At 51.2% G+C, this 56224-nt stretch carries 56 protein-coding genes and 1 tRNA gene (2 of these 57 cut by a window edge); 21 read left to right on the plus strand and 36 right to left on the minus strand.

Going from position 1 to position 56224, the window contains the following annotated elements; all coding sequences use genetic code 11:
* The 10 genes from HG1285_RS13240 to lpxI all read right to left on the minus strand — a co-directional run.
* Positions 1-639, minus strand: the 5' portion of a protein-coding gene (locus HG1285_RS13240) for a GspE/PulE family protein (protein ID WP_008286606.1). 1059 nt of this gene lie to the left of the window's left edge; the window shows 639 of its 1698 coding nt (coding positions 1-639); its start codon is at positions 637-639; the stop codon falls past the left edge of the window.
* Positions 629-1372, minus strand: coding sequence for a 3-methyl-2-oxobutanoate hydroxymethyltransferase (gene panB, locus HG1285_RS13235; protein WP_232219457.1), 744 nt, complete (start codon positions 1370-1372; stop codon positions 629-631). Before panB ends, HG1285_RS13240 begins: the two co-directional genes overlap by 11 nt.
* Positions 1373-1436: 64 nt before the next feature.
* Positions 1437-1673: a hypothetical protein gene (locus HG1285_RS13230; RefSeq protein ID WP_008286608.1), complete on the minus strand. Its 237-nt coding sequence runs from the start codon at positions 1671-1673 to the stop codon at positions 1437-1439.
* Positions 1670-2089, minus strand: coding sequence for an EamA family transporter (locus HG1285_RS13225; protein ID WP_008286609.1), 420 nt, complete (start codon positions 2087-2089; stop codon positions 1670-1672). Before HG1285_RS13225 ends, HG1285_RS13230 begins: the two co-directional genes overlap by 4 nt.
* Positions 2086-2862 carry an exodeoxyribonuclease III gene (gene xth / locus HG1285_RS13220; RefSeq protein WP_008286610.1) on the minus strand — a complete coding sequence of 259 codons (777 nt, stop codon included), beginning with the start codon at positions 2860-2862 and terminating at the stop codon, positions 2086-2088. The genes HG1285_RS13225 and xth overlap by 4 nt, the downstream gene beginning before the upstream one ends.
* 181 nt (positions 2863-3043) lie before the next feature.
* Positions 3044-3406 (minus strand): hypothetical protein, encoded by a 363-nt coding sequence (locus HG1285_RS19415; protein WP_157560477.1) that lies wholly within the window; start codon positions 3404-3406, stop codon positions 3044-3046.
* Positions 3373-4005, minus strand: coding sequence for a hypothetical protein (locus tag HG1285_RS19035; protein WP_232219451.1), 633 nt, complete (start codon positions 4003-4005; stop codon positions 3373-3375). Before HG1285_RS19035 ends, HG1285_RS19415 begins: the two co-directional genes overlap by 34 nt.
* Positions 4006-4075: 70 nt before the next feature.
* A tRNA-Ser gene (locus tag HG1285_RS13210) sits at positions 4076-4166 on the minus strand.
* A 16-nt stretch (positions 4167-4182) separates the two neighbouring features.
* Positions 4183-4488 carry a hypothetical protein gene (locus HG1285_RS13205; RefSeq protein ID WP_008286614.1) on the minus strand — a complete coding sequence of 102 codons (306 nt, stop codon included), beginning with the start codon at positions 4486-4488 and terminating at the stop codon, positions 4183-4185.
* 12 nt (positions 4489-4500) lie between these two features.
* A complete protein-coding gene (gene lpxI / locus HG1285_RS13200) occupies positions 4501-5286 on the minus strand; it encodes a UDP-2,3-diacylglucosamine diphosphatase LpxI (RefSeq protein ID WP_008286615.1) in 786 nt (261 codons plus the stop codon).
* Between the two features lie 28 nt (positions 5287-5314).
* Between lpxI and HG1285_RS13195 the strand changes: the two genes are divergently transcribed.
* From HG1285_RS13195 to HG1285_RS13165, 7 genes are read left to right on the plus strand one after another with little or no spacing between them, the layout of a single operon-like run.
* A complete protein-coding gene (locus HG1285_RS13195) occupies positions 5315-6715 on the plus strand; it encodes an Rne/Rng family ribonuclease (protein ID WP_008286616.1) in 1401 nt (466 codons plus the stop codon).
* 2 nt (positions 6716-6717) lie between these two features.
* The gene (gene bamD, locus HG1285_RS13190; protein ID WP_232219452.1) at positions 6718-7635 is read left to right on the plus strand and encodes an outer membrane protein assembly factor BamD; all 918 of its coding nucleotides are present in this window, start codon (positions 6718-6720) and stop codon (positions 7633-7635) included.
* Positions 7623-7952, plus strand: coding sequence for a ribosome silencing factor (rsfS, locus tag HG1285_RS13185; protein WP_008286618.1), 330 nt, complete (start codon positions 7623-7625; stop codon positions 7950-7952). Before bamD ends, rsfS begins: the two co-directional genes overlap by 13 nt.
* Positions 7949-9046, plus strand: a complete 1098-nt coding sequence (locus HG1285_RS13180) for a lipopolysaccharide assembly protein LapA domain-containing protein (protein ID WP_008286619.1) — start codon at positions 7949-7951, stop codon at positions 9044-9046. The genes rsfS and HG1285_RS13180 overlap by 4 nt, the downstream gene beginning before the upstream one ends.
* A gap of 1 nt (position 9047) precedes the next feature.
* Complete coding sequence (locus HG1285_RS13175) at positions 9048-9620, plus strand: GTP-binding protein (RefSeq protein ID WP_008286620.1); 573 nt, start codon at positions 9048-9050, stop codon at positions 9618-9620.
* Positions 9621-9629: 9 nt separating this feature from the next.
* A complete protein-coding gene (locus tag HG1285_RS13170; RefSeq protein WP_008286621.1) occupies positions 9630-11054 on the plus strand; it encodes a hypothetical protein in 1425 nt (474 codons plus the stop codon).
* Positions 11054-11794: a methyltransferase domain-containing protein gene (locus HG1285_RS13165; RefSeq protein ID WP_008286622.1), complete on the plus strand. Its 741-nt coding sequence runs from the start codon at positions 11054-11056 to the stop codon at positions 11792-11794. The genes HG1285_RS13170 and HG1285_RS13165 overlap by 1 nt, the downstream gene beginning before the upstream one ends.
* Here the strand turns inward: HG1285_RS13165 and HG1285_RS13160 are convergent.
* The gene (locus HG1285_RS13160; protein WP_008286623.1) at positions 11784-12224 is read right to left on the minus strand and encodes a DUF501 domain-containing protein; all 441 of its coding nucleotides are present in this window, start codon (positions 12222-12224) and stop codon (positions 11784-11786) included. The genes HG1285_RS13165 and HG1285_RS13160 overlap by 11 nt on opposite strands.
* On the opposite strand from HG1285_RS13160, the gene mnmH reads away from it, so the two are divergent.
* Both mnmH and HG1285_RS13150 read left to right on the plus strand, forming a co-directional pair.
* Positions 12217-13299 carry a tRNA 2-selenouridine(34) synthase MnmH gene (mnmH, locus tag HG1285_RS13155; RefSeq protein ID WP_232219453.1) on the plus strand — a complete coding sequence of 361 codons (1083 nt, stop codon included), beginning with the start codon at positions 12217-12219 and terminating at the stop codon, positions 13297-13299. The genes HG1285_RS13160 and mnmH overlap by 8 nt on opposite strands.
* Positions 13259-13615, plus strand: a complete 357-nt coding sequence (locus HG1285_RS13150; protein ID WP_008286625.1) for a hypothetical protein — start codon at positions 13259-13261, stop codon at positions 13613-13615. The genes mnmH and HG1285_RS13150 overlap by 41 nt, the downstream gene beginning before the upstream one ends.
* A 710-nt stretch (positions 13616-14325) precedes the next feature.
* Here the strand turns inward: HG1285_RS13150 and HG1285_RS13145 are convergent.
* The gene (locus HG1285_RS13145; RefSeq protein WP_157560479.1) at positions 14326-14646 is read right to left on the minus strand and encodes a hypothetical protein; all 321 of its coding nucleotides are present in this window, start codon (positions 14644-14646) and stop codon (positions 14326-14328) included.
* A 295-nt stretch (positions 14647-14941) separates the two neighbouring features.
* Between HG1285_RS13145 and HG1285_RS18690 the strand changes: the two genes are divergently transcribed.
* Genes HG1285_RS18690 through HG1285_RS13135 form a run of 3 tightly spaced genes read left to right on the plus strand, consistent with a single transcriptional unit; the run spans position 14942 to position 18567 of the window.
* Positions 14942-16588 (plus strand): S8 family serine peptidase, encoded by a 1647-nt coding sequence (locus HG1285_RS18690; RefSeq protein ID WP_008286627.1) that lies wholly within the window; start codon positions 14942-14944, stop codon positions 16586-16588.
* Positions 16589-16606: 18 nt separating this feature from the next.
* Positions 16607-18175, plus strand: a complete 1569-nt coding sequence (gene recN, locus HG1285_RS13140) for a DNA repair protein RecN (RefSeq protein WP_008286628.1) — start codon at positions 16607-16609, stop codon at positions 18173-18175.
* Positions 18172-18567: an NUDIX hydrolase gene (locus tag HG1285_RS13135; RefSeq protein WP_008286629.1), complete on the plus strand. Its 396-nt coding sequence runs from the start codon at positions 18172-18174 to the stop codon at positions 18565-18567. The genes recN and HG1285_RS13135 overlap by 4 nt, the downstream gene beginning before the upstream one ends.
* On the opposite strand, the gene tsaD is transcribed toward HG1285_RS13135, so the two are convergent.
* From tsaD to HG1285_RS13045, 18 genes are all read right to left on the minus strand, one after another.
* The gene (gene tsaD / locus HG1285_RS13130) at positions 18556-19563 is read right to left on the minus strand and encodes a tRNA (adenosine(37)-N6)-threonylcarbamoyltransferase complex transferase subunit TsaD (protein WP_008286630.1); all 1008 of its coding nucleotides are present in this window, start codon (positions 19561-19563) and stop codon (positions 18556-18558) included. The two genes, HG1285_RS13135 and tsaD, sit on opposite strands and share 12 nt — an antisense overlap.
* Positions 19560-20783, minus strand: coding sequence for a S41 family peptidase (locus HG1285_RS13125; protein ID WP_008286631.1), 1224 nt, complete (start codon positions 20781-20783; stop codon positions 19560-19562). Before HG1285_RS13125 ends, tsaD begins: the two co-directional genes overlap by 4 nt.
* Positions 20780-21187: a hypothetical protein gene (locus HG1285_RS13120; RefSeq protein ID WP_008286632.1), complete on the minus strand. Its 408-nt coding sequence runs from the start codon at positions 21185-21187 to the stop codon at positions 20780-20782. The genes HG1285_RS13125 and HG1285_RS13120 overlap by 4 nt, the downstream gene beginning before the upstream one ends.
* Before the next feature lie 13 nt (positions 21188-21200).
* A complete protein-coding gene (locus HG1285_RS13115; protein ID WP_008286633.1) occupies positions 21201-21923 on the minus strand; it encodes a Crp/Fnr family transcriptional regulator in 723 nt (240 codons plus the stop codon).
* Positions 21878-22960 carry an aminopeptidase gene (locus HG1285_RS13110; protein ID WP_008286634.1) on the minus strand — a complete coding sequence of 361 codons (1083 nt, stop codon included), beginning with the start codon at positions 22958-22960 and terminating at the stop codon, positions 21878-21880. The genes HG1285_RS13115 and HG1285_RS13110 overlap by 46 nt, the downstream gene beginning before the upstream one ends.
* 29 nt (positions 22961-22989) lie before the next feature.
* Positions 22990-24561: an MlaD family protein gene (locus tag HG1285_RS13105; RefSeq protein WP_008286635.1), complete on the minus strand. Its 1572-nt coding sequence runs from the start codon at positions 24559-24561 to the stop codon at positions 22990-22992.
* A gap of 73 nt (positions 24562-24634) precedes the next feature.
* A complete protein-coding gene (locus HG1285_RS13100) occupies positions 24635-27466 on the minus strand; it encodes an SBBP repeat-containing protein (RefSeq protein WP_008286637.1) in 2832 nt (943 codons plus the stop codon).
* 220 nt (positions 27467-27686) lie between these two features.
* Positions 27687-28121: a DUF488 domain-containing protein gene (locus HG1285_RS13095; protein WP_008286638.1), complete on the minus strand. Its 435-nt coding sequence runs from the start codon at positions 28119-28121 to the stop codon at positions 27687-27689.
* Positions 28118-28804, minus strand: coding sequence for an NAD-dependent deacylase (locus tag HG1285_RS13090; RefSeq protein WP_008286639.1), 687 nt, complete (start codon positions 28802-28804; stop codon positions 28118-28120). Before HG1285_RS13090 ends, HG1285_RS13095 begins: the two co-directional genes overlap by 4 nt.
* A gap of 33 nt (positions 28805-28837) precedes the next feature.
* Positions 28838-32032, minus strand: a complete 3195-nt coding sequence (locus HG1285_RS13085) for a CusA/CzcA family heavy metal efflux RND transporter (RefSeq protein ID WP_008286640.1) — start codon at positions 32030-32032, stop codon at positions 28838-28840.
* Positions 32033-32048: 16 nt separating this feature from the next.
* Positions 32049-34223: a heavy metal translocating P-type ATPase gene (locus HG1285_RS13080; protein ID WP_198005425.1), complete on the minus strand. Its 2175-nt coding sequence runs from the start codon at positions 34221-34223 to the stop codon at positions 32049-32051.
* Between the two features lie 127 nt (positions 34224-34350).
* On the minus strand, positions 34351-34824 hold the full coding sequence (locus HG1285_RS13075; protein ID WP_008286643.1) for a nitrous oxide reductase accessory protein NosL: 474 nt from the start codon (positions 34822-34824) through the stop codon (positions 34351-34353).
* Positions 34821-35378, minus strand: coding sequence for a DUF2231 domain-containing protein (locus HG1285_RS13070; protein ID WP_008286644.1), 558 nt, complete (start codon positions 35376-35378; stop codon positions 34821-34823). Before HG1285_RS13070 ends, HG1285_RS13075 begins: the two co-directional genes overlap by 4 nt.
* Entirely contained in the window at positions 35375-35800 is a 426-nt protein-coding gene (locus HG1285_RS13065; RefSeq protein ID WP_008286645.1) for a hypothetical protein, read from the minus strand. The genes HG1285_RS13070 and HG1285_RS13065 overlap by 4 nt, the downstream gene beginning before the upstream one ends.
* A gap of 13 nt (positions 35801-35813) precedes the next feature.
* Entirely contained in the window at positions 35814-36188 is a 375-nt protein-coding gene (locus HG1285_RS13060) for a DUF411 domain-containing protein (protein ID WP_008286646.1), read from the minus strand.
* Positions 36189-36202: 14 nt separating this feature from the next.
* On the minus strand, positions 36203-37567 hold the full coding sequence (locus HG1285_RS13055; RefSeq protein ID WP_008286647.1) for an efflux RND transporter periplasmic adaptor subunit: 1365 nt from the start codon (positions 37565-37567) through the stop codon (positions 36203-36205).
* Positions 37564-38748: a TolC family protein gene (locus HG1285_RS13050; RefSeq protein ID WP_083793036.1), complete on the minus strand. Its 1185-nt coding sequence runs from the start codon at positions 38746-38748 to the stop codon at positions 37564-37566. Before HG1285_RS13050 ends, HG1285_RS13055 begins: the two co-directional genes overlap by 4 nt.
* Before the next feature lie 109 nt (positions 38749-38857).
* Entirely contained in the window at positions 38858-41380 is a 2523-nt protein-coding gene (locus HG1285_RS13045; protein ID WP_008286649.1) for an SBBP repeat-containing protein, read from the minus strand.
* Between the two features lie 108 nt (positions 41381-41488).
* On the opposite strand from HG1285_RS13045, the gene HG1285_RS19420 reads away from it, so the two are divergent.
* The 6 genes from HG1285_RS19420 to purM are packed head-to-tail and all read left to right on the plus strand — an operon-like array spanning position 41489 to position 46161.
* A complete protein-coding gene (locus tag HG1285_RS19420; RefSeq protein WP_157560480.1) occupies positions 41489-41647 on the plus strand; it encodes a hypothetical protein in 159 nt (52 codons plus the stop codon).
* A 15-nt stretch (positions 41648-41662) separates the two neighbouring features.
* Positions 41663-42241 carry a glycerol-3-phosphate 1-O-acyltransferase PlsY gene (gene plsY / locus HG1285_RS13040; protein ID WP_008286650.1) on the plus strand — a complete coding sequence of 193 codons (579 nt, stop codon included), beginning with the start codon at positions 41663-41665 and terminating at the stop codon, positions 42239-42241.
* Positions 42238-43695 carry a glycosyltransferase family 39 protein gene (locus HG1285_RS13035; protein ID WP_008286651.1) on the plus strand — a complete coding sequence of 486 codons (1458 nt, stop codon included), beginning with the start codon at positions 42238-42240 and terminating at the stop codon, positions 43693-43695. The genes plsY and HG1285_RS13035 overlap by 4 nt, the downstream gene beginning before the upstream one ends.
* Positions 43673-44572: a hypothetical protein gene (locus HG1285_RS13030; protein WP_008286652.1), complete on the plus strand. Its 900-nt coding sequence runs from the start codon at positions 43673-43675 to the stop codon at positions 44570-44572. The genes HG1285_RS13035 and HG1285_RS13030 overlap by 23 nt, the downstream gene beginning before the upstream one ends.
* 21 nt (positions 44573-44593) lie before the next feature.
* A complete protein-coding gene (thpR, locus tag HG1285_RS13025) occupies positions 44594-45157 on the plus strand; it encodes an RNA 2',3'-cyclic phosphodiesterase (protein ID WP_008286653.1) in 564 nt (187 codons plus the stop codon).
* The gene (gene purM / locus HG1285_RS13020) at positions 45154-46161 is read left to right on the plus strand and encodes a phosphoribosylformylglycinamidine cyclo-ligase (protein ID WP_008286654.1); all 1008 of its coding nucleotides are present in this window, start codon (positions 45154-45156) and stop codon (positions 46159-46161) included. Before thpR ends, purM begins: the two co-directional genes overlap by 4 nt.
* On the opposite strand, the gene HG1285_RS13015 is transcribed toward purM, so the two are convergent.
* Genes HG1285_RS13015 through HG1285_RS13000 form a run of 4 tightly spaced genes read right to left on the minus strand, consistent with a single transcriptional unit; the run spans position 46158 to position 51594 of the window.
* Positions 46158-47351: a hypothetical protein gene (locus HG1285_RS13015; RefSeq protein WP_008286655.1), complete on the minus strand. Its 1194-nt coding sequence runs from the start codon at positions 47349-47351 to the stop codon at positions 46158-46160. The genes purM and HG1285_RS13015 overlap by 4 nt on opposite strands.
* Before the next feature lie 17 nt (positions 47352-47368).
* Positions 47369-47872, minus strand: a complete 504-nt coding sequence (locus HG1285_RS13010; protein WP_008286656.1) for a hypothetical protein — start codon at positions 47870-47872, stop codon at positions 47369-47371.
* A 26-nt stretch (positions 47873-47898) separates the two neighbouring features.
* On the minus strand, positions 47899-50457 hold the full coding sequence (gene mutS / locus HG1285_RS13005) for a DNA mismatch repair protein MutS (protein ID WP_008286657.1): 2559 nt from the start codon (positions 50455-50457) through the stop codon (positions 47899-47901).
* Between the two features lie 48 nt (positions 50458-50505).
* A complete protein-coding gene (locus HG1285_RS13000; protein ID WP_008286658.1) occupies positions 50506-51594 on the minus strand; it encodes a radical SAM protein in 1089 nt (362 codons plus the stop codon).
* A 94-nt stretch (positions 51595-51688) separates the two neighbouring features.
* On the opposite strand from HG1285_RS13000, the gene HG1285_RS12995 reads away from it, so the two are divergent.
* Both HG1285_RS12995 and pheA read left to right on the plus strand, forming a co-directional pair.
* Positions 51689-51916: a hypothetical protein gene (locus HG1285_RS12995; RefSeq protein WP_008286659.1), complete on the plus strand. Its 228-nt coding sequence runs from the start codon at positions 51689-51691 to the stop codon at positions 51914-51916.
* Positions 51917-51938: 22 nt separating this feature from the next.
* Positions 51939-53027, plus strand: coding sequence for a prephenate dehydratase (gene pheA / locus HG1285_RS12990; protein WP_008286660.1), 1089 nt, complete (start codon positions 51939-51941; stop codon positions 53025-53027).
* Here pheA and HG1285_RS12985 read toward each other — a convergent pair whose 3' ends face one another.
* The gene (locus HG1285_RS12985) at positions 53028-54260 is read right to left on the minus strand and encodes a TolC family protein (RefSeq protein WP_008286661.1); all 1233 of its coding nucleotides are present in this window, start codon (positions 54258-54260) and stop codon (positions 53028-53030) included.
* The gene (locus tag HG1285_RS12980; RefSeq protein WP_032496393.1) at positions 54257-55318 is read right to left on the minus strand and encodes an efflux RND transporter periplasmic adaptor subunit; all 1062 of its coding nucleotides are present in this window, start codon (positions 55316-55318) and stop codon (positions 54257-54259) included. The genes HG1285_RS12985 and HG1285_RS12980 overlap by 4 nt, the downstream gene beginning before the upstream one ends.
* Before the next feature lie 14 nt (positions 55319-55332).
* Between HG1285_RS12980 and HG1285_RS12975 the strand changes: the two genes are divergently transcribed.
* On the plus strand, positions 55333-56224 hold the beginning of the coding sequence (locus tag HG1285_RS12975; protein ID WP_032496394.1) for an efflux RND transporter permease subunit. Its footprint extends 2120 nt past the window's final position; the window shows 892 of its 3012 coding nt (coding positions 1-892); the start codon lies at positions 55333-55335; the stop codon falls past the right edge of the window.

Genomic DNA, 56224 nt, shown 5'->3' on the forward strand with positions numbered 1-56224 from the left:
CCTGTACCTAACGAGAACCTTCTTCTCAAAGGGCTCTATGTGTATGTCGGAGGCGCCCATCCTCACAGCCTCAAAGATGAGCCCGTTGGCTAACTTGACTATAGGGGCTTCTTCTGTGGCATGGAGGAGCTGGTCTATCGGGGTGTCCTCTTCTTCCTCCTCTATCTCAACCTCTGAGTCCTCTATCTGGCTAAGGACGTCCCCAAGCTGGGGAAACTGCTTGTCCAGGATCCTCTCTATGGTGGACAGGGGTGCCACGTAAGGGACTATGCTGTTGGCTTTTGTGTAAAATCTAAGCTCGTTTATGAGGTTCTGGTTGAGCGGGTTGAGCATTATCACGTGGAGCTTACCCTTCTCGTAAAGGACGGGCACGACTTTGAATTTACGCATGAAGTCCTGAGGTATTGAGTTGAGTATGTGGGAGGGAACGTGAAGTTCCTCAACCTCTTCCTTCCAGACCTTCTGGGGTAGTATGGTCTGAAAGAAGTTCATTATCTCCTTCTCAGACAGGACGCCGAGCCTAAGGAGGGTTTGAAATATATCCTCGTCCTCCTTCCGTTCTTCAAGAACCTTCTTTATGTCAGACTCTTTTATATACCCTGCCTTGAGCAGAAGGTTTAAGAGTTTCTCATGCTCCATAGCTCTCCTCTTCTGAAGGAAAATCCCCTGTTTCTACATCTATTCTAAACTTCTCAAGGGCTTCCCTGAATATCTTTGCTCCCTCGGCGTACCTCCTGACGAACCTCGGTTTAGCCTCTTCGTAAAGTCCGACAAGGTCGTGGAATACAAGCACCTGGCCATCGCAGAATTTCCCCGCTCCAATTCCTATAGTTATGACTTCCGAGCTTTCTGTCAACTCCCGGGCGAGCTCCCAGGGCACGCTCTCAAGCACTACTACAGGCACCCCCGCACTCTCAAGGGCTTTGAAGTCCTTCCTCAGCCTCTCAGCCTCCTCCTCTTCTCTGCCGACCACCTTGGGCGTCCCAAACAGGTTTACGGACTGGGGTGTATACCCCAGGTGCCCCACGACGGGTATGCCCGTATCTATAAGCCTGGAGGCGAGCTCCGCCACCTCCTCACCACCCTCTATCTTGACAGCCTGTGCCCCTGTTTCCTTTAGAACCTTCCCGCAGTTGTAGAGGGCGTCCTCCACAGACACCTGATAACTCATAAAGGGCATGTCAACGACCATGAACAGCTCTGGAGCACCCCTCCTGACAGCCCTTGCGTGGTAGATCATCTCGTCTAGGGTGACCGGAAGCGTGGAATCAAGACCCTGAAAAACCATACCGAGAGAGTCGCCCACGAGCACAGAATCTATACCAGCTTCTTGGCACAGCTTAGCGGACAGGTAGTCGTAGGTTGAGATCATAGTTATCTTTTCACCCCTGGACTTCTTTTTCCGTAGGCTCTTCAGGGTCACCCTTCCCACAACTCTATTTTAAGTTAAACCTCCTCCTGTAAACGAGGTTAATGAGTATGCAGCTGACCAACCTCCTCTGGAAGGTGTTCCTCCTGCCCTGGAATTTCTTTATAGACCTTAAAAACCTGTCCCTGTCCAGCAAGCCTGCAAGGTAGAGAAAGGCTATCAGAAAGGGTACACCGGGTATCAGCGGTAACACGAGACCTACAACACCGAGCAGAAGGAGGACGGCTGCAACGAAGAGCCTCATCTTGATAAGGTTATCAGAGCCACACCGCTCACGACGAGAATCGTTCCTATGAGCTTCATAGGAGTAAAAGTCTCCCCGAGGAGTATGAAGGCGAACAGACTTGCCCAAAGGGGCGAGCTCGCCACTATGGGCGCCACCACCGACACATCACCGACCTTGATCGCCTTGTAGTAGAGCAGTAATCCGAGAAAACCTGATATGAAACCCCCGAAGGAAACTATAGCCACGTCCCTCCATGGATAGGTGAAGCCTTCTCTAAGGATGAGCATGGAGAGGAGGGCAAAGACCGCCGCAGTAAAGTTGTGAAAGAATATCCCCGCTATGGGTGGTATCTCCCCTCTGAGTCCCAGCTTGAATATGAGGGGGGCTGTCCCCCAGACGAGAGCTGAGAGGAGGGCAAAGATGACCGCTTTCACAGTTCAAAGACCCCTATAACCGGTGCATGATCGGAAGGCTTGGGCGTTCTTCTCTTTCTGGGCCACAGGTCAACGTAAACCTCCTTAAGCTTGCCGAGCAGAGGCTCCGTTATGAGTATGTAGTCTATACGCATTCCCTTGTCCTTCCATATCATACCCCCTATGTAGTCCCACCACGTAAACTGAACCCTGTCCGGGTAGAGGTATCTGAAGGCGTCTATAAAACCCCACTTCAAGACCCTTTCAAAGGCTTCCCGCTCCTCTTTCATGGTGCCTATGGTATCCTTGAGCAGCTCTGGGTCAAATACATCTATATCCTCCCTCGCAACGTTGAAGTCACCAACCATGCATATAGGCTCTTCTGGAGAGAAGTTGTCCGAGAGGTATCTCAAGAGCCTGTCGTAGAACTCCAGCTTGTAGTAAAACTTCTCTGTTCCCCTCAGGTCGCCGTGGGGTGCGTACACGTTTATAACCCTTATCTCGCCCACCTTTGCACTTATGACCCTCTTTTGCTGGTCAAAGTACTCGTCTCCGAATCCCTTTCTCACGTCCTCCATAGGAAGTTTTGAACATATACACACGCCATTATAGGTCTTTTGGGCAAAGACCTCACACCTGTAGCCTCTCTCTTCAAACTCTCCGTAAGGAAAGTTCTTCTCTTCCTGTTTCAACTCCTGGAGACAGAGAACGTCAACGGGCTCCCTCTCAAGCCAGCTGAAGAGAAGCTCCTTCCGAGCTTTTATTGAGTTCACATTGTAGGTCGCTATCTTCATGACTCCTGTAATTTTACAAATTAATTTACCACCTATCTAAGACTAAACGTGACTTGGCGGGATTTTTCGGGATAGGGGGTAAATGTTGAGTGTCAAGGTTTATAAGGAAATCATTATATTCTTAAGGAGGGGGTGGTAAATTTTTTGTAACAAAAGTGGTAATTTTTTTTGCAAAATTCGCTCACTTCTTCAGATACTTCTCCCTGTATATTTCTCTCAGATGCTGGGGGAGCTTGTCCTCGGGAAACTCACCCCTTGCTATCCTGTTGAGATGCCACCACCACTTCTCAAGGGGCTGGGAGGGGTCGTCTTGGAGCGGGTCAGAATTTAAGGTCTTCTGATAGTACTTTTTGGCGAAGTCTAAATATTCTCTAAGGTGGTGTAGTAATATCCTATCGTGGGCGACGACCAATTCATCACTGTCAAGACCTTCCCTATGAACATTTTCCCTTTCTTGAGGTATTGGGTAGGGTTGTTCTTTGAAGTCCCATACTGCTGTTTGATACATCCTCACAGCAAGCGGAGTTTTTGTTTTAACTGCCATAGCTTAATTGTAAATCTATCCCACCCTCTGGAGCGTGCAAGCTCCTCATAGGAGGAGAATTCTTCCTCAAGCTCGTAAAAAGTTATCTTCCAATGTGGAGGTTCTATCACAGCGATTTTCCTATTCAGTTCAAGTATAAACCTCGCTCCTTGTTTGTATATTAGAACCTCGGGACGTTTGATGTGTTCCACAAAAAGGCTATCAAGTTCTTCAGGATTTTTAAGCTTCCATCCATTTACATATTTCCTCTTCAAGTAGTGCAGTGTTAAGCTGTCTATCTCCTGTAAGGACAAAGCTTTTTTTATTTCGTTGGGGAAATTTTCTTCAGAACCGAATATCTCAAGGAAGTCTCTCCTTAGAGGTTCTGTAACATATTTCTCTTTCCACCTCCCTGCCCTAACTGTCCTCCCGATAGTCTGAATTACCTTAAACTCTTCCTTCCCGACCCTATTTATCAGATTCTTCTTCCTGACAAAGGCGTTGAGTTCCCTGTCCCAGAGCTTTTCTATATCAACCCCAAGGGCTTCCAGGTCTTTTATATACTGAGGAGCTATCTTCTTCAGGGTTTCTCTGTCCAGCTTTTCTTCTCTTCTCCTCATCCCCTTCCTTCTCACGACAGGGATAAGGTAGCACATGCATTGGGGATGGGGTTTCTCTGAGAGCTTTGTCTGGCGGAGGGGGTGGGATTCGAACCCACGGAGGGCTGCGAACCCTCAAGGGATTTCAAATCCCCCGCCTTCGTCCGCTCGGCCACCCCTCCAGCCTGCGTTAAAGGTTTACCCTCCTCCGTACTCGCTCTGGTCGATCTCCATCTCAAACTCTTGGACAAAGTGTTCTATGAGATTAACTAGATCCTGAATATCCTTTTTAAGGTGGTACTCGTAAAGGTCAATCCTCCTCTCGTGGTAATGGTCGTCCACATAATACCTCACCCTCACGTATGGAACACCCACCTCAGAGCTGTATCCCTCTTCTCCCGGTAGGACGACTTCAACCTCCGTTTCCGTCCCTTCGTTTCTCTTCTTGAAGATATCCCTGAGCTTCAGAACCTTCTCCTTGTAATCTTCCCAGTTGTGTTTCATAGTGAGTCCATTTTAGCACAATCCCACAACGGATATATTCAGCCTGTCCGCCCCGCGGAGAAACTTCTCCTTGTCAACCACATAAACCTTTCCGGCCTCCAAGAACAGGGCATCGGCTTTCGCCGTCTTCAGGGCTTCAAGGGTCTCAACGCCCACCGTTGGTACATCTATCCTAAAGTCCTGATTCTTGCGGGCTACCTTTACAACCCTCACGCCCTTGCCACCGAGCCTACCTCCCCTGAGTATGGTCTCCTGAGTTCCTTCCATGGCTTCAACGGCGACAACCGCCTTGTCCTTTACAACTATAGTCTGTCCTATATCAAGCTCGGCAACTTCCTTGGCTATGATGAAACCAAAGAGCCCGTCCTCCATAACCTCCTCGGAAGGTTCTCTCCTCCCCATAGTTCCCTCCTCAGCAAGGAGTTCTTCAAGGTAGGGTCTGGGGTCTATAAACTCAAAACCCTCTTCCTCAAGAACCTTCATGAAGGCTTTTACGACGCTTGCTGGTCTCCTGTCCTTAGCTTTTCTCAGGACGCTGAAGGCTTTGAGGTCAAACTGAAGTATGCTCGTGTATATCAGCCTGTGCTCAAACTTTCCAAGCATGACAACCCTATCCACTCCCTTCTTTCTGAACAGCTTTATTAGCTTGCCCACCTTGCCAACAGGCAGGAGATCGTCCGTCTTTATATCGGTTATGCCCTTTACACCTACTACAAACACCTCCTCACCCCTTTTTACAGCTTCTTCTCGGAACACTTCGGGAAGGCGACCCTTCCCGGCTATAAGACCTATTGGCATAACAAAAATACTTTAAAATATCTACCTAATGGACGTTCGGCTTATAATCTCTGCCAGCAGAAACCTCGTTCTCACCTTCCTCCTCAAGGAAAAGGAAATATCGGAGATAAAGGTTGAGAAGAGAGGCAAAAAGAGGCTCTCAGGCAGCATATTCAAGGGCAGGGTAAAACGCTTCGCGAAGAGCCTTGACGGAGCGTTCGTTGATATAGGTATAGGCAAGGAGGCTTACCTTCCACTGAAAGCCTACGAGAACACCGCCCTGGAAGAGGATGAGAGCTGTCCCCTTCCGGAGGAAGGCTCCGAGATACTCGTCCAGATGAAGAGGGAACCCATAGAGGACAAAGGGGCTAAGGTCACCTGCCGCATAAGCATACCCGGGAAGTTCCTCGTCTACCTACCAACATCCAAAAAGGTGTTCGTCTCCTCCAAGATAGAGGACGAAAACAGGAGGGCTTTCTTCAAGGAGCTCTTTGAGAGGGCTCTGGATGAGGAAGGCGTCATAGTGAGAACATCAGCCGAGTTTGCGACAGAAGAGGAGTTGCTCGCAGAGCTCCAGAAGCTCAGAAATACTTGGAAGGAGATTAAGGAGAGGTCAGCCTCCATAAAGCAGGGCTTGGTCTACGAGGAGGTGCCGGCTTACGTCCAGCTCGTCAGGGATTACTGGAACGATGTATCGGAGATAATAGTTGACGACAGGGAGCTCTGGTCTGAACTGCTGGCTGAGCTTGAAAGCTACTTCCCAGAGCTCGTCGGCAAGGTCAGGTACGTAAAGAACATAAGCGTGTTCTTCAAGAAGTACGGACTTGACAAGGCTCTCACGAGGCTCTTCGCCCGTTACGTATGGCTCAGGAACGGAGGCTACATAATCATAGAGGAAACGGAAGCCATGACCGTGATAGACGTGAACAGTGGATCGGGATGCGGGGACACCCTGGAGGATAACGCCCTCCAGACGAACCTTGAAGCTGCGGAAGAGATAGTCAGGCAGATAAAGCTGAGGGACATAGGCGGTATAGTGATAATTGACTTTATAGACATGAAGAACAAGAAGAACAGGGAAAAGCTCGTAAAGAGGGTAAAGGAGCTCTTTGCGGACGAAGGTTCAAAGGTTCACGTTTACGGGATAACCCACCTCGGTTTGCTGGAACTGACCCGCAAGAAGGAGACCCCCAGCGTGACCAGGCTCCTGTCCATAAACTGCCCTTACTGCAAAGGCAAGGGCTACATAAAGAGCCCTGAGGTTGTCCTCTACGAGATAGAAAAGGAGATAAACTACTTCAAGGGCAGATACCTTGAGGTGAGGGTTAACCCGGCTCTCAAGGAGAGGGTTGAGAACCTTATTGAGAAGAGCAACATGAGACAGTGGGTATCCGTCAAGGAAGAGTGCGACGTTCCCTTAGATTACTACGAGATGTTTCTGACAGGATGAAGATGATGGGAAAATTGAGCTTCTTACTCGTTCTATTCCTGCTCCTTTCAGGATGTGCAAAGATCACCGAGGAAGAGAGGGCTAAGAAGGCGCAGGAGTACTATAGAGAAGCGCTAAGCGCTTACAAGGAAAAGGACTACGGAGACGCAGCCTGGAACTTCAACGAAGCCCTCAAGTACATGGACTACCTAACACCCAAACAGATTGAGAACGCAAAGTTCCTCCTGGCTAAGAGCTACTATTACGACGGAGACTATGTAAACGCGGTGGTAGCCTTGGAGGACTACATCTTTTACTACCCCAAGCTCAGGAGGACTGAGGAAGCTTTCTACTTACTCATAGACAGCTACATAAACGTTTCTCCAGACCCATACAGAGACCAGGAGTACACCTGGAAAGCTATAGAGAAAGCTAAAGAGTTCCTGAGCAGGTTTCCCAACAGCACCTTCGCCCCGAAGGTTCAGAAGCTCATAGATAAGGCTTACAGGAAGATCGCCCAGCACGAGCTGTACATAGCAAAGTTCTACGAGGACTATGGCTACACCTACTCAGCAGCCCTGCGCTACAGGGAGGTTCTCATAAACTTTCCGGGACACGTCTCCGAATCTGAGGTCGCCTACAGGTACATAAGGTGTCTTCTCCTAACCGACAGACAGATAGAGATAGAGAGGGACAAGATATCTAACCTGATAGACGCCACGAAGGACAAGCTTGAGGACGCTGAGAACGAGGAGGAGAGGAAGGCGATAAAAAGAAGGCTTGAGTTCTTGAAGAGTGAGCTCAAGCGCTGGGAGAAGATAGGAGAAGAGGCTAAGAGGGAGGCGGTTGAAGCTCTTGCCAAGTACAGGGAGGTTTACGGTGAGAACGCCTACTACAGGGAACTGAGGAAGCTCGTGGAAGGAAAGGAATGGAAAAGCTGAAGCTGATAAAGAAGTTGCTGGAGGACAAGAAGGCGGAAGACGTGGTCGTCCTGGACGTGTCCAACCTGACAAACATAGCGGACTTCTTCGTAATAGCCACGGCAAACTCAACGATTCACGCAAAAGCCCTCGCCGACTATCTCGTGGACGAGATGGAGAAAGCCGGCTACACCGTTGACCACGTTGAGGGCACCGAGTTTGGAAACTGGATACTCGTTGACCTCCTTGACGTGATAGTGCACATATTCACGCCCGAGTGGAGGGAGCACTACGGTATAGAATGGATATGGGCTGAGGCGAGGAGAGTAGAGGCATGATCCTTTTCAAGGTTGTGGTCTTCGTATTTATCCTTATATTCGCCCTCGTATTCGCTTACTTCAACCTCCAGAGCGTAAAGATATCTTTCTTTAACTTCTCCTATGAGCTCCCCTTGTTCCTGACCATATTTGCGAGCTTCGTGTTGGGGTTTCTCATAGCTTACATAACCACGGGAATAAAGAGCCTTGAGTGGAGGAGGTACAGCGAGAGAATAAAGAGGGCACTTGAAAGCCTATGGACGGGCTATCCCGACAGAGCCCGTGGTGAGTTTTCAAAGCTCCTTGACAACGAAGAAACCGTCCCCCTTTATACGCGCAGTATGGAGGAGCTTGGGCGGGAGGCTTCCCTTTACCTCCAGAAGTATTCCAGAGGCATTGTTGAGACCCTCATAGCGGAGTCCCTTTTCAAGGAAGAGAAGGAGAGGGCTCAGGACTTGCTTGAGAAAGCCCTCGGCAAGAATTGGAAGAACCTCAGAGCTCGCAGGCTGCTCAGGAGTATATACTTCCTGAGGGGGGAAGGAGAGAAAGCCATAGACCTTCAGAGGAAAGTGCTTCAGGACAGTGAGAAGGCTCTCAAGACGGAAGAAAAGAGGGTTCTCGCATCCCTACTCGCGGAGGTCAGAGGTGCGGAAGCTCTGGATGAACTGGAAAATCTCCCCTACACGCCGGCTTCCCTGTCAGTCCTGTGTTCTCACGCTGAAGGAAAGGACAGAAGGAAGTTTGCCGCCAAGATGTTTGCGGAGGGCGTCCAGAACGAGACACTCCTCGCAGTGGTGGAGAAGAACTCCCTGACCCCAGAGATAATGGAAGAGGTTGAAGAGCACACGGAGGAGGTTCACCCCGTCGTTCTGGCACTGCTGTACCTCAGCGTGGGCATGTACGAGAAGTTGGAGTCGCTAAAGGATTCCCTCCCTGCTCCGATAAGGACGTTAATTGACAGAGGATACTTAGAGGATAGGGAATGTTACAGGGACATGTTCTCCCTTATAAGACTTCTGGAGTGTGGGAAGTGTGGAAAGGAGTACGCCCGGTACACCCCCGTGTGTGTAAACTGCTTGAGCTGGAATAGATTAAAAATCATAGGAGGGAGTTGATATGCTGATTGACTCTTCAAAAGGTATAGTGAGGTTCAAGGTCGTTTACCACGGTATAGCTATGTCGGGGAAGACCACTAACATAGAACAGCTCGCCAAGCAGAGCGGGCTGGACGTCCTCAGCTTTGATACCAAGGAGGAGAGAACCCTCGTCTTTGACTTCATAACCAAGAAACTCAAGGTGGACGGCTTTACGCTGACCTTCTCCATATACACGATACCCGGTCAGGACATATACAAGGACATAAGGAAGATGGTGATGAGAGGTGTGGACGCGGTCGTGTTCGTAGTGGACTCCTCCGAGAGGAGGCTTTCCGAGAACAAGGAGTTCGTCAGAACCCTCGGTGAAGACCTGAGGCAGTATGGAAAGGATATAGAGGGAACACCCATAGTCGTGCAGTACAACAAGAGAGACCTGCCGGACGCCCTCCCCATTGATGTCCTCAAAGGGGAGGTAAGCATTCCCGGCAAGAGGTCAACGGAGGCTGTTGCCGTCAGGGGAGAGGGGGTAACCGAGACCTTTGACCTTATAGTTGAAGAATTAATGGAGAAGTTCCGTAAGATGGTAGGATAAACTAAGGTTATGTTTTATGGTTACATCGGCGATTCTCGCGGACTCAGCGATGTAATCACCGGGCTTCTTCAGGGAAGGTCTGGAACCTTAGAGCTATTCGTCAACAGGTACTTCCTCTCTATGAAGGTCAACGACGGGCTGATAACCGAGTTCAAGTGTGATGTGGGCTCCTTCAATAAGAAGAAGGTCAATTACTACAACCTCCTCGTTTACTGCCTTGCGGAGATGCTTGCCAACCCGGAGGGTTTCTTCGCCTTCTACGAAGAGTCAAAGATGAAGGCTAACCCCCTTGAGAACCCAATAGGCAGCGACGAGCTTATGATACAGGCTACCATAGTGAGGCGCGAGCTTGATGAGATAGTGGACAGGATAATATCCCCCTACGCCATATTCAAGGCGACCGGCAAGGAGAGGGAGCTCTCCTTCTTTGAGGGCAAGAACGTGGTGGAGTCCGTTGCCCTTTCGGAAGACTCCATAGTGTCCATAGTCAGGAAGGTGAAGGACTACCTGATTGAGGGCAAGCTGGACATATACGAGTTTAGGGAGAGCGAGAGCGCTGAGGAGCACGATGTAGACTACATGATGGAGAGCGTCCCTCTGAAGAGGGTGAACGTGGTCGCCATACTTGAGAGCCTCAAGACGGGAAACTTTTCAGGTATAGCGAGGATATCCTCCCCGACTTACACCATAAACCTCTTTTATGAGAACGGCGAGATGTTCGCCGTCTATCCCGTGGACTACGACATATTTGAGTTCTTCCTCTCTCCCGACAAGAACGCGGAGCTCAGCCTCGTGAACCTTGACAGCAACATAGTCAAGTACATAGCCCTGCGTTTTCTCTCCAAGCCGGAGATAAACACCGTCAGCAGTTACTTTATGGAGATAAGCAAGCTCTTCCTTGGGCTGAGCAAACACAGAAAGGACGCCCTGCTCCTCATATCGGAGAAGAGGGGAGACAGGTTCGTGGTGTTCCGTGAGGGCAAACTCCTCATATCCCTTATAGAGACGGAGGGCAAGTTCAAGCCCCTCTCAAGCCTGAAGTTTGAAGAGCCCTACTTCGTGAGTCTTTTCTTTTACAAGAAGGTATCCAACATAGCCCCGATAGTCTATCTCTTCATGATCAACGAGGTGGTGAGCGTATTCATGAAGCACGCCCCCACCAAGATGAGCTCCCTTGTTCTGAGGGAGGCTGTAAGGTATCCCTTCCTCGTGTTCTCCGAGGGCAAGTTCCACCTCACGACAAACCCGGGAGAGGAGGAGGAGAGGCAACTCCTGAACCTGCTGACCTTCCTGCTTGACCTTGGTGCCCAGGAGTTCGGAGAGAAGAAGCAGGAGGAAGAGCTTGAGTTCCAGCTCAGACCCTTCAAGGACATATTCAAGGTTCTTGACGTTGAGAAGTACCTGAAGGTAAAACAGCACGGAAGAAAGGGCTGATGTTCCGGGAAGGGGACTGGGTAGTCATAAGGCACTCCGATAAAAGGTATCTCAAGAAGCTTGATCCGAGGCAGACCTTGAACGTCAGGAAAGACCTCCTCAGGTTCTCAGATCTCATAGGAAAGCCCGAAGGCGTAAGGATCGGAAGGTTTGAGGTTTTCAGACCGACCCTTGAAGAGCTCATAGTCTTGGGTTTTGAGAGGAAAACCCAGATAATATACCCCAAGGACGCCTTCTTCATAGCCTTCAAGCTGGGGCTGTCCAGAGATAAGAGGGTTCTTGAGTTCGGCACGGGGAGTGGTGCCCTCTGTGCAGTCCTCTCCAGTCTTGCAGGGGAGGTTTACACCTACGAGGCGGTGGAACGCTTTTATAAGGTGGCAAAGGCTAACCTTGAGCGGTTCTCCCTTGGGGAAAACGTTCTTCTCCACAACGAGGACTTCTCCGAAGCGAAGGTTGAATCCGAGTTCTTTGATGCCGCCTTCGTGGACGTCCGCGAGCCGGTTCCATACCTTGAGAAACTCCACCGCTGTCTGAAGGTGAGCGCACCGGCAGGTTTTCTACTGCCTACGGCGAATCAGGTGGTTGAGCTCCTGAAGGGTCTTGAGGGTATGTTCGGCGGAGTGGAGGTACTGGAGATACTCACGAGGTACTACAAGACAGTCCCCGAGCGCTTCAGACCGGAGGACACCATGGTGGGACACACCGCCTACCTCGTCTTCTGCCGAAAGCTCATATCTTAGACAGGACGAACTCCCCTATGGGGTTTCTGAACTCCTCGTCTCCCACATGGTAGGCAGTCCACAGGTGAAGGCACCTCACCTTAAAGGGTTTCCTCCTGAAGTTCCTTATCCCACCTATCCCGATTTCAGGATTAAGGAGAACCTTCTTGCAGGCTAAATCCCACCTGCCGGAGCCTTCGTAGACCTCCGGAAAGAGCTTTTTTAACAGCTCTTCTCTCTTCCTGACCTCTCTCTCGTGGAGCTTAACGAGGAAATCAAAGAGACCCTCATCCTCGGTTATCTCCTGGGAGAGCATCCTTATGAAACCTTCGGACTCCAGCCTTGACACGGCAGACCTGAACTCTCTGTCAAGTATCCAGAAACGTGTAGGCTCTGGTCGGTAAATTCCGTTCTCGTGAACTACTATGGGATTTTCAACAACTTTGAGCATATTATTTAATATGCCCTACCGGGACATAGAAGCCCATGAGCTCTTTCAGCTTGAGGATATGGTGCTCGTTGATATAAGGAGCCCGCAGGAGTATAAAGAGTTCCACATACCGGGTGCGGTGAACGTCCCACTCTTTGAAAACGAGGAGAAGAAGTTGATAGGGTACATATACAGGAACGAGGGCGTGGATAGAGCCAGAGAGCTGGGAGAGGAGCTTGCAAAGGGTAAGCTGGAGGAGTTCTACCGGAGGTTTAAAGAGCTAAGGGACAAACACAAAAATGTCGTGGTTTACTGCTGGCGTGGAGGCATGAGAAGTCAGGGTATGTGTAAAGCTATGTCGGATATGGGGCTTGAGCTTTTACGTTTAAAAGGAGGGTACAGGGCATACAGGCAGTTCATTCTCAGGGACATGGAGAGAGTCCTTGAAGGCATAGACTTTATAGTCCTCACCGGAAAGACGGGCGTGGGCAAGACGAAGGTTTTGAAGCTACTTAAAGAGGAAGGTATGCCGGTCATAGACCTGGAAGACCTTGCAAAGGACAGAGGCTCCGTGTTCGGCAGCGTGGGTATAGGCGAGGAGGTCTCCCAGAAACAGTTTGACGCCTTGCTTTACGAGGAATTAAGGAGGGTGGGCAGTGGCTTAGTCTTCATAGAGGACGAGAGCAGGAGGATAGGCAACGTATACATACCAGAATCCTTCTGGAAGAAGAAGGAGAGAGGGACGTACGTTGAGATAAAGGCGAGTATGGAAACGCGGGTGAAGAATATAATCTCCGACTATATGAAGAGAGAGGGCTGGGAAGAAGAAGCCCGTGAAGCTGTTAAGAGGATAAAGAAATATCTCGGACCCCAGAGGTTCAACTACCTTATGGAGTGCTTTGAGAGGGCGGACTACGAGGAGGTAATAAGGTTCCTTATAGAGGAATATTACGACAAGAAGTACAGGCAGTTCGGTGAGCCTGTGATTGAGGTGAACTGTGACGACGCACGGGAGTGCGTGAAAAGGTTAAAGGAGTTCTACGATTCTTTGAGTCATGAGGGTAAGGTTCAGGATATCGCTCTACAGGGGAGATAAGAGGCTGAAGAGGTCTGATTTTGGGGATACGAAAGACCCCCTCTGGGTCGGGATGAGGTACATAGTGGAGTTCAAGTACTTGGAAGCCAACAAGTGGTTGCTGATCGCCCCGGACTCCTACGAAAAGTATATCCTCCTCACCCTCACCAACCTTGCCATAGGACAGGAGGAGCAGGCACGGGAGTTCCTCCACTCCCTTGAAGGTGCGGACAGGAAAACGGACGTTCGCGTGGTGATTGAGCTCCCTGAGGAGGGGGTTAGCCTAAGTGTAAACGCACCGGGAGACCTTATCGGACTCTTTGAGAAAGTATCCTGAGTTTTTATGTTCTTCTGCCCCAACAGTTTGGAGCCTGAAACCAAAAGACGTTTACGGGATTACGTAAGTTTTTGATGTTGCTGAGAGAATAACCTCGTATGACGAAAATCATATTGAAAATTTCGGGCTGTGTGCTTAACTTATTGGCAGTTAATAGCGGGACGCAGGTGCCCGCCGGCTCCTTGACAACCGAATAGGGTTTAAAAAGGGCTCAAAGCTTAGAGCGACAAAGCCCAGAAGGAACTCTTTGATAATTCTGAATTTTTGTGACACCATGTTTAATTGCGAACAATTCTCACTCTGGGTGCTTTGTCTCTCAATAAGTTGAAATTTACCCCAGGCTTGAAATGCCCTTAAGAAACGAAGGGATTGCGACGAGGTTTACAAGAACAAGGTAGATACCTACCTTGCCCCTTGAAATGCCCTTAAGAAGTTGAGGGATTGCGACTAGATGTTAAGCTCAGAGTGATAACCGCCCATAGCCTTGAAATGCCCTTAAGAAACGAAGGGATTGCGACACACAAGGGGGAAGAAAACCTCCCCCCACAACTTTTCCTTTTACTTGAAATGCCCTTAAGAAACGAGGGTTCAACAGCGTCATATAAAAGGGTTTTTAGCTGTCGGTTTTGATCAATCGTAGGTGTGCTTTGGGAGGAGCGGGGAAGCCCCTCCGGAAGGGTCAAAGGGTAGGAACGGCGGGGATTCCTATTTCAGTTTACCCTCAGTGGCAGCGCCTTCTTATTGCACACGTATCTTAAGTTGCTGTCCCAGATGCAGGCTCTAAACACGAGGTATCCGTTGCCGGTGAAGGGTATGGATTTGGAGATGGTATTGCAGATGAACGTGGGAACGCCGTTGAACTTGGCTGTGTAGGTGCACCTCACCTGTCCGGTCGTCCCGCAGGTGTAGACGCTCCCGTTTCCGCAGTTGGCGGTGTAGAGCCTGTAGTTGTAAGCAGGGGAGGGAACGTCCTGGGTAGAGCTTATGTAGACCTCCGCCGTGTAGAGCCCGTTTACTGAGGAAAAGCTCACCTCCCAGCTGATCTGTATACTCTCTCTTTCAGAGATGCTGGTTCTGTCCGCGCTGACCGACTTGACCGCCACGAAAGAGCTTCCCTAGTTACCCCCTCCGCTACCGCCGGGTAGAGAGTCCGAACTACCACCTCCTCCACCGCAGGCTAACAGCGAAAGTGCCGTAAAACTCAGAGCGATAGTTTTCCTCATCCCATCACCTCCTGTTTTTTATAGAGAACGGGAAAAAGGGGTGATTTCTGACACCCTGAGAAAAATTTGTTCTTTTCTGTGTATATCGCTTATTATCCCTATTATGGTCTGGGCTCTTGTCCTCACCTTAGCCTGCACCTTGAGCTTTGGTGCCGAGTTCCTCGTCAGGACGGAAGACCCGAGCAAAGTTCCTGGAAAAGTTATAAAAAGGATTGACGATAAGACATACATCGTTCGTATTGATGAAGGTGTTTCCGTGGGTTTATTGAGCCACGCCGAAGGCGTCCTTATAGAGAAAAATTACAGACTCAGAGCCCTTCAGACTCCGAACGACCCGTGTCTTAGCTACAGGTGGGACTTGGACTTCATAGGGGCTTATTCGGCATGGGACTTGAGCACAGGCTCGGGGAGTGTGTATGTGGCGGTTCTGGACACGGGGGTTGACTACAACCACCCAGACCTCAAGGACAACCTCTGGAAGAACCCGGGGGAGATTTGCACCGATGGTGTGGACAACGATGGGAACGGTTACGTGGACGACTGCTACGGGGTGAACATACTCTGTTACCCGGAGGGTAAATACGACCCGAAAGCTCAGGGGTGCAACAAGCCCGATGCGATGGACGACAACGGGCACGGGACTTCCGTTGCGAGCATAGTGGGCGCGGTGGGTAACAACGGCACTCTGATAACTGGAGTGAATTGGCAGGTAAAGATAGTTCCCTGTAAGTTCCTTGACTCCTCCGGTGGCGGAACCATAGCGGGCGAGATAGAGTGCCTGAACTACATACTTGACCTCAAGCGTAACAAAGGTCTGAACATCATTGCCGTGAACGCAAGCTACGGGGAGGTCTACCCGGACAGCCAGGTTCAGAGGGACAAGATAGAGGAGCTTGCGAACGAGGGTATTCTGTACGTAACCGCCGCTGGGAACAGCAACCTGAACAACGACGAAGTTTCCATGAACCCCTGCAACTACGACCTCGGGAATATGCTCTGCGTGGGCTCGGTTGGCTCTAAAGGAGAGAGGTCGTCCTTCTCCAATTACGGCTTCAATAAGGTCAAGTTATCCGCCCCGGGGGAGAGTATATGGACTCTTAAAAATGGAAGCGCGGGAACGAGCTGCACAGACCTTTCGTTGACCTATGGAACTTCTATGTCCACGCCCTTCGTTTCCGGTGCGGTAGCCTTGCTGAAGAGCTACCAGCCATCTCTCAACTACACCCAGATCAGGGAGAGGATAATCACCACGGGCAGGAACTATATGAGCCTTGCGGGTAAGACCTACTCCTGCAACGTTCTCAGTTTAGACTCTCTCCTTCTGAACTCCTCCTCACCGAAGGTGTGTCCCTCGTCTCTCTCAATAAGCTGGGGCAGTGTAGAGGGTTGTGAGAGCTCAAGTCGTGAGTTCACCCTCAGGAACACGGGGAACGGTGTCGTCCAGGTAACGAGCGTGCGCGTTGAGGGGAGCGGGTTTTACCTCTCAAAGGACGATTGTTCCGGCAGGAGTCTTAACACCTTTGAGGAGTGCAGGGTTTATCTCTCCTTCTCTCCGGCCGGTGCCGGCGATTACAGTGGGAGGCTTCTCGTCAGCTTTTCCGACAGCGGACTTAACTTCAGCGTGAGCCTATCGGCGAAGAGTGAATCGAGCTGCGGTTCCGGGGGATGCAGTACCGGAGGTGTGGCACATAGCCTACTCCCGTTGCTGGGACTCCTCGTCATTCTGAGCAGGTTGAAGCGAAGGTGGTAAGTTCCGATATTATTACCTATGCTGCGGCGCGTCTCCATAGAAAATTTCATTCTTATCAAAGACTTAGAGATTGAGTTTTCCGAAGGGCTGAACATAATATCGGGCGAAACGGGTACCGGCAAGTCCATGACCATATCAGCCCTTGAGTTCGTCATGGGCAGGCAGGGAGACTACCCTGAGGGGACTGCGGTGGAGGTTGAAGTTGGTATTGACGGCGAAGCCGTGATCTTGAGGAGGGAAATAAGGAGCGGAAGGAGCAGGTACTTCCTTGACGGCAGGGGGACTTCGGCTAAGAACGTCAGAGAGATGCTTGACGGAGCGGTCTCCATACAGGGTCAGAACGAGTTCGTGAGGCTGCTGAAGCCGGAGTTCCAGATACAGGTGCTTGACAGCTTCGGGGGACTCGGCGGCTTGGTAGAGAAGGTGGAAAGCCTTTACGAGGAGTACTCCTCTAAGAAGAGACTCCTTGATGAGCTCGTTAGCAGGAGGGAGGAGCTACTCCAGAAGAGGGACTTCTTGGAGTTCAGGCTTAAAGAGATAGAGGAGGTAGGCTTAACCCCGGCAGAGGTTAAGGAGCTCAGGGACAAGGCGGGAGCCTTAAAGAGCCTTGAGAAGATAAAGAAGCTCGTTGGGGAGGCTCTACAGTACCTATACGACTCCGAAGGCTCAGCTTACTCGGACGTTGGCTACGCCCTGAGACTCCTCTGGAAGGTCAGGGAGCTTGACCCGAGCGTGGAAAACGTGCTTGAGGAGCTAACCCTCCTTAAGGACAGACTCCTTGAAATAACGGACAGCCTCAGGGATAGAGACCTTGAGCTCTCCCCCGAGGAGATAGACTGCATAAACGAGCTGCTCTTCAGGGTTCAGAGGCTTGAGAAGAAGTACGGCAAGAGCTACGAAGATATACTCAGGGACGCCGAGGAGATAAAGAGAGAGCTCGCCAGCTCTTACGGATACGAAGACAGGATAGAGGAACTGCGGGATGAGGTTGGCAGACTTGAAGAAGAGCTCCTCAGCTTGAGCCGGGAGCTCAGCAGGAAGAGGAAGGAGAAAGCCCCGGAGCTTGAGAGGAGGATTGAGGAGGTGCTCAAGGAGCTCAACCTTGAGAAGGCTAAGCTGAAAGTCCTCCTTGAGAGGGGAGAGCTCAGCAGACAGGGGATTGACAGAGTCAGTTTCCTCTTTTCCTCCTACGGCGGCGAGCCCAAACCTGTGGAGCAGGTCGCCTCCGGTGGAGAACTCACACGCCTCTTCTTGTCCGTAGCCCTGATACAGCCCCCTGTGGCGACCTATGTCTTTGACGAGGTTGATGTGGGGGTGAGCGGAGATACCTCAGTCAAGCTGGCAAGACTCCTGAAGAAGCTCTCAAGGGACATGCAGGTCATAGCCATAACCCACTCTGCCCCCGTGTGTGCCGCCGGTGATACCAACTTCCTGACGGAGAAGAGATACCTCGGCGACATACCCTACATACAGGTTAAGAAGCTCTCTAAAGAGGAGAAGCTGAAGGAGGTCGCGAGGCTCATGGGAACGCCGACCGAGAACACCATAAGGGGAGCCAGAGAACTCGTGGAGCTCGTTAGCCGGTGAGAAGGGAGTTTTCCGCAGGGGGAGTCCTCTTTAAGGACGGAGAAGTCCTTCTCATAAAGAACCCTTCGGGTGTGTGGACTTTTCCGAAGGGAAACATAGAGAAGGGAGAAAAGCCTGAGGATACGGCGGTCAGGGAAGTCCTTGAGGAGACCAGCGTGAAGGGCGAGGTCGTTGACTACGTGGGGGAGATAAGATACTGGTACCAGCTGAAGGGAGAAAAGATATTCAAGAAGGTCAAGTACTACCTGATGAGATACCTCGGGGGTGAGCCTAAACCTTCCTGGGAGGTTGAGGACGCGAGGTTCTTTCCAGTAGAGGAGGCAAAAAAGCTTCTCAAGTACAAGGGTGACAGGGAGATATTCAGGAAAGCCCTTGAGAAGTTAAGTCCATAACTTACCGAACTCCTCAAGGGGAAGGTTGGGCTCTGCGTTTATGTCCTGGGGTGCCACAACTCCCCTCCTGAAGCGTTCCATCCCGGCGTAAGCTATCATCAGAGCGTTGTCCGTTGATAGCCTGAGCGGTGGTATGTGGAGCTCAAAGCCCTCCTCCTCGGAGACACGTTGAAACTCCTCCCTGAGCCTGCTGTTTGCTGACACCCCTCCCACCACCACGAGCCTCCTGACCCCGGTCTCTCTCAGAGCGCGGACGCTCTTGCTGACGAGTATATCCACCACAGCCTCCTGAAAGGAGGCGGACACATCTTCCTCTTTGACCTCTTTCTCTCTCCTGAGAAGATTCATAACGGCGGTCTTCAGCCCGCTGAAGGACATATTCAGGTCTTCTTTGTCAAGCATCGGTCTGGGTAGTTTGTATAACGGCTTACCTTCCCCGGCGAGCCTGTCTATTATGGGTCCACCGGGATAGCCGAGCCCCAGCATCTTAGCAACCTTGTCGTAGCTTTCTCCAACGGCGTCGTCCAGCGTTCCTCCTAAAAACCTGTATCTACCGAAGTCCTCTACGAGGTACAGGTCTGTGTGCCCTCCCGACACTATCAGCGCCACGAAGGGGTACTCAACCTTACCCTCAAGGAAGACGGAGTATATGTGTCCTTCAAGGTGATGCACGGGAACGAGGGGCTTGTTAAAAGTGTAAGCTATCGCCTTGGCGAAGGATACGCCCACCACGAGGGAGAGGATAAGTCCCGGTGTGAGTGTGAAGGATACGAAGTCTACCTCTTTTATGTCAAAGGAAGTCTTTTTAAGGAGCAGGTCAAAGAGGGGGAGGAGGTTTCTCGTATGCTCCCTTGCGGACAGCTCGGGAACCACACCACCGAAGGGAGAATGCACCTTAGCCTGGGATAGGAGGACATCACCTATAACTCCTTCTTCGGAGTCGTAAAGGGCTAAGGCTGTCTCGTCGCACGAGGTCTCAACGGCGAGGGTTATCATGCAGCCTCTTTGTGCTCTATCTTAGCCTTGAGAACCTCTATAGCCTTCTTGAGCTGGACGTCTATGTCCGGCAGGAGGATAACCTTTTTCCCGTTGCCCTCTATCCTCATCTTCCTTATGGTCTGGGTGAGCTTCTCCCACGCCTTCTCGTCCATGCTTACCTTTATGTCGGGCTTTATCCCCTTCTTGTGTATGAGCCTGCCCTTGGGTGTGTAGTAGTAGGCTACCGTGAGCTTTAAAGCGGAGCCGTCCTCAAGGGGTATTATGTTCTGCACGGAAGCTTTACCGAAGCTCTTCTCACCCACTATGGTAGCCCTGTGGTGATCCTGAAGGGCGCCCGTCACTATCTCCGAGGCGCTCGCTGAGCCCTTATTTATGAGAACTACCACGGGGACGTAAGTGGGCAGAACCGGCTTCTCCTTAGCGTAGTACTTCTCTTCGTCCCTCCTGCCCTTCGTGTAAACTATGAGCTTTCCTTCCGGCAGGAATATGTCGGATACCTTTACCGCTTCAGAGAGCAGACCCCCCGGATTGTTCCTGAGGTCTATTATGAAGCCCTGGACGTGCTGGGATAGCAGGTCTTTAACGGCTTTCTTCAGGTCTCTTGAGGTGTAGTGCTGGAACTGGGTGAGCTTTATGTAACCTATATCCCCGTATTTTGTGTACTTGACGCTCTCTATCTTTATCACAGCCCTCGTTATCTCAACGGTAAAGGGCTTGTCCGCTCCCTTCCTCATTATGGTAAGCTTGACCTTCGTTCCCGGCTTGCCCCTTATCTGCTTAACTATGTCAAGGAGGGTCTTCCCGAAGGTGTCCTCTCCGTCAACGGCTATTATTATGTCCCCGGCTCTGAGACCAGCCTTGTAAGCCGGCGTTCCCTCTATGGGCGCCACGACGATAGGTCTTCCCTTCTCCATGCTTATCTCTATACCTATGCCACCGAACTCACCTTCCGTCTCCTCCATGAACTCCTTGTACTTCTCCGGGGGGAAGAAGGCTGAGAATGGATCAAGGGCGGACACCATCCCGTTCAGGGCTCCGTATATCATCTCCTTTATGCTGGGCTCCTCTACGTAGTTTTCCTTAACTATCTTCAGCACGTCGGTGAACAGTTTGAGGTAGGAGTACTCGTCCTCGGAGGAAACCGTTTTGGACACCCCTACGAAGAAGCCCGCAAGGAAGAAAGTCCCGGCTATAACAGGCAGAAAGAACCTTCTCATTTAACCTCTCCTTGCAACAGCTCTATGCGTTTCACCTCGGTTATGTAGAAGCTGACGTTGCCCACTTCAGTCTGGGCGGTGCACCTCGTTGAGGAGGGAAGCTCAAAACTTTCCTTTTTACCATCTTTCAGCTGAACTGACACCCTTGCGTTGCCGTCCTCAACTCCCAGAACCTCTATTGACCTTATAGATGTAAGAGATAGGGTGTAGTCAAGGCTCCCCTTTCTGAACTTAAGGGTAGCGCCATCGTTGCATCTAAACGCTGTGAGCTGGTGAATCACACCTTTTTTGTCAACGACCTTAGCCTTCAGGCTCCTCAATTCGGGTGGTATCTCTGCGGGTTCCGACATGCCGTAGATGAGTAGGGCTAAAAAAAGCAGTATTAACGGCTGGAGAACCTTCATTCTTACACTTATTTTATACCAAAAGCTTCTCTAACTCTCTCCGGTTTATTATCTCTATGTAGCCTCTCTCCGTATTTATTATCCCCTGCTTCTTCCACCTGCTCATAACCCTTATGGCGGTCTCAACGGTAGTTCCCGTCATCTCGGCTATGTCCTGTCTGGTAAGGGGGAGTCTTATTACTATCCTGCCGTTCTTTTTGACACCTATCCTGTCCGCAAGTTCAAGGAGAACCTTTGCTATCCTCTCCTCAACCCTACCCGACGCTATGCTTTTGAGTATCTCGTAGGTCTGGAGCAGGTTTGCCGTAGCATCACAGGTCATCTTTATCGCCACCGCCGGATACTTTATGGCGAGGTTTATGAAGTCCTTGTTGGATATGTAAAGAACCTTTGATTTGAGAACCGCCATGGCGGTGTAGGTGCTCTTAGGGGTGTTCTTACCCCACTCTATCCATCCGAAGACGTCTCCGGGGAACACGAGCCTCACTATTATCGTCTTTCCGTCCTGGGTCTCCTTTATAAGCTTCACGAGCCCGTCTACAAGTATGAAGATCCCCGGTTCGGCATCCTCCTCAAAGAAGAGGTAGTCACTTTTATCGTACTCCTTGAAGGTCATGTATCTTACGGCTTCTTTGAGTTCGTCAGGGTTCAGGTCTTCAAAGAGGTGAACCTTCTTTATAAACTCAATCTTTATATCTTCTGGAGTTCGCCTCTTAGCAGTAGCTTTTTTTCCCATCCTTTTCCTCCTATTAAAACTGTTGGTTTGAACACCACGTAATCGGTGTGAAAGCCCACCTTGTTCAAACCTCCAAAGGTGTGATTGTCCCCTATGGCTATGTGGACAGTACCGAGGATCTTTTCAGCCTCAAGAAGGTTATCAGGCCTTGAAGCCTTAGGGTTCGTTCCCACACCGAATTCAGCTATGAACCTCGCCTCGGGCATCTTCTTGAAGACGTCCTCTATAAAGTACCTGTAGTCCTCAAAGCCCTCTATGCTCTCAACGCCGCCGTCTATGAACTTCATGGTTATGGGTCTCTCCAGCTCTCTATCGGGCGCGTAGAGTATGACGAGCCTGCCGTAAGCCTCCGTCTCCACCGGTGCCGTGAACGCTTCCCCCGCCGGCAGGTTACCGAACTCTCCCGGGTTGTGGAAGAGCCCCGTATCGGGTATCCCCTTCCTGTCCTTTATGGAGAACTCTATATCCGTCCCGTACTCGGACTTCACGTGAGCCCACTCCGCTTCGCTCAGCATCTCGGCTATATCGGTGCTGAGTTTGGCGACGTAGTGCCAGTCCACGTTCATAGAGGTCAGGAACATCGTTGGGTCAAAGAGGGGCATGGAGGCGTACCTGACGCCGAAGTGTTCCGTTAAAACCTTCCTGTAAAAGGTGTGGGTCGTTGAGTAGTAAGGGAAGGCGACCACCACCGACGGGACATCACGGGCTTTCTCCTTGAGTACGCCTAGAACCTCGCCCTCTGGATAGTTTTCCTTGTGGAGAACCTTTTCCAGAAGACCTCTGTCCTTAAGCTCGTCAACAGCTTCGTCACCGAAGGTCTGTCTCCATAAACCCTCCGGAGGTTCAGCTCCATGGGTCTTGGTGGCTCCGTAGAGGAACGACCTGACCTCCTGTGTGAACTCCCTTCCAACCTTAAGAAAGTCTCCGAGTAGCTCCTCAAGGTAGTCCTTTTCGTCGTCGGTAAAGACGAGCAGTCTATCCTCTACGCCCAGATTGAGGTTCGTTCTGTAAAGATTTCTTATCTGGTCGCTATACATGGCTCTCCTCATATAAATTAAAATACATGTCAGGGAAAGGGAAGCCCCATTCCACCTAAGAGGTACTTGAGGTACTCCTCTGAGAACTCAAGCCCTACCCCTACAAAAGCCCCCCTGAGCTTGTCGTTCAGCAGGTCGTCTCCGCCAAAACGGGTGTACAGGGGTCCCTTTATCCTGAGCTGTAATCCCACCTGAAGGTTTGGGTTCAGGTTGTCCTCCTCGGGTCTGTCCTTCCTCCCCGTATCCCACACGTCCGAATACAGCTTGACCCTCCTGTGGGGAGAGAAGTCAAAGCCTATTCCCCCGGTTGACTCCTTTAAACCCGCCCGCACGGCGAAGTAGCTATCTTCCCCGACGAAGAACTTCTTGGCTATCTGAAGGGTGAGCTCAGGCTTGAACTCCTTCTTAACTATCTCGTTCCCGCCCACTATCTGTTCCGTGTAGACCCTGCCCCTTGAGTCTCCCACGACCTCCAGAAGGTAGTAGGTTTTTCTGTCGGGTTCTATCCTCAAGGACATGTAGCCTTTGGAATCTCCTCCTGTGTAAGCCTCTCCGCCGAAGCCAACGTATATCTTTGTCTTGGTTATGACCTCTCCTGCCTCTCCGAACAGCTTCGCCCCCTTGGATACACTCTCGTAGAGCTCGTCGTCCGTAACGAGCTTGCCTATAGTCCCCTCTCCGCTCTCAATCTTTGCAAGTATGTTGTCAAGCCTGTTTGAGCTCCTTCTGAGCCTCGCCGTCATCTCCGATAGATTCTGTATAGCAGTCCTCAGGTCTCTCCTGTTCTCTTTAACTACCTCGTTAAGGTTCTTTGAGAGGGTGTTCATGTTCTCAACGAGCTGGGGGAGCTCTCCCCTGAGCTCGTCCGATATGCTCTTCAGGTTAGCCACCAGAACCCTTATGTCTTCCCTGTTTTCGGAGGCTATACCCGTAAGCTCGTCCGCAAGCCTGTCTATGGACGATATAGCCTCCGGAAGAGTGCTGTTAAGGCTCTCCGTGAGCTGAGCCATCTCCGCTAAGACTACCTTGAGATTCTGCTGGTTCTCCTCAGCCATCCGCCTGAGTGTCTGGGTCAACGCGTTCAGGTTCTCAAGGGTTTCCCTCAGGTTCCTTCTGTTCTCCTCAAGTATCCTGTTAAGGTTCTCCGCAACGAGCTTGAACCCTTCCGCCGTCCTCGTCAGCTCCCTTATGAGCCTGTCGGTGTCAGCCACACCCTCCGCGGTTTTCAGACTTTCTCCCTCCGCGAGTTCGCCCGCGCTCGGAGTCCCCGGGTTTACCGCGAGATACTTATCGCCCATGAGTCCGAGCGTACCTATGGTTGCCGAGGCGTCCTTGAAGAGCCTTATCCTCCTCTCCACGTTGAACACCACTTTCACCCTGCTGTCTTCAAGGGTTATTTCCTCTACCTTTCCGGCTCTTATGCCTGACACCCTGACCTCGGCACCCTTTGAGAGACCGCCTACATCGCTGAAGTAGACCACGTATCTCTTCGTATCCGGTCTCAGGAAGGGTATCTCACCGAAGGTAAGTATTAGGAATGCAAAGGACACAGCTGTAAACAGGACGAAAGCCCCCAGCTTTATCTCTGTGGTCAGGTTCATTAACTATATAGTATACATAGGGGTGTATTCTCTTAGCCCCAGCGAGGCGGAGACCCCGCCGGGATTCTATACTTCATATAAGCTGCCTTCTCCTGAGAGTGCGCACCAGAGCCACCGCAAGCGGTATTAAGAGGGCAAAGGGTGAAGCTCCCGTTGAACAACCTCCATCACCGCCAGAGCTGCTCTCAGGGACGAGCATGACGAGGGGGTCTGTTATCTCGCCCGCGTTTGTGTCGCCGTCGTAGGTGCCGTTGTCCTCAACCGTCAGGCTCACCGTGTTCCCGTTTATCTGCACCTCGGAAGTTACGTCGTGGTAGGTGCCGTTGACGAGCTTGTAGAACCGGGCGTTCGGAGATACGTTGGGAAAGGTCACGCTAACGGTGAGGCTGGTTCCGGGCAGGGTAGCCTTGATGTTCACCGCCCCGCAGGGTGCACTGGCGGCTATCGGAAAGGTGGGGAGGTTCTTGCTAACGAAGGGAGTTTCCTTCAAAAGTCCTCCCTGCAGGCTCACCGTTATCTGTCCGCACCCTGCACCCGGAATTGAACCCGAGGGACTGTCAAACCTGGCACTACAGGTCTTATCTGCATTCAATACTATCTGGCAGGTTGTGTTGGTTCCACAGCTTGAGCAGTCCCCGCCCCAGCCCGTAAACTCCGAACCGCTGTCTGCGGTTGCGGTCAGCACTACACTCGTTCCGCCCGGAAAGCTCTCTTCACAGTCATTTCCGCAGTCTATACCCTGCGGGTTGCTCGTCACAGTCCCCTGTCCAGTCCCCGCCTTGCTGACGATGAGGTCGCGTGTGGGTTCGGAGAACTTTGTGACGAAGGCGTCTTTTACGCCAGCCATGTCTTGTTGATACGGATTCTGTGTTGGAAAATCACTTGATTGAGTTTCACCCGTTATGTATACGCTTCCTAAGGTGTCTACGGCTATGCCTTTGCCAAAATCCCAATCGCTTCCCCCAAAGTAGGTGGAGAATAACAAAGACGCTGAGCCCGCTTCATCGGTGTTTATACTGGCTATAAAGGCGTCATATCCTCCTGAGTTATTACTTTGGTGCTCAGCTTTGACAGGAAAGTCTGTTGAATCCGTAGTCCCTACTATGTGAACGTTCCCTGAGGAATCAATGGCTATGCCGTTACCTTCCTCTTCTTCGCTCCCGCCTAAATATGTGGAATATAGTAGAGTGCTCCCATCAGGGCTCAACTTCATAACAAAGACGTCTGTTACACCGCCAAAATTAGATTGATACTCGTTTGTAAGAGGCAGGTCTGTTGACTCTGTGTTGCCCACCACATACGCATTCCCGTTCTGATCCACAGCTACACCTACACCATGCTCTTGGGAGCTTCCACCAAAGTAGGTTGAGTAAATGAAGGCACTGCCATCCGGTTTTATCTTAGTAATGAAAGCGTCGTTAGCAGCACGTATCCCCTGGTATGGGTTATACTTGGGGAAGTTATCCGAACTTGTGCTTCCAGTTACGTAAGCGTTGCCCGAGGAGTCTACGGCTATTCCTCTTCCGTCATCGCCGCTTTCTCCCCCAAGAAAGGTTGAGTAAATCAAGGCACTTCCGTCAGGATTTATCTTTGTAACAAAGGCATCAAAGAAGTTGCCCTTACTGTTTTGGATAGGGTTCTGAACAGGGAAATTGGCTGATTCAGTTCTACCAGTTACGTACGCGTTTCCATCTGAATCTATAGCTATTCCATAACCCATATCCCGATCATCTCCACCGAGGTATGTGGAGTAGACCAGATCGTTGCCCTCCGGGTTCAGTTTAGCCACGAAAACATCAAAACTGCCCTTTTTATTCTCCTGAAAGCTACCCTGAGTTGTTGGAAAGGGATCGCCCTGGAAAGGTGAACCCGTTTTACCTGTTATATAAGCATTCCCAGCCGAATCCACGGCTATGCTATAGCCCTCATCTCTATCGTCCCCGCCGAGATAGGTGGAGTAAACCAAGGTGTTTCCGTCGGGACTTATCTTTGATACGAACACGTCAAAATGTCCGTTGTTTGCTCCCTGAAAAGGACCCTTTGTAGGAAAAAACATTGAGAACGTCTTCCCTACGAGATAGGCATTACCAGAAGGGTCTACCGCTACGCCGTAAGCTATGTCAGTTAAACTCCCACCTATATAAGTAGAGTAAGAGAGCACAGGGTCAATAATTAGGGCATACTCAGGGTCGTAACCCCTTACCTCAAAGCTGTATGTGAAGAGTTCTCCTTCCCTCTTTACAAGGTATCTACCCTCCAGCTCTAACCTATTATTTCCAATCTCCTGATAAACTACAGGTCTCCTCTGAATTAGCTCCTTACCCGAAGGAAGAACGGCTACAAGCTCTCCCTTATCGTTTACCTTAAGCTCCTTCACACCCTCGTAGGAAAATCTGACTACCTTCAGGTCAGCTCCGGGCTTAACAGCTACGTCGTACTCAAGCCTCCTCTGATTTCCATAAAAAACAACGTCTATTCCTTCATAAACCTCTTTGTATCTGACCTTTGCGTAGGTTGGAATGTCCCTCTTCCACTTCTCAGGGTCACTGCCCTTGAGGTAGTTTACTCTTCCTGAGAGCTTTCCCTCTGCGGTTATATGAGGTTCTGGATTTCCTCCGAGAGGTTTTATACTCAAGACCTCTGGTTCTCTATTCCTTCCGTGAAGGACTATATAAACTCCTTCCTCTGTGAAGTAGGTGCTGTGTGCTGTGCCTCTTTCGTAGAACTTGACCCTTTTGTCCAGCTGACCTCTGTTTTCTATGAAGTGAAGGGGCAGTTTTCCGTAGTTTTGTATGAGGTCTATCTTTTTGATAATGGGTTGAGCATCTGGCTGCTCTTCTTTAAATAGGAATATTAGTGACAGGAGAAGGGATAGAGATAAAGTCAGGATGTAAACCTTTCTCATAGTACACCTCCTCAGAACCTCCTGCAAAAAGGGTGCCGAACTGTGCAAGTTGTTTGTGTGTGGGCGAAAAACAAAAGCCGGCTGTTTACAGAAGACCCTTTTATGTAAAGCTACTTTTCACTCTCCCTGAACCTTGATTTTGTGAAAGCCCTGTTTGCTGGGGCTTTTGCATGCTTTGTTAAGCAGATTTACACACTGAAAAAGGGTTTTATAGCCTATGTCATAGGAAGATATGTTTGGGGTGTTCTTCTATTCTTTTCCCATCAAGGATGTGGACAACCTCAACCTCCCTCTTCACAAGCTCTTCAGCTATGAACCTTCTGTGGCACTCCCGCCAGTTTCTCTCGGCACACATGATCGCGGTTTTCCTGTTTGTGGATAGAGACATCAGTTCCTCCAGAGCCTCCTTGAATTCCTCGGTTCTAATGTAGTTCAGATACCCCTCTTTTCTTAAACCTCCGAGCTCTGGTATGTGGAGGTAATCTATGCCTTCCTTCCTCAATACGGACTCAAGTTGTGCCCTGTTGAAGTGGGGAAAACGGGAGCTCTTGGGGAAGCTCCTCACGTCCACAAGGAGCTCTATGCCATGAGACTTGGGCAGAGCGATGAACTCCGAGAGCTCCCTTGAGCTGTGACCTACGGTGTATATCCTCATAAGATCTCAAGCACCCTCTTCAGTCCTGTTGATGCACTCTCCCTTAAGGAGACGTAAGCGTGAGGCGTTATAGGTGTTTCCTCAGGGTTCACCTCTATCAGCTTTGCGCCGTTCCTTTTGGTGATCAGAGGAAGCTCTGCAGCGGGATAGACCTGGGCTGATGTTCCGACCACTATAAACACGTCAGCCCCTTCTGCAAGTTCGTAGGCTCTCTGGAGAGCGTCCATCGGGAGAGACTCGCCAAACCACACCACACCGGGTCTGAGAAGTCCACCGCACTTCTCGCACTTGGGGGGTATTTCGGGAAGCGGAGCCCTGTGATCGTAGCCCTCCTCACCACATCTGACACACCTTACCTTCCAGATGTTCCCGTGAAGCTCTATCACCCTTTTAGACCCTGCCCTCTGGTGGAGTCCGTCCACGTTTTGAGTTATGAGCCAGAAGTCTGGAAACAGCTCCTCCATCTTTGCAAGGGTTCGGTGTCCATCGTTGGGTTCAGCCTTAGCTATGAGCTGTCTCCTCCAGTCGTACCACTTCCACACGAGTTCGGGGTTTCTGCTGAAGGCTTCCGGTGTAGCCAGCTCCGCTGGGCTGTACTTGTTCCACAGTCCGTCCTTACCCCTGAAGGTGGGTATTCCGCTCTCAGCCGATATACCTGCTCCCGTCAGAGCTACAACCTTCATTTAAGAATTAAATAAGGCTAACCTCCTCTATATTCAATCTCCTGATCCTTCAGAGGAACCGCCCCTTCTTGTCGCCCACTCCATATATATCGCATAGAGCGCCGGGACAAAGAGTAGGACTATCACGAAGGTAGAGAGTATCCCGCCCACCATTGGTGCCGCGATTCTGGACATGACCTCCGAGCCCGTGCCGTGTCCTCTCATGATGGGGAGGAGTCCCAGAAGTATGGCGGAGAAGGTCATGAATATGGGTCTTATTCTCTTTACCGCTCCGTGGTATATGGCTTCAAAGGCTTCCTTCTTGTTGGGTATCTCACCGCCGAACTGCGCCGCCGTGTCTCTGAGGGAGTTCTGGATATAAACCACCATCACTATTCCCATCTCCGCAGCTATGCCGAGGAGTGCCAAAAATCCCGCTATGGAGGCTATGGAGATGTTGTAGTCAAGGAGATACATGAGCATTATTCCACCGAAGGTCGCTACGGGTAACATCAAAAGGACGAGTATAGTCTCAAAGAGCTTATTAAAGGTGAACCAGACCAGCAGAACTATGAGCAGTATGACCACGGGTATTATCACTTTTAAGTTCTCAAGGGCTTTCTTCCAGTACTCAAACTGACCGCTCCACTCGTAGTAGTATCCCTTGGGTAATTTGAGCTTTTCCTGAAGTACTTTCTCAGCCCTTGCTATCACCGTTCCCATATCCACTTCTGGATTGGGGGTTATGAAAACGTAGCTTGTCAGGAGTCCGTTCTCTGACTTTATGCTTATGGGACTTTCTGTTCTGACCACCTCTGCCACCGCCGAAAGGGGTATGAGCTTGTTCTTGAGGGGTAGCATGAGATTCTCAAGGTCGTATCTGTAGTCTAAGGGAACACCGAGGGTTATGCCGTACCTCTCACGCCCGAGGATCATGGTAGAAGCAGGTGAGTTGGCAAAGAGCTGGGCTATAGCCATGTTTATATCGGAGACGGTTAGACCGTACCTCTGGAGGGCTTCCCTCTTGGGTCTTATCTCCACGTAGGTCGCCTTGGTTGACCTCTCTCCGAATATGCTCATAACTCCGTCCACGTCCTTGAGGGTCTGTTCTATCTGCTGAGCTATGTCGTTGAGGGTGTTTATGTTGTCTCCGTATATCTTTATACCGAGAGGTGTCTGGATACCCGTGGTTATCATGTCTATCCTACCCTTTATGGGCATAGTCCACATGTTGGAGAGTCCGGGCACAGATATAGCCTGATCCATCTCTCTTATGAGCTCGGTGTAGGTTATGGTTCTTTCCTCCGGGAAGACCTTGCGGAGGAGATTCTTCATAAATTCCGGTATGATCCAGTTGGAGTAGAACCTCTCCTCTTTTACCTTCCTCCACTCGTGTTCGGGCTTTAGGGTTATGAAGGTCTCTATCATGGAGAAGGGTGCGGGGTCTGTGGCTGTCTCCGCCCTTCCTGCCTTTCCGAATACGCTCTCCACCTCTGGGAATTGCTTGAGTATGCGATCTTGTATGTTGATTATCCTGAATATCTCCTGACGGGAGACGCTGGGAACGGAGGTAGGCATGTAGAGTATGGTTCCTTCATTGAGGGCTGGCATGAACTCCCTTCCGAGCTTTTCGTAGAAGTAGAAGGTGCTCACGCCCATAAGGACGAAGAGTATCAGAAGTATGTATCTTATCTTCACCGCAAAGTGGAAAACGGGGTCGTAAACTTTGAGAAGGAACCTAACTATGGGGTTCTTCTCCTCCGGGGGTATCTTGCCTCTGACGAGGAAGTAAACGAGGACGGGGACTATTATCACCGATATTATCGCAGCCACGAGCATGGAGAGGGTCTTGGTGGCAACGAGGGGTTTAAAGAGCCTCCCTGCCTGACCTTCCAAGGCAAATAGGGGAACGAAGGACACGGTAACTATCAGAAGCGCCAAGAATATGGGTTTACCCACGTCCTTTGCGGAGTGGGTTATGGCAGTGAGCAGGTCGTCGCCCTCCTCAACCCGTCGGTGGACGTTCTCCACCAGGACTATCGCCGCATCCACCATAGTCCCTATGGCTATGGCTATACCTCCCAAGGACATGATGTTGGAGGTTATACCAAGGTGGTTCATGGTTATGAAGGTGGCAAGGAGTGAGACTATCAGGAAGATGATTATCACTATGGCGCTCTGTATGTGGAAGAGGAATATACCCACTATGGCAAGGACGACGATGGTCTCCTCTATCAGCTTGGTCTTTAGGTTGTCTATAGCCCTCTCTATCAGGGTTGACCTATCATAGACGGGAACGAGCTCCACGTCTTCGGGCAGACCCTTCTTTACTTCCTCTATCTTCTGCTTTACGTTCTTTATGACCTTGTAGGCGTCCGCTCCGAAACGCATAACCACTATACCACCCACCGTGTCTCCCATTCCGTTGTAGTCTGCCAATCCCATACGATAGGCGGGTGTCTCTATCACCTTTCCGAGGTCTGCGACCCTTATGGGAACTCCGTCCCTGTAAGCTACCACCGTCTTCTCAAGCTCCTCCCTGCTCTGGGCATATCCCACAGCCCTTATGAGGAACTCCCTCTCGTTTATCTCAACATACTTACCTCCCATCTCTATGTTGGTCTTCTTGAGGGACACGTAGAGGTCTTTGAGAGAAAGCCCGTACTGATAGAGTTTCTCCGGTTTGACGAGGACTCTGTACTCCTTCTCGTAACCGCCCACGGAGGCGACTTCCGCAACATCCGGCACGGCAAGGAGTGCATACTTTACGTAGAAGTTCTGGAGTGCCCAGAGCTCATCCAAGGTTCTGGTCTTGGAGACGAGGGCGTACTGATAGACCCAACCAACACCTGTGGCGTCGGGTCCCAGTTGTATGTCAGCCTCTTTGGGTAATTGTCCTCTTATGGTTGCGAGCTTTTCAAGGACTCTTGACCTTGCCCAGTAGAGGTCTGTCCCGTCCTCAAAGATTATGAATACGAGAGAGTAGTTGGGAACGGAGTAGCCTCTGACGGTCTTGACCTTGGGAACACCCATCATATTTGTGACCAGCGGGTAGGTGAGCTGGTCTTCTATCACCTGAGGAACCTGCCCTATCCACTTGGAGTAGATGATCACCTGAACATCCGAGAGGTCTGGTATGGCGTCTATGGGAGTCTTCTTAAGCGAGTAATATCCGTAGAGCAACAAGAAGAGCGTGGTAAAGAGTATAGCTATCCTGTTTCTCAGAAAGAACTCTGTCAGCTTTATCATCTGGTACCTCCAGAAATCATTTGAGCAGTCTCCTCATCAACATCGCATTTATGGCAACTATTACAGTGCTGGCACTCATAAAGACCGCCCCGACCGCAGGTTTAAGGACTATACCCCAGGGGACCGCCACCCCCGCCGCGAGCGGTATTGTAATCACGTTATAGCCCGTAGCCCACAAAAGGTTCTGAACCATCTTCTTGACCGTTATCACCGAGAGCTTCATCACCTTCACCACATCCCTCGGGTCGTTCTTGACGAGGATTATGTCCGCGCTCTCAATGGCAACGTCCGTGCCTGAACCTATCGCTATACCCACGTCCGCCTGAACGAGGGCAGGAGCATCGTTCACCCCATCTCCGACCATCGCCACCTTCATACCCCTGCTCTGGAGTTCCTTGACCTTCTCCGCCTTCTGGTGAGGGAGGACTCTCACAAAGAACTCATCAATTCCCAGCTCTTGGGATACGTGTTTGGCAACCTCCTCCGAGTCACCCGTTATCATCACTACCTTCTTACCGAGGGCTTTTAGTTCCTTCACAGCTTCGTAGGATTCGGGTCTTATCCTGTCTGCGAGGGCTACCGATCCAACGAGTTTTCCATCAACAGCCACTAAAACCACAGTCTTACCCTGAGCTTCAAGATCCCTTGCCTTATTCAAAACCTCTTCGGTCAGATCCACTCCAAGCTCTTCCATCAGGAGCTTTGTTCCGACAGCCACCTTCTTGCCCTCTACCTCTCCCACAACACCTTTGCCGGGAACTGCTTTGAAGTTCTTCACCTCTGGTATGGGAAGTCCCTTACTCTGGGCATCTTCCACTATCGCCTGAGCTATCACGTGCTCGGAACTCTTTTCCACGCTTGCGGTGATCTTGAGAAGTTCCAGATCCGGCATATCGGGAGAGACCACGTCGGACACGCCGAACCTACCTTCGGTGAGGGTACCCGTCTTGTCAAAGGTGACCGCGTCCACGTCCTTTATAGTCTCAAGGGCGAGCCTGTCCCTTACCAGTATCCCGTTCTTAGCGGAGTAGGAGGTTGAGAAGGAAACCACCAAGGGTATGGCGAGACCAAGGGCATGAGGGCAGGCTATAACCATCACCGTAACCGCCCTCTCAACCGCGAACTGAAGGTCGCTTCCGAGAAGTGTCCATACGGCGAAAGCCGTCCCTCCCACACCTATGGCAATTATCGTTAGGTAGAAGGCTACCCTGTCCGCCATATCTTGAAGCTTGGTTTTAGACTCCTGAGCCTCCTTGACCAGCTTTAGAACCTGATTGAGATAGCTCTCCTCTCCCGTCTTTTCCACACGAACCTTGAGGGCGCCTTCCATGTTTATGGCACCAGCTATGACTTTATCTCCCACCTCTTTCGGGACGGGCTTTGATTCTCCCGTGAGCATAGCCTCGTTCACGTGGGTGCTACCCTCAATTATCACCCCGTCCGCGGGTATCTTCTCCCCCGGCTTGACGAGGACTATGTCGCCGGGCTTGAGTTCAGAGACGTGAACCTCCACTATCTCCCCGTTCTTTATCAAGTTCGCCTTGGTGGGCATGAGTTTAACCAGCTCCTCAAGGGCACGGGAGGCACCCAAGACGGACTTCATCTCTATCCAGTGCCCCCAGAGCATCACCGCTATGAGGGTGGTGAGCTCCCAAAAGAACTCCTTTCCTCCAAAGAAAAGGGTTGAGAGGCTGTATATAAAGGCAACCGATATGGCTATGCCTATAAGGGTCATCATGCCCGGTCTCTTGAGCCTTAATTCATCAACCATTCCCTTTATGAAGAACAAGCCTCCGTAGAAGAAAACGATCGTTGATAGAATCGGCGTTACCAACTCGCTACCGGGAAACTCAGGCATTGAGAAACCCAAAAGGTCTTGAATGCTCTTGGAGTAAAGGACGACGGGAATGGTTAGGACAGAGGAGACTATAGCCTTCCTCTTCATCTCTTCCATGTGCATGGAGTGTCCGGCATGCTGATGCCCTTTATGAGAACCATGATCCTCTGATGAGTGTTCTTCATGGGACATGTGAGAACCGCAGGTCTGATCTTTCATAGGAATTTGTTTTTTTCTCTCTTCAACCTTTACGAGATCCATACCGCATTTAGGACACTTGCCGGGCTTGGTTTCCCTAACCTCCGGGTGGTGAGGGCAGGTGTATAGACTTTGATGAACATGTTTATGCTCCATACCTCAACCCTTAATCAGATACTTGGCAAAAGCCAGAACGCCCAGCACCAAAAACAGAACCACCAAGACCCATATCAGCCCCATGCCCCAGCCGTGCATTCCCCATTCCATCAACTTTTTATCTCCCTTAATGGTTGTGCTTCATGTTGTGTCCGCCGTGCTTCATGCCTCCGTGACCCATGTCCAGGTGCTTCAAAAACTCAGCGTCTAAGTCCTTGAACTTGAAGACCTTCTTACCCTTGGCGAACTTCTTTGCCTTCACAAGGCTCTTGAAGGCAACTATATCCGCACCCATGGGACCATCGTCAATAGCCACGTAGTAGGCACGCTTGGCGTCTATCCACTTACCGCTGGAGAAGTCCTTCACCCACACCTGAGAGACCTTGTCCTTGTTCTTTAGGTAGTACTGAATGGCGTGTTTGGGAGATTCCGTGTAGAGATGCTTGCCGCTTTTCAGCTTTACCTGAGAGGTGAACTTGGGCATCATGTTCACGTCCATACCGCAGACCACACACTTGGCGCCCTTGGGCGGTTCTGCAGGCTGGGCAAAGGCAAGGATCACAAAGGCAAACAGACCCAGAAGAAAAGCTACCTGTCTCATCTTGACACCCCCAATCCGAAGTCGTAAACGAGTTTTCCTCCAAGATTTCCTTGATATAAAAGACCGGCTACGCCGGTGAGTAAAAGAAGAACGTAAAGATGATGGATCATAGGAATAGGCTTGAAAGCGTATATAAACCGCAGTAAGAACATCAAAGCGAACACCCCCGCCAACACCAAACCAACGGTCTCGTGGGTATGCAGTATCTCAAGAGCCTGCTGGGAAATGGGCAGGTTCTCCATGCTTTCGTGAGCTATGTATCCCGTGGTGGAAGCGGCTATTACCGCACCCGAAGCTAATAGGAGTGTGAAGAACTCAACCTCGTCGGGCTTTCTTCCTTTTATGTGATAAAGACCCTCCAAGAGGAGGGCGAAGAGAGGAAGAGCTATAGCAAAGTGCACGGCAGGAGGATGCAGCTTTACTGTCTCAGGATATTCCACTTTAGTCTGAGCGGAAGGTAAATTTACCTCCTCCTGAACCGCATGTTCCTTATGGGCATGGGAAAAAAGGAAAAAGAGAAGAGGCGCGCAGGAAATTATTATAAACCTCTTCACTTTAAGAGCTCCTTAAGCTTCTTTTTCAGTTCTGGGTTCTTTTTAATAGCTTCCTTGAAGGCGTCCGGGTGCATGGTCATCATGCGGAGCATCCTCTCAGCCATTACGTTGTGCCTCTTGGCGAGCTTCTGCATGAGCTCCTTCCTGCACTTCATCATGTGTTCTTGGACGAGCTTCATGGTTTCAGGGTCCTGCATCATCCCCATCATTCCCATACCGCCCATTCCCATCATTCCGGGCATCATTCCTCCCATGCCCATCATCCTCATCATTCCGCATCCCATACACCCCATCATGGGCATGAACGTTTGAGGTTGACCCATCATACCTCCCTGCTGTCCCATCATGCCTCCCATCATCTGGGAGAATCCTACTCCTGAAAGCACGACCACTGCTGCTGTTGCTAAAAGTAGCTTCTTCATAGCTACACCTCCTTTACTTTATGAGTTCGTAAGTCTCTTCCTCCGCACCCCAGCCGCTCAGAGTCCCGTGAGGTGAGTAAACACCCTTAGCTTTCTTATCCTTTGCAAGGGCTTCTATGCCCTTTACAGGAACGTGCCCCTCTATGAACTTGTCCCCCATCACCATCGTGTGGCAGGAACGCTTGTTCACGGGAACTCCCAGTTCGTCCTTCTTCTTGAAGAGGTCGTCCGGGCTTACTTCAACCCGATTCAGCTTGTACCCCTTCTTTTCTAACCTCTGGAAGTATTTATGACAGCATCCGCAGTTTGGGTTGTAAAAGGCGGTTATCTCCTTGGCAAAGGAGAATCCCAAAGACCCTATAAAGAACGCGATAAGTAGTTTCCTCATACCGGCAACCTCCTTCAGTGATGGTGATGTCCTCCGCCTCCTCCCTGCTGTCCGTACAGACCCCTGATCTGAGCCTCAGAATCAAGGAGGAAGGTTCCTCTCACCACTACTTTCTGACCCTCTTTTACTCCGTGTTTGACCTCGTAAAAGCCCTCCGCCTTCTTACCCAGCTTGACGGGAACGGGCATGAACATACCCGGCTCCATCTCCACGAAGACGAGGGTTCTCTTTCCCGTATCCACCACCGCTGTTTCAGGCACCGCCACCACCTCGCCTATGGGCACCTCAAAGAGGACTTCCACTAAAGCGTTGGGCTTTAGGGCTATACCCTTGTTCTTCGCCTTTATCCTGACCTTCACAGTCTTAGCCATGTGGTTAGCTTCTGGGAATACGTAATCCACCTCTCCCTCTATCATGTTCTCTGGGTCGTCCTCGGGCGTTATCAGGGCAAGGGTTCCCTTCTTTACATACCTCGCCTGTTTGAAGGGTATCTCTGCCACGATCCACACCGTTGATATATCCGCTATCTTGTAGGCGGTCTGTCCTTCCTTCACGTATCCGCCTTCGTAAACCTTCTGTTCCAGTATCACACCGCTGGCGGGAGATCTCACCATCTCCTTCACCTTCAGGTATTCCAACTTCTCCTTAGCCTTCTTTATGAGCTCCGGGTCTCCCTTCTTCTCCGCAAGCCTGAGTTCGTCAAGGGCTATCTGTATGTCCGGGCTCAAGACTCTCATGAGCGGAGTTCCCTTCTTCACGTACTCTCCTACAAACCTGCCGTAGGTGTCTGTCACCCATGCATCCGCACGAACCGTGACCTCGTATATCCTGCTAAGGTCGTAGCTTATGTATCCAACTGTGGAGAAGGTCTTTACCAAGTCCCTCTTCTGGATGGGTTCCGTCACAACTCCCAAGAGCTGGAGCTTGTCCGTCCTGACCATTATGTGTCCGCCGTGGGCAGAGCTGGCAGGTCCACCACCTGCGGTAGCTGTCTTAGAAAGAGGAACGAAAACGTCCTTTGTCACCATCACATCATCAAAGACCGCCCTTATCTGCCAAGGTCCGTCCATACTGACCTTTAGAGTTCCTCTGTAAACTCCGCTCTCCACCTCCTCAAGGGAGGCTGCGTCCCTCATCTCATCCATACCGGGCATAGGAGGCATATAGAAGTAAAGCTCTTTAAGGCTTTTGGCTGGTTCAACCCTGACCTCTATCTTGTTGTTGCCCGTCTTTATCTTCCCGTCAGAGGAGAGAATGGTCACCTTTACTCCCTTCTGTTCAAAGGTTATGACCTCCTTGTATCCACCCCCTCCGCATGACCCGAGCAGTACCCCGAGCAATAACACTCCCAAGATTCCCAGAAAAACTTTCACCTTCATTGCAACGCCTCCGCTTTAGCTACTATCTGGTTGATCTCTTTAATCAGCTTCGCCCTATCAAACTCAAGAGACCAAAGGAGCCTGTAAGCCCTGAGTATGTCCCTTATGTCCGTCTTCTCGTATTCGTAGGCTATTAGAAGAGCCTCTATCTCCTTTTTCTTCTCCTCTATCTCCTTCTCTATGGTCTGGAGTATCTCCGAACTTATCCGGTAGGAGCTTTCTAAGGCTGAGAATTCTCCCATAACCTTTAGCTTCACGTCCTCAAACTCTAACTTTTTAGCGTTGTACCTTTCCTGTTTCTCAAGGACGAGCATATCTTCTCTCTTTCCCTTCCACACCGGCACGGTAAGTCCGACCCTGAAGGTGAACAGATTGGGTATTTCGGGTCTTACGGCGTATCCGGCGGAGAGAAACAGGTCTGGGAAGTGTTCAACCTTTGCCCTCTCTATCTCTCTCTTTATTGTTTTTAGCTTCTCATTTACGAGCTTAACGTCAACGTTCTCGTCCACGCTAAAGCTACCGGGAAAGGCAAGGGTTATAAGCTCTTCCCCTCTGAGCTCCGGCTCCCCTCCTGCAAGGGCGTATATCCTTTCAAGGGTCGTTTCCCTGAGGCGCTGCGCCTTTGCCAGCATCTCCTTTACCTTAAGGAGCTCAACCTTAAGAAGTATCAGGTCTGATAGTATGGACTTCCCGTACCTGTACTTTTCCTCGGTTATATCAATGAGGAAGAGTATTTCTTTCTCTGTGTCCTTAAGGATACGCTCCATCTCAAAGGAGTAGGAGAATTCCCAGTAGAGAACCTTGAGCTTCTTTATAAGCTCCTTTCTGTACTTCTCCTGCATGATTGAAACTTCAGAGCTCTTCTGCAGGAATATCTCTGAGCTCTTCACCCTCTTTGTAGGTAGAACGTACTTTTGGGATAGGTATAGACCAAAGCTGCTCATGGGGTTTCTCTTGTCAGGAAAGTACCTTTCGGTATCAAGATTGTTAAGGGAAAGGGCGAGCTGAGGATTTGGAAGTGATCTTGAGAACTCAGCCCTGTATTTAAACGATCTTTCAAGACTTTCATAGGACTTTAAACGTGGATTATGTTCCAGAGCAAAGTCTATCAGTTTTTGAAGTTCGCTCCCAAAGCTAAGACTTCCTAAAAGAGTTAAGAGTAAAGCTATCGTTAGTTTCATCGGTCTTAATATTACTGAGGGGTTGATGTTAATTCAACGTTTATATTTTCCGTTAAATTAACAAAATTTGAACAAAATCATAAGATTCACCCCCATTTGGGGGTGAAATTTAAACTCTTATAAACCTCCTTACGAGTATTAGAAGGAACGGTAGTATCCATCCGAGGATATTTGATGGAGAAGTTATGCCTGAGGCGGAACACCCACCACCGCTGTCTCCGCCGGAACCGGGTATATTAAAGGCGGCAACGCAGGTTTTGTCCGTGCTCATAGTGACTACGCATGTGGTATTTGTACCACAGCCAGAGCAGGCGTCTCCCCAACCCCCAAAGGATGAGTCTGCGGATGGAGTCACGGAGAGCGTTATGTTAGAGTTAGCTGCATAGGTTTCTGAACAGTCCGAGCCACAGTCTATTCCTCCGGGCGAACTCGTCACGCTGCCAGTGCCGTTTCCAGACATGGTGACCGTCAGTGTTGCAAACTCGCTGAGCTTTGCTACGAATACATCAGGTGAACCGTTCCTTAAACTCTGAAAGGGATTACTTAATGGGAAATCGTCAGAGGTGGTTTCGCCTGTGAGGTAGAGGTTGCCAGAACTATCAAGGGCTGCGTCATAGCCGTAATCAAACTCACTGCCCCCAAGGAAAGTTGAGTAAAGGAGCGATGCATTTCCCGCCTGATCCGGGTCAAACTTCGCAACGAAGACATCGTAACGGTCAGAGTTCACGTCACAGTTGCCGTCGTTACCGCAGCTCGTATCGTAGGCGTCCTTCGTGGGCATATCTGGAGACCTCGTCTCACCAACTATAAAAGCCCTCCCCTGAGAGTCAACCGCTATTCCGTGCCCTATCTCATCATCGCTGCCTCCAAAATAGGTGGCATAAAGGATGTTTCCCGATGAGTCCAGCTTCACCAAAAAGGCATCTTCGTTTCCGTTGTTACAGTTACCATCCGTCCCGCAGGAGGTATCGTATGCATTTTGGGTTGGGAAGTCATCAGACCTTGTGAATCCGGTTATGTAGATGTTGCCAGAAGAATCAAGGGCTATGTCAGCCCCCTCATCCCTGGCACTTCCGCCGTAGAACCTAAAAAATATCAGTGAGGATAGCCCCGACTGATTAGTGTCCACCTTGGCTACGAAGGCATCTGTCCCGAAAGTTACGTTATTGTACTTTCTTCCTGTAAGGTACGCGTTACCGTTTGAGTCCACCGCTATCCCATACCCGTACCCACCATCAAAACAGGAAGAATAGAGGAGGGAAGCATTTCCTGACTTTGTGGTGTCAATCTTTGCTACGAAAGCATCCCAGGTGTTTCCACATGCAAGGTACTCGTTTTTCACAGGAAAGTCGGTTGAGTTTGCCTGCCCTCCGATGTAAACGATTCCGTTCTGGTCAACAGCAACGTCGTGCCCGAACTCTTCCGCACCGTCAGGTCCGTCCTGACCGCTGCCCCCGAGGAAGGTTGAATAAAGGAGGGAATCCCCCTGAGGATTGATCTTGGCAAGAAAGACATCGTTTTCTCCTGAGTCACAACTGCCATCGGTTCCACAGCTCGTATCGTAGGCGTTCGTGGTCGTGGGGAAGTCAGGAGACCTTGTTTTTCCTACAACGTAAACGTTTCCGCCTGGGTCAACCGCCACACCTGTTCCGTCATCCCTATCACTACCGCCAAGATACGTGGAAAAAACTATAGAGTTCCCCTGAGGGCTTACTTTTGTTACAAAGGCATCGTAGGATCCACCTCTGCTTCCCTGCAGAGCACCCTGAACCGGGAAGTCGGATGAAAGGGTCGTGCCAACCACGTAAGCGTTCCCTGATGAGTCAACGGCGATCCCGTAACCGCTGTTCTGGGATGAACCACCCAGGAAAGAAGAGTAGGAAAGGGCGGGATCCACAACCAGAGCGTAGCCTTCCCTGTACCCGTCCACTTCAAAGCCGTAATAGTATTTCTTATCTTCTTTACTGACCACAAATCTGCCACGGATCTCAACCTTTTTACCGTCAACCTCCTGATAAATGAAAGGCTTATCCTGAACAATGACCGATCCTGATGGAAGAACCGCCACAAGCTCTCCCTTATCGTTTACCTTAAGCTCCTTCACACCCTCGTAGGAAAATCTGACTGCCTTCAGGTCAGCTCCGGGCTTAACAACTACGTCGTACTCAAGCCTCCTCTGATTTCCATAAAAAACAACGTCTATTCCTTCATAAACCTCTTTGTATCTGACCTTTGCGTAGGTTGGAATGTCCCTCTTCCACTTCTCAGGGTCACTGCCCTTGAGGTAGTTTACTCTTCCTGAGAGCTTTCCCTCTGCGGTTATATGAGGTTCTGGATTTCCTCCGAGAGGTTTTATACTCAAGACCTCTGGTTCTCTATTCCTTCCGTGAAGGACTACATAAACTCCTTCCTCTGTGAAGTAGGTGCTGTGTGCTGTGCCTCTTTCGTAGAACTTGACCCTTTTGTCCAGCTGACCTCTGTTTTCTATGAAGTGAAGGGGCAGTTTTCCGTAGTTTTGTATGAGGTCTATCTTTTTGATAATGGGTTGAGCATCTGGCTGCTCTTCTTTAAATAGGAATATTAGTGACAGGAGAAGTGAGAGAGATAAAGTCAGGATGTAAACCTTTCTCATAGTCCACCTCCTCAGGACCTCCTGCAAAAAGGGTGCCGAACTGTGTGAAATGCCTTCATGCCGTTGTGTTACGCCAGCGGGACGACTTATATCTTCGTACAGCAGGGTATGAAGGGTGTTAAAGGATTTTACATTTTAAGCCCGATTCATAGACCGATAAACCTTGTTACCTGCGGCTCTGACCTGCCTTGTAAAGAAGATTTACACAGATGTAAAGAAATTGACCGCGGAAAACCTCTGGAAATGTCCAAACTCCAAAATATATAATACTTTACATAAATTATGGAAAAGCTCCTCCTGGTCATCTTTGCCTACCTTATGGGCTCTGTGCTGTTCGGTGAGATAGTTGCCAAGCTGAAGGGTGTCAACCTCAGAGAGGTGGGGAGCGGGAACGTCGGAGCTACGAACGTGAGCAGAGCCTTAGGAAAGAAGTTCGGGGTATTAGTCTTTTTCCTTGACATGCTGAAGGGTTTTGTACCGACCGCTCTCGCGGTGTCCTTTTACGGAATTGACAGCAAGGTGGTCATGTTTGTGGGTATAGCGAGCGTTCTTGGACACATGTTTTCAGTCTTTGACGGCTTCAAAGGTGGTAAGGGTGTGGCAACCGCCTTCGGTGTAGTCCTCGCCTTATCCTTCAAGCTCGCCCTCTTAATGTTGCTCCTGTGGGCTGGGGTTCTCTACTGGAAGAGGTACGTCTCCCTCGCCTCAATAACCGCTTCGGTGTCAGCTCCCTTTCTCTTTCTTCTGGCTGGATACCCTTTCCATGTGTTCCTCATGGGTGTGGTGATAGCAGGGCTTATAGTTTATAAGCATAGACCTAACATAGAGAGACTTGTAGCGGGTCAAGAACCGAAAGTATGAGCTTATTCGCTTACGCCCTTACACTTAACCTGATCTTTGCCCTCTTCAGGGTGGCTTACATACTCCTTTACCCGATAGACCTGTCCCCCGAGGAAGCCCAGTACTGGGACTGGTCAAGACACTTAGACCTCAGCTACTACTCAAAGCCCCCGATGGTCGCCTACATGAACTACGTGTCAACCCACCTCCTCGGAAATACAGAGCTCGGCGTACGTATAACTCCCGTTGTTCTGTCCTTTATTCTCTCCCTCTTTCTCTTCCTCTTCGTCAGGAGGCTTTACGGTGAGAGGGTCGCTCTCCTTGCCTCCGTACTGCCCAACTTCTTCGTCGGGACGGCTATAAACTCGCTCCTGATGACCACGGACGCCCCCTTTATCTTCTTCTGGGGTCTCTCTGTAATACTCATACACTACGCTGTTGAGAGGAACTCCCTGTCCAACTGGCTTGCCGTCGGGGTCTCGGCGGGGCTCGCCTTCCTGAGCAAGTATCCGGCGGTTTTCCTGTTCCCCCTTACACTCCTGTACATGTTCCTGGTGAGGAGGGAGCTCTTGGTGTCCTTTAAGCCTTACATATCCCTCCTGCCAGCCTCTCTGCTTTCATTCCCCGTGCTCTGGTGGAACTTCCAGCACGACTTTATCTCCTTTAAACACGTGTCCACCCTCGCCGACAAAGACGCCCACTTCCCCAGCTGGGCTACCTTTCTGGAGTTCCTCGCCGGGCAGGCGCTCCTCCTATCTGTGGTTCCCTTCTTCATACTTCTTTACGGCTGGTGGAGGACTTTCAGGGAGAGGGACAGGAGGGGTATATTTTTGAGCGTTTACTCTCTCCCTGTGTTCCTGTTCTTTGCCCTCCTCTCATTAAAGAAGGAGGTTTACGCCAACTGGGCTGGGTTCGGCTACTTCACCGGAGCGATACTCGTCGCTCTGTATATGGAAAGACTCTTTTCCAGAAAAAGACTTCTCTTCTTCCTTACGCTTACCCTGTCCGCCTTTCTTGTTTTCATGCTCCACTTCACACCGATCATAGACGTCTTGGGGCTCAGGAAACTGCTTCCCCCCAAGAGAGACCCTGTAAAGGTCATGGTGGGCTGGGAAGAGCTCGGCAGGGAGGTGAGCAGACTCTGCAGGGAAGGGGACTTCGTCTTCTCCCTCAGGTATCAGACGGCAGCAGAGCTCGCCTTTTACATTGAGGGAAACCCGAGAACTTTCGTCTTTCACATGGGCAGGATGACCCAGTACTACCTGTGGAGGGACAGGCTCAGCGGATACAAGGGTAAGGACGCCATACACGTGTCCGAGTGGGGTGTGCCTGGTGGCGTTAAAAAGAGCTTTGAATCTCACGAATTCTTAAAGAGTGTTGACGTGTTCTGGCGAGGGGAGCTCATAAAGAGGTTCAAGATTTACAGGATGAAGGGCTTTAAGGGAAAGTTCTATGAGAAGCCGAGAGGTTATTAGGTACCTTCTGAGCGTTTATATCTGGGGCTTTATCACCTACCAGCTCCTTCCCCTGCAGGTCATACCCTACACCAACTACGCTCCCAGAGAGTTCTATCCCAAGCCGATCATATACAGGTACACCTTCGCTTACGATGTGAAGACCGCTTTCTCCAACCATGCGGGAAGCATAAAGAACCTCCTAAAGGCTATGGACGATAAGGGCTTTGACATAGCCTTCGGCGACTTCCCCGAGAGCATAGAGAATAGACTATTCCCTACTCCGGAGAACGACGAGTGTATGGTGGTCAGGACTTCTGGCATCCCCTTTATAAAGCACCTGCTCCACACAGTCTTTGAGCGCATACCCAAGCTCCTGGTGGGCGGTGTTCAGGAAGACATACTCATGAGAAAGCTTTACGGGAAGCCAGAGAGGTGTTATCTGGTAGCTCACGACGACAGGATCGTCCTTTCCACCTTCTTCGGGCTGGACTTTCCCTCCTACGACTACATACTCGGCAACAGGAGGAACCTTTACCTTTCAAAGGATATACTCCTCAGGGAGGCTTACGTTGATGACTTTCTCAAGGGTGCGGTCGTGGTCTTTGGAGACAGGAAGATAAAGATATTCGCTTACTCCGACAGGAGTTTCTACCTGCCCGGAGGGAGGACACCTTACAACTTCAGATTCGTCGTGGACACCAACCTTAAGAACCCCCTCATACTCCTCTTTCACAATGACACCTTAAAGGGCATATACGAACAGAACAGACTCAACATGCCCCTCTCTCTCAGGGGAAGTTACACAGCCCACGTGCTCACCTACAAGTTCAAAGTTCACATATTCTACTTCGGGCTCAGGAGCGTCGCCCTCGCTTCACCGATAGAGCTTATGTAGGAGTGTTAAAATAGAGCCAGCATGCGTGCCTTCGTAGGATTCTTCACCACCAAGGGCATTTACGAACACGTTGAAAAGCTCAAGGAGGAAACCAAGAGCTACCTGAAAGGGAAATGGGTTGAACCCCAGAACATGCACATGACCTTCCAGTTCCTCGGGGATATATCCCAGTCCCAGGCTGTAAGCGTTCTGAAGAACCTCCAGAGTATCGCAGAGAAGCACGCGCCCTTCAAGGTTCAGTACAGGTCTCTCGGTGTGTTCCCCGACAGGAGGAGACCGAGGATCCTCTGGGTAGGCGTATCCAGGGGGGAGAACAGGCTGAAGAGACTCGCCAACGAAGTTGCCCAGCTCAACAAGAAGGCTGGCATAAGGGTGGACGCCAAGCCCTTTCACCCACACGTTACCGTGTGCAGGATAAAGGAGGCGGACAGGAAAAAACTCGGGTCTCTAATGAACAGGTACAGGAATTTCAACTTCGGTGAGGAGACGGTGGACAGGATAGCGCTGATATCAAGCTCCCTAACGAGCATAGGTCCCATATACACGGTGGTTGAAGAGTTCTACTTCAGGAGGGAAAGCTCTTGACGACTTATAGAGATGCGGGCGTTGATATTGACAGGGCTAACGAGTTCGTGGCTTACATAAAGGAGAAGGTGAAGAGAGCCTTCCCCGATAGCCCCTTAACGAAGTTCGGAGGCTTCGCGAGCGGACTACCCGTTGAAGGGCACAGAGAGCCCGTGATATTTTCCTCAACCGACGGGGTTGGAACTAAACTCAAGGTGGCTCAGGAGCTCGGGGTTCATGACACGGTAGGGATAGACCTCGTAGCTATGAACGTAAACGATGTCATAACCACAGGGGCAGACCCCCTCCTCTTTCTGGACTACATAGCCACAGGCAGGATAGACCTTCAAGTTCTCAAGGCGGTCATAGACGGTGTGGTTGAAGGCTGTAAGAGGGGGGAGGTGTTGCTCGCCGGTGGTGAAACGGCGGAGATGCCCGGTTTTTATCCGGAGGGTGTTTACGACCTTGCAGGTTTCTGTGTGGGCGTGTGCGAGAGGGGAGAGGTTATAACCGGAGAGGGCGTCAGGTCGGGGGACGTTCTCTTGGGGCTCAGGTCTTCGGGGTTCCACAGCAACGGCTTCTCCCTTATAAGGAAGGTGCTGAAGGACAAGGGTGTGAAGCTAACGGACAGGGTTGAGGAGCTCGGGCAGAGCGTTGGGGAAGTTCTTCTGACACCTACGAGAATTTACACACCTGAGGTCAAACTCCTAAAGAGTAATGTGGAGTTGAAAGCTCTGGCACACATCACGGGTGGGGGCATCCCCGAGAACCTGATCAGGGTTTTACCTGAGGGTATCAGGGCTGTGGTTGATAAGAAGAGCATACCGGAGAACCCGGTCTTTGCGTGGATTCAGAAGCTCGGAGGCGTTGAGGAGAGGGAGATGTTCAGAACCTTCAACATGGGCGTCGGTATGATAGCGGTGGTATCGCCGGAGGATTGCGACAAGGCTCTGGACGCCCTCGGTAGGGACGCCTTCGTGTGCGGGCATCTTGAAGAGGGCAAGAGGGAGGTGGTTATACTCTAAGCTTTCACGGCAAGGCTTATGACATCCCTCGCTATGTCTTCGGAGAAGGTTTTGAAGGAGGAGTGCATCTCTAAGAGCCTCTCTAAAAGCTCCGTGTTCAACCTCACATCCTTTCCCTCTACCCTGAATATATCAAACCTCTCAGCGAAGCTTTCTATCTCCTCGTAGTACCCGGGGTTTTTGTAGAGGTAGAAGACCTCCGGGAAGTATTTGGACACCTTAAGCATGACGAGCTCTATGGGCACGTGCTCCCCGTTTATATGGGCGTCTATGAATCCCTTTTCCTCCTTTACGATCACCTCAGCCCCTTCTCTCTCAGCGAGCATCAGAGACCCCATCACTATGCCCACAAGGGTAGTGAGGTCTATCTCCTGGAAGTTGTCTCCCAGCAGGTCTTTCTTGCCTCCGAGGGACAGGGAGCCTTCTTCCTCGTCGTAGAAGTATATGTGATTGAGACCTTCGGTGAAGGAGGTGTAGTGGGCATGATCAACGTGTGCGTACCTCCTGCCCGTCTTTCCAAAGACGCTGAAGGTCTTGTCCGACAGGAGGAATGTGTTGTATGCACCATGCTCAGCCTTCAGAAACACACCTTCGTAACCACCGCTGGACAGAACCTCCATGTCGTCGGTGAAGTAGATCAGCTCCTTCTCCGTTACAGCCACGGCTCCCTCGTAGTCCGATAGAACCTTTACACCGTCAACGAGAGACTTCTCTGCGAGCTTTTCCCCCTTGGAGTTCAGCTTGTAAAGAAAGTTTCCTGCTATCACAAAGAGCGTGTCTCCCAAAATGTCTATTGACTTTATGGGCATATCAAGGGTGTCGGACACGGGGTACCTGACCACCTCTCCCTCGGCGAACCTTTCGGCGGGAACCCTGTATATACCCTCCGCCGTGACGAAGAACACGTCCCTGAGGTCGCTTGCAAGGTCTTTGACTTCGTTGCCGGCGTTTATCTCTACGGTCTCCCCGGTAGCACGCTCCATTCTGAATAGCTTTGAGCCACCGGCACCTATAAGGTGATACCTCGTATTGGTCAGCCTGACCGGCGTCTCCGAGAGCTTGGCTGACTGCCAGACCACCTTAACGTCGGAGCGCTCTATGAAGTCCCTCTTGGCTACGCCCTCAACCCTGTAATCTCTGGAAAGGAATATCCTCTCCCCGTCGCAGTAAAGCTCTATACCTTTCCCCATGCTTTATATTCTATCACCTATCTACACTTCTCAAACCTAACATTCTCTATACCGAGCAGGTGGGCGTACCTGAGCTGCGTCTCGGTCATCACCTTCAGAACATCTTCCTCGTCCTCTGGGTCTTCCATAACTATGGTTATCGTTTCCCTCCTGCTGCCTTCAGCCCTGACGCTGCAGATCGGCACCTGTAAGCTCTCTATCTCCTCCCTTAGCAGTGAAGGGAAGGCACCCCTCTTAACGAAGAGAACCCTGTCGTAAACCTTGCTTATTTTCAGGGAGAAGTCCTCGTACTTATCCTCCGATTCCCTCATGTACTTGTCCATGAGCTTGTTCAAAGGGTAGCCGTAGGAGTTTAGCTCGTCTATCTCACTTGCCCTCGCCCCTCTCCTCTGAATGACCCTGTCTATCTCATCAAGCCTCTTCTCAACCCGTTTCAGGTATTCCCTGTCTTTCCTGAACTCCTCCTCGGTTATCCCGAAGCTGAATCCAACCACCAGCACAAAGAGGAGCAGTTTAACCATCTTCACACCTCCTGAGTTTTTATGTATCAAGCCGTGCCACCTCTGACACGGGCTATCCTGTCCCTGAGCTCGGATAGCTTGACGAGAGCCTGAAGGGGCGTCATGTTCGCTATGTCCAGCGATAGGATCTCCTCCATCAACGACCTCTCCTCCTTCTCTTCAATCCTCTCCTCGGACTTCCTGAAGGTCTCTTCAAGTACCGGGAGGGTCTTATCCTCAAGGCTCATGAGTATCTCTCTCGCCCTCTCTATGAGGCTGTCCGGAAGTCCAGCCATCTTTGCCACCTCTATACCAAAGCTACCTTCGGCCTTACCCTCAAGGAGGGTGTAGAGAAAGACCACTCCGCTCTCCTCCTCGCTCACAGCCATGTGGTAGTTCTTTACCCCTCTGACCTTCCCTTCCAGCTCCGTTAGCTCCAAGAAGTGAGTTGCGACCAGAGTCCTTGAACCGAGCTCTCTGGATATGTGTTCAACTATCGCCTTGGAAATGGCTATACCGTCGTAGGTTGATGTCCCCCTGCCTATCTCGTCAAGCACTATCAGGCTCTTCTTCGTTGCATTTGAGAGCATACCAGCCACATCAAGCATCTCGTTCATGAAGGTTGATACGCCCATAGCGAGGATATCTCCCGAGCCGATGCGGGTGAATATGGCGTCAACGTTCCCTATGCTCGCTTTCTTCGCAGGTATGAAGCTGCCCATGTGGGAGAGGAGCACTAGCAGGGCGACCTGCCTTATGTAGCTGGACTTTCCCGCCATGTTTGGACCGGTTATCACGAGCAGAAACTCATCTTCGTTCATCAACGTGTCGTTGGGAACGTATCTCCTCGTGAAGGCGTCTATTACGGGGTGTCTTCCCTCCTCTATCCTTATATCAAAGCTGTCGTTCACCTCTGGTCTGACCCAGCCCCGCTGGTGTGCAACCTCGGCGAGGGACTGGACGTAGTCCACCTCACCTACGAGCTGGGCGTTTCTGCCTATCCTCTCCAGCTCAGTGTTTATCCTATCCCTCAGCTGAACAAATAGTTCGTACTCTATCTCGTTTATCCTGCTCTGGGCTGAGAGTATTCTCTCCTCAAGTCTGCTGAGCTCGTCCGTTATGAAACGCTCCGCATTTGAGAGGGTCTGTCTCCTGCGGAAGTACTCGGGGACGTACTTGAGGTTGGGTTTGGTCACCTCAACGTAGTAGCCCATGACCTTGTTGTATCCCACCTTCAGGCTTGATATACCCGTCTCCTCCTTCAGCCTGCGCTCGTAATCCCTCAAGAGCTTCCTGGCGTTGTCCCTCACGAAGCGTAGCTCGTCCAGGTACTCGTCAACCCCCTCCCTTATAAGTCCTCCGTCCTTCAGGTGCACGGGGGGTTCTTCCACCAGAACTCTGTCTATCTCCTCTGCGAGCTCCCTCAGGCTCTCCAGACTGCCGTATATGTCCCTGAACAGAGAGGAGTCCATATCCCTGAGCTCCTCCCTGAGCTCCTCTACCTTGAAGAGGGTGTTCTTGAGGTGCAGCACGTCCCGCGGTGAAGCCATGTTGGAACTCACCTTTGAGACGAGTCTCTCAAGGTCTGCCATATCGGAGAGTATCTCCCTCAGCTTCCGTCTCTTGTCTTCTTTTCTGAACAGCTCCTCAACGGCGTCCTGAACCTCCCTTATTCGCTCAACGTCTCTGAATGGGTTGAGTATGTGAAACCTCAGCCTCCTCCTTCCCATACCCGTAAGGGTCCTGTCAAGAACACCGAAGAGGGAGTAATCCTTCCTTCCCTCTATGCTCTCAAGGAGCTCAAGTCCCCTCCTCGCTTTAAGGTCTATCCTGACGAAACCCTCGTTCTGGAAAGGCTTAGGTTTTTTTATGAAGGGTGTAAAACCCTTCTGGGTGAGCTTCACGTACCTGTAAACAGCTCCCAGGGGCAGCAGAGCCTCTTCCTCGTCAAAGCCTAAGGTGCGGGCGTTGTAAGCCTTGAAGCTCTCCTTTACGAGCTCAGAACCCTCTTCGTAAAACTCTTCCTCCAGCTCCGTCAAGAACAGGTTCAGGGTCTTGACTATCTCTGCAGGCACCTCCTCTCCCTTTCTCACGAGGAGCTCCCTTATGTTGAACTTGGAAAGAAAGTCAAGGAGCTCTGTGTCCTGCACCTTTCCCCCCACGAAGTCTCCTACGGACAGGTTCAGATAGGCAACGTAGTAGGTTTTTCCCCTCTTGTGGAGGCAGGCGAGCCCTCCCGAGTCTTTCTCAAAGTGCGTTCCCGGAGTTATCACCCTGATAACTTCCCTTCTGACTATGCCCTTTGCCTTTGAGGGGTCTTCAACCTGCTCGCATATGGCTATCTTGAACCCCCTCTGGACTAATCTCCTTATGTAGCTGTCCGCGGAGTGGTAGGGAACGCCGCACATGGGTATTCTCTCCCTGCCCTTGCCGGCGGGTCTTGAAGTCAGGACTAAGTTGAGTTCCCTTGAACCCACGACCGCGTCGTCGTAAAAGAGCTCGTAAAAGTCACCCAGCCTGAAGAAGAGCAGACACTCAGGATACTCGTTCTTAAAGTAGTGGTACTGGGCGAGCATCGGTGTTAGCTCTGGGTTCTTCTCCGCCATCTCCTAAGAAGTTATATTAATACCCAATAGGGCTTCCTGAGAACGGACTTATCCTCTGAGGTATGTCTCAGTGCCATAATACCTGCCCATGAGTGTGACGTAGTTGAGTATCTTCTTGGCGTTCCTTATGCCCTTCAGGTCTTCGGGCTTTCTGAGGGCTCCCCTCAGCCTCCTGCTGACTATCTCCTTGGCTGCCTTTCTGCCTATCCCGGGCACCCTGAGGAGGGTTTCGTAGTCAGCCCTGTTGAGCTCAACGGGGAAAAAGTTAGGGTTCCTCTCCGCCCAAGCCTCCTTGGGGTCTTTCCCCTCGGGCAACCTACCCTCTTCAAAGGGTAGTTCCTCCCAGGAGAAGCCGTAGTCCCGTATGAGAAAGTCGGCCTGGTATAACCTGTGCTCCCTCTTCTTGGACTCAGGAGCTTTGTCCTCAAGGGGTGTCTCCCTCACCGGGAAGAAGGCGCTGTAATAAACCCTGTTGAGACCCACCTTGCGGTAAAGGTACTGGGAACTCTTCAGGAGCTCTTCGTCCGTCTCCCCGTTCACACCCACCATCACCTGCGTTATGTGGCTCTTCCCTTCGTAGTTCTCAAGGACTCTGCTGACCTGAACCATGTTGGGAAGTATCTCTTTCCTGAGGCTCTTCCCCCTCGCTATACCCTTCAGTCTTTCTTCGTTGGGTGCCTCTATGTTCATGGACACCCTGTTCGCCAGCCTGACCGCCTCTTCAAGGGTCTGGAGGCTCACACCCGGCATGAGCTTGAGGTGTATGTACCCCCTGTAGCCGTATCTCCTTCTCAGTATGCTCGCGGTGTCTATGAGCTTCTCCATAGTGACCTCCGGGTGGACGAATATACCTGAGGACAGGAACAAGCCCTGAACCCTTCCCTTCCTGTAAAGCTCCATAAAACCCCTCGCCAGCTCTTCGGGAGGTATGTACAGCCGGGGGGTTGAGTCCCTGTCCCTTCTGAAGACGCAGTAATCGCAGTTTTTGTCGCAGTAAGTTGACTGCATTACCTTGAGTATGGGCTTCTTGCCCCTCGGGGTGGAGGCGTTGTATATGCAACCTTCAAGCTCCGGTTCCCTCTCGCACTCAAACCTCGCGAGCTTTGACAGAAGCCTCAGCTTCTTCTGGGCGTCCATACCTACGAGTTTAAAGGATATTCCCCTTGAGCTATATCATCAACTTCAGGACGCTCGGGAATAAGCTTTAACCTACAAATTCTGGAGGAAAAGGATGGCAGACTTACAGGAGCTCGCCGTGAGCTTTGGAAAGTTCGTGGCAGAGAGGGACGAGATACAGATAGATGACATAACCGAGGATACGGTTGAGGAGGTTGTTCGGGAGTTTATCCGTCAGGTTCTGAAGGGCAAGAGCCTCTCCGAGGATGAGCTCGCCCTCGTCCATGTCGCTGTGGAGCACGGGCTCTTTGATGGAGCCACCGTGAACGAGATGGAAGGCTGAACTCCCTGATAAAATTAACTCTGTGGATGAGCTGAAGAGGTTAAGGGAGAAGATAGACCGCATAGACGAGGAGATCCTCCGTCTGCTGAACGAGAGGGCTAAGCTCGCCCGTGAGATAGGGGATATAAAGAAGAGGAACAACCTGGAGATACACGTCCCTGAGCGGGAGAGGGCTATCTTTGAGAAGATCCTCAGCCTGAACAGGGAGAAGTTCGGGGAGGAGTTCCCTTCGGAAGCCCTCGTCCACATATACAGGGAGATAATCTCCGCCTGTCTATCCCTTGAGAAACCCCTGAGGATAGCCTACCTGGGTCCAAAAGCCACCTTCACCCATCAGGCCGCCCTTGAGTACTTCGGTTTCTCGGCTCAGTACGTCCCCTGCGCCACCATAAGGGACGTCTTCGTGGAGGTTGAATCGGAGCGGACGGACTACGGCGTGGTTCCGGTGGAGAACACCATAGAGGGCGTGGTCAACTACACCCTTGACATGTTCCTTGAGAGCGAGCTGAAGATATCCGGTGAGGTCGTCATACCCATAAACCTCCACCTGCTCTCAAGCTCCGAAAGCCTGTCCGACATAAGGAGGGTCTACTCCCACAAGATGGCGCTCGGTCAGTGCAGGAGTTGGCTTGAGAAGAACCTCCCCGACGCCCAGCTCATAGAGACCGAGAGCACGGCAAAAGCCTGCGAGATAGCTCTGGAGGAGGAGGGGTCTGGTGCGGTTGCGAGCGAAGTGGCAAGCTACACCTATCACTTGAACATAGTGGCGAGCAACATACAGGAGAGTTCCGACAACTTCACACGCTTCCTGATAGTCTCAAAGAGGGAGATGAAGCCGACGGGCAAGGGCAAGACGAGCCTAATATTCGCCGTCAGAGACGAGCCCGGGGCGCTGTACAGAGCCCTTGAGGCTTTCTACGAGGAGGGGGTAAACCTGACGAAGATAGAGTCCAGACCGTCCCGCAGGAGGGCTTGGGATTACGTCTTCTTCGTTGACCTTGAGGGACACAGGGAGGACGAAAGGGTCAGGAGGGTTCTTAAGAAGCTCGGAGAGAGAACCCAGATGGTAAAGATACTCGGCTCCTACCCGCGGGCACTCCTCAGCGAGTAGTTACATACCCAGCAGAGCCTTCAGGTCTGCCAGTATAGCGTTGTAGTTGTATATCGCGCTCAGAAGAGAGAGCTTAGCCTGCTCGTAGCTCTGCCTCGCTTCAAGGAGCTCTATCTGTGAACCGACGCCTTCGGCGTACCTTTCCGTGGCAAAACGCAGGGACTCCTGAGAGGCGAGGAGCGTGTCTTCCCTCGCCTTAAGCTCCTCCTCGGCGCTCCTCAGCTGCGCAAGCAGGGACTCAAGCTCGTTCCTAAGTTTGTTCCTGGTGAACTCTATCTCCCTAAGAACCTTCTTACCCTCTATCCTCTCCTGCAAGACCCGTGCGCTCCTCTTGCTCCCGTCGTAGAGGGTGTAATCAAGGCGCAGCCCGAAGTTGTAGCCGTGTCTCGTGTCCTCCTTCAGCTGTCCCCCTTCAAAGTCCATGATGTTCTCAAAGTTGTAATTAAAGAAGGCTGATAGCTTCGGGTAGTAGTCGGACTTCCTGAGCTCAACGGTAGCCTGTCTGAGGCTGTACGTCTTTCTCAAGACCTTCAGCGTTGGATTCTTTTTCTCAAGCACCCCGAAGGGGTCCTTCAGCTCTATGCTCATCCTCCTGAACTCTCCTTCGGGTTCCAGCTCTCCGTCAACGCCCAGGAAGCTCCTGAGGCTGTTCAGAGACGTTTTGAGATCGCTCTCCGCCCTTATCAGGTCTGCCCTCGCCTGTCTGAGCTGAGCCCTCGCCCTCAGGAACTCGTACTTGGGGATTATCCCCCTCTCGTACTTCTCCTTGACGAGTGTGAAGTAGTCCTGCCAGTAACTCAGGGACTCCCTCTTCTCGGCAAGAACCTCCCTCTTCAAGAGAACAGCCCAGAAGAGCTTTTCTACTTCCGCGAGCAACCTTACCCTCACCTCGTCTGTAATAAGCTCCTGGAGCTCCCTGCTGAGCTTTGCCAGTCTGAGGGCTTTCCACACGCTCCTGTCAAAGAGGGGCTGGTTCAGGTTGAGGTTAACGAAGTACTTGTTCTCGGGCACGAAGGAAGATATGTAGTTCTTGTCCCAACGGGTGTAGGTGGCGCTAAGGACTACCGAGGGTAGCACGCTCCCCTTGACCTCCCTTATCCTCTCCTCCAGCCTCTTAAGCTCAAGTTCCGACTTCACGCTATCTATGTGGTTCTGGAGGGCGAGCCTCTTAGCTTCTTCCAAGGTCAGCCCCCAGCCCAGCGCTACGAGGAACAACAGCAGGAAGAGTCTCATCGCTCGGACACCTTAGCCCCTTCGTACAGGAACAGAAGTCCCTCAACCACGACTCTGTCTCCCTCTTTGAAATCACCCCTGACGAGAACCTTCCCCTCTTCGTGGGCTAAGACTTCAACGGGAAGCTTTGCCGCACGGGAATCCCTGACCACCCATACAAAGCTCTGCCTCTGGGAGAGCTGGACAGCCTGCTCTGGGAGCGAGACAGCCCTCACCTTCCTGTGGTTGAAGCTGACCTCCGCGTAAGAGTTCGGTCTTATGGCTTCTCCTTCGTTCCTGAGAAGAGCCTTAACGGTGAAGAGCCTGTTCTTGTCCGCCGAGGGTGATATGTAGCTGACCTCCGCCCTGAAGCTCCTTCCGTCCGCTACAACCTTCACCTCGCTACCTTTGCGGAGCACCTTCACAACCTCCTGGGGGACGCTGAAGACGAGGCGAAGGGGAGAGGTCTTGACCACCTCGTAGGTGTCCCTCTGGGGAGTCACGTAATCCCCCTTTTCCACAAACCTCCTGAGAACGTAGCCATCTATGGGACTCCTGAGGGTGGTCTTCTCCAGCTCCAGCCCTTTCCTCTCAAGTAAGGCTCTCAGGGATTCAACCTGTGCCGAGAGGGACTCAAGCTTGGTCTTGGACTCCTCAAACTCCTCCTTACTTATTAGCTCCTTCTCAAAGAGCTTCTTTCTCCGTTCGTAGACCGCCCTTACGTTGGCGAGCTCTCTCTCAGACTGGCGGAGCTTCCAGAGGGTCTCCTCGTAAGCAGCTCTGTAAAGGGAATCCTCTATCTTCAGAAGGGGTTCACCTTCCCTTACCCTGTCCCCTTCCTCAACGTAGAACCTTTCCACCCTGCCGCTGACCTCGGGTCGCACACGGAGGCTGTGGACTGGCTCAAAGAAACCGCTCGTCCTGAACTTGAGGTAGTGTTCACCGCTCTTAACAGGCTGGGTTCTAACCTGAAAGACCCTCTCCTTCCGGGCAGTCTTCTCCTCCTTCTTTGCGTCACAGGCGAGCAGAAGGGCTGTTAGGAGGAGAAGTAGGAGCGCTGACTGGCGGGTCATACGCATATTATAATCTCCCTATGTATAGGTTTTTCATAAATCGCCCCGTCACCACCTTCATGCTCATGCTCTCCTTCGTGATACTCGGTGTATACGCCTACAAGAATATAGCCGTTGATCGCTTTCCCGATGTGGACTTCCCTATGGTAACCATAAGCACGGTCTACAAAGGTGCTAACCCCTACGTGGTTGATACGACGGTGACAAGGGTGGTGGAGGAAGACCTCGCCAGCATAAGCGGTATAGACGCCATCATCTCCAAGAGCTACGCGGGGCTCTCCAGGGTAACGGTTATATTTGACCTTGATAAGGACATAGACGTAGCGGCTCAGGAGGTCAGGGACATAGCCCAGAGGGCTTTCAGAAGGCTGCCCCAGGGGGTTGACCCTCCCGTTGTGAGGAAGTTAAACACCTCCCTCGCTCCGATAATAGCGGTTCTCGTTCACGGAGATGCGGACTACGAGACGGTCTCCTTCTTTGCGGACAAGGTTGTCAAGAGGGAGTTTGAGAGGCTCAGGGGCGTGGGAGAGGTTCACATGGGCGGTTTCAGGGACAGGGTTATGTGGATAAGGATTGACCCCGAGAGGCTCCACGCGCGCAACCTGACAGTGGGAGACGTCATAGAGGCTTTTAAGAGGAACCATGTAGAGACGCCCGCAGGCGTGATCTACTCAAAGGACAGAGAGTACATACTCAGGATAGTAGGCAAGTTCAAGGACGCGAGCGAGCTGAACGAGCTCGTTATAAGGAACGGGGTCAGGCTCTCTGACGTGGGCGGTGCCGAGTTCTCCTACGAAGAAAGGAGGAACGCTGTAAGGTTCAACCTGAAGTCCGCTGTAGCCCTGATAATCTACAAGGAGAGCAAGTCCAACACAGTTGCCGCCGCTGAGAGGGTCTGGGCTAAGATTGAAG

This window comes from Hydrogenivirga sp. 128-5-R1-1 (genome assembly GCF_000171895.1).

What these genes read in the sequence shown, in the direction of transcription:
- panB (WP_232219457.1), bottom strand. Translation starts at nt 1,372, where the DNA reads ATGATCTCAACCTACGACTACCTGTCCGCTAAGCTGTGCCAAGAAGCT.
- HG1285_RS13230 (WP_008286608.1), bottom strand. Translation starts at nt 1,673, where the DNA reads ATGAGGCTCTTCGTTGCAGCCGTCCTCCTTCTGCTCGGTGTTGTAGGT.
- xth (WP_008286610.1), bottom strand. Translation starts at nt 2,862, where the DNA reads ATGAAGATAGCGACCTACAATGTGAACTCAATAAAAGCTCGGAAGGAG.
- HG1285_RS19415 (WP_157560477.1), bottom strand. Translation starts at nt 3,406, where the DNA reads ATGGCAGTTAAAACAAAAACTCCGCTTGCTGTGAGGATGTATCAAACA.
- HG1285_RS19035 (WP_232219451.1), bottom strand. Translation starts at nt 4,005, where the DNA reads ATGAGGAGAAGAGAAGAAAAGCTGGACAGAGAAACCCTGAAGAAGATA.
- HG1285_RS13205 (WP_008286614.1), bottom strand. Translation starts at nt 4,488, where the DNA reads ATGAAACACAACTGGGAAGATTACAAGGAGAAGGTTCTGAAGCTCAGG.
- lpxI (WP_008286615.1), bottom strand. Translation starts at nt 5,286, where the DNA reads ATGCCAATAGGTCTTATAGCCGGGAAGGGTCGCCTTCCCGAAGTGTTC.
- HG1285_RS13195 (WP_008286616.1), top strand. Translation starts at nt 5,315, where the DNA reads ATGGACGTTCGGCTTATAATCTCTGCCAGCAGAAACCTCGTTCTCACC.
- bamD (WP_232219452.1), top strand. Translation starts at nt 6,718, where the DNA reads ATGATGGGAAAATTGAGCTTCTTACTCGTTCTATTCCTGCTCCTTTCA.
- rsfS (WP_008286618.1), top strand. Translation starts at nt 7,623, where the DNA reads ATGGAAAAGCTGAAGCTGATAAAGAAGTTGCTGGAGGACAAGAAGGCG.
- HG1285_RS13180 (WP_008286619.1), top strand. Translation starts at nt 7,949, where the DNA reads ATGATCCTTTTCAAGGTTGTGGTCTTCGTATTTATCCTTATATTCGCC.
- HG1285_RS13175 (WP_008286620.1), top strand. Translation starts at nt 9,048, where the DNA reads ATGCTGATTGACTCTTCAAAAGGTATAGTGAGGTTCAAGGTCGTTTAC.
- HG1285_RS13170 (WP_008286621.1), top strand. Translation starts at nt 9,630, where the DNA reads ATGTTTTATGGTTACATCGGCGATTCTCGCGGACTCAGCGATGTAATC.
- HG1285_RS13165 (WP_008286622.1), top strand. Translation starts at nt 11,054, where the DNA reads ATGTTCCGGGAAGGGGACTGGGTAGTCATAAGGCACTCCGATAAAAGG.
- HG1285_RS13160 (WP_008286623.1), bottom strand. Translation starts at nt 12,224, where the DNA reads ATGCTCAAAGTTGTTGAAAATCCCATAGTAGTTCACGAGAACGGAATT.
- HG1285_RS13150 (WP_008286625.1), top strand. Translation starts at nt 13,259, where the DNA reads ATGAGGGTAAGGTTCAGGATATCGCTCTACAGGGGAGATAAGAGGCTG.
- HG1285_RS18690 (WP_008286627.1), top strand. Translation starts at nt 14,942, where the DNA reads ATGGTCTGGGCTCTTGTCCTCACCTTAGCCTGCACCTTGAGCTTTGGT.
- recN (WP_008286628.1), top strand. Translation starts at nt 16,607, where the DNA reads ATGCTGCGGCGCGTCTCCATAGAAAATTTCATTCTTATCAAAGACTTA.
- tsaD (WP_008286630.1), bottom strand. Translation starts at nt 19,563, where the DNA reads ATGATAACCCTCGCCGTTGAGACCTCGTGCGACGAGACAGCCTTAGCC.
- HG1285_RS13125 (WP_008286631.1), bottom strand. Translation starts at nt 20,783, where the DNA reads ATGAGAAGGTTCTTTCTGCCTGTTATAGCCGGGACTTTCTTCCTTGCG.
- HG1285_RS13120 (WP_008286632.1), bottom strand. Translation starts at nt 21,187, where the DNA reads ATGAAGGTTCTCCAGCCGTTAATACTGCTTTTTTTAGCCCTACTCATC.
- HG1285_RS13115 (WP_008286633.1), bottom strand. Translation starts at nt 21,923, where the DNA reads ATGGGAAAAAAAGCTACTGCTAAGAGGCGAACTCCAGAAGATATAAAG.
- HG1285_RS13110 (WP_008286634.1), bottom strand. Translation starts at nt 22,960, where the DNA reads ATGTATAGCGACCAGATAAGAAATCTTTACAGAACGAACCTCAATCTG.
- HG1285_RS13105 (WP_008286635.1), bottom strand. Translation starts at nt 24,561, where the DNA reads ATGAACCTGACCACAGAGATAAAGCTGGGGGCTTTCGTCCTGTTTACA.
- HG1285_RS13100 (WP_008286637.1), bottom strand. Translation starts at nt 27,466, where the DNA reads ATGAGAAAGGTTTACATCCTGACTTTATCTCTATCCCTTCTCCTGTCA.
- HG1285_RS13095 (WP_008286638.1), bottom strand. Translation starts at nt 28,121, where the DNA reads ATGAGGATATACACCGTAGGTCACAGCTCAAGGGAGCTCTCGGAGTTC.
- HG1285_RS13090 (WP_008286639.1), bottom strand. Translation starts at nt 28,804, where the DNA reads ATGAAGGTTGTAGCTCTGACGGGAGCAGGTATATCGGCTGAGAGCGGA.
- HG1285_RS13085 (WP_008286640.1), bottom strand. Translation starts at nt 32,032, where the DNA reads ATGATAAAGCTGACAGAGTTCTTTCTGAGAAACAGGATAGCTATACTC.
- HG1285_RS13080 (WP_198005425.1), bottom strand. Translation starts at nt 34,223, where the DNA reads ATGGAGCATAAACATGTTCATCAAAGTCTATACACCTGCCCTCACCAC.
- HG1285_RS13075 (WP_008286643.1), bottom strand. Translation starts at nt 34,824, where the DNA reads ATGAGACAGGTAGCTTTTCTTCTGGGTCTGTTTGCCTTTGTGATCCTT.
- HG1285_RS13065 (WP_008286645.1), bottom strand. Translation starts at nt 35,800, where the DNA reads ATGAAGAAGCTACTTTTAGCAACAGCAGCAGTGGTCGTGCTTTCAGGA.
- HG1285_RS13060 (WP_008286646.1), bottom strand. Translation starts at nt 36,188, where the DNA reads ATGAGGAAACTACTTATCGCGTTCTTTATAGGGTCTTTGGGATTCTCC.
- HG1285_RS13055 (WP_008286647.1), bottom strand. Translation starts at nt 37,567, where the DNA reads ATGAAGGTGAAAGTTTTTCTGGGAATCTTGGGAGTGTTATTGCTCGGG.
- HG1285_RS13050 (WP_083793036.1), bottom strand. Translation starts at nt 38,748, where the DNA reads ATGAAACTAACGATAGCTTTACTCTTAACTCTTTTAGGAAGTCTTAGC.
- HG1285_RS13045 (WP_008286649.1), bottom strand. Translation starts at nt 41,380, where the DNA reads ATGAGAAAGGTTTACATCCTGACTTTATCTCTCTCACTTCTCCTGTCA.
- HG1285_RS19420 (WP_157560480.1), top strand. Translation starts at nt 41,489, where the DNA reads ATGAAGGGTGTTAAAGGATTTTACATTTTAAGCCCGATTCATAGACCG.
- plsY (WP_008286650.1), top strand. Translation starts at nt 41,663, where the DNA reads ATGGAAAAGCTCCTCCTGGTCATCTTTGCCTACCTTATGGGCTCTGTG.
- HG1285_RS13035 (WP_008286651.1), top strand. Translation starts at nt 42,238, where the DNA reads ATGAGCTTATTCGCTTACGCCCTTACACTTAACCTGATCTTTGCCCTC.
- HG1285_RS13030 (WP_008286652.1), top strand. Translation starts at nt 43,673, where the DNA reads ATGAGAAGCCGAGAGGTTATTAGGTACCTTCTGAGCGTTTATATCTGG.
- thpR (WP_008286653.1), top strand. Translation starts at nt 44,594, where the DNA reads ATGCGTGCCTTCGTAGGATTCTTCACCACCAAGGGCATTTACGAACAC.
- HG1285_RS13015 (WP_008286655.1), bottom strand. Translation starts at nt 47,351, where the DNA reads ATGGGGAAAGGTATAGAGCTTTACTGCGACGGGGAGAGGATATTCCTT.
- HG1285_RS13010 (WP_008286656.1), bottom strand. Translation starts at nt 47,872, where the DNA reads ATGGTTAAACTGCTCCTCTTTGTGCTGGTGGTTGGATTCAGCTTCGGG.
- mutS (WP_008286657.1), bottom strand. Translation starts at nt 50,457, where the DNA reads ATGGCGGAGAAGAACCCAGAGCTAACACCGATGCTCGCCCAGTACCAC.
- HG1285_RS13000 (WP_008286658.1), bottom strand. Translation starts at nt 51,594, where the DNA reads ATGGACGCCCAGAAGAAGCTGAGGCTTCTGTCAAAGCTCGCGAGGTTT.
- HG1285_RS12995 (WP_008286659.1), top strand. Translation starts at nt 51,689, where the DNA reads ATGGCAGACTTACAGGAGCTCGCCGTGAGCTTTGGAAAGTTCGTGGCA.
- HG1285_RS12985 (WP_008286661.1), bottom strand. Translation starts at nt 54,260, where the DNA reads ATGAGACTCTTCCTGCTGTTGTTCCTCGTAGCGCTGGGCTGGGGGCTG.
- HG1285_RS12980 (WP_032496393.1), bottom strand. Translation starts at nt 55,318, where the DNA reads ATGCGTATGACCCGCCAGTCAGCGCTCCTACTTCTCCTCCTAACAGCC.